The organism is SAR202 cluster bacterium, assembly GCA_016872355.1.
Lineage (GTDB): Bacteria > Chloroflexota > Dehalococcoidia > Lucifugimonadales > VGZY01 > VGZY01.
This window is the reverse complement of sequence record VGZY01000004.1, coordinates 1-55,333: the sequence shown is the minus strand read 5'-3', so window position 1 is coordinate 55,333 and position 55,333 is coordinate 1. Positions and strand designations below refer to the sequence as shown.

Annotated in this window: 62 protein-coding genes and 4 pseudogenes (1 of these 66 cut by a window edge); 45 read left to right on the top strand and 21 right to left on the bottom strand. The window is 62.9% G+C overall.

Features of this window, described 5'->3' with window-relative positions; translation table 11 throughout:
- The 3 genes and pseudogenes from FJ319_01890 to dinD all read left to right on the top strand — a co-directional run.
- A pseudogene (locus tag FJ319_01890) lies at positions 1–379 on the top strand (haloacid dehalogenase type II) (it extends 323 nt beyond the left edge of the window).
- Between the two features lie 449 nt (positions 380–828).
- Positions 829–2,043, top strand: a complete 1,215-nt coding sequence (locus FJ319_01885) for an amidohydrolase family protein (GenBank protein ID MBM3933047.1) — start codon at positions 829–831, stop codon at positions 2,041–2,043.
- A gap of 33 nt (positions 2,044–2,076) precedes the next feature.
- Positions 2,077–2,871, top strand: a pseudogene (gene dinD / locus FJ319_01880) (DNA damage-inducible protein D).
- Positions 2,872–2,901: 30 nt separating this feature from the next.
- On the opposite strand, the gene FJ319_01875 reads toward dinD, so the two are convergent.
- The 7 genes from FJ319_01875 to FJ319_01845 all read right to left on the bottom strand — a co-directional run bounded on the left by FJ319_01875 (position 2,902) and on the right by FJ319_01845 (position 10,387).
- Entirely contained in the window at positions 2,902–3,645 is a 744-nt protein-coding gene (locus tag FJ319_01875) for a GNAT family N-acetyltransferase (protein MBM3933046.1), read from the bottom strand.
- The gene (gene fabG / locus FJ319_01870; GenBank protein MBM3933045.1) at positions 3,642–4,379 is read right to left on the bottom strand and encodes a 3-oxoacyl-[acyl-carrier-protein] reductase; all 738 of its coding nucleotides are present in this window, start codon (positions 4,377–4,379) and stop codon (positions 3,642–3,644) included. Before fabG ends, FJ319_01875 begins: the two co-directional genes overlap by 4 nt.
- A gap of 17 nt (positions 4,380–4,396) precedes the next feature.
- Positions 4,397–5,410 (bottom strand): phosphate acyltransferase PlsX, encoded by a 1,014-nt coding sequence (gene plsX / locus FJ319_01865; GenBank protein ID MBM3933044.1) that lies wholly within the window; start codon positions 5,408–5,410, stop codon positions 4,397–4,399.
- 12 nt (positions 5,411–5,422) lie between these two features.
- Positions 5,423–5,836: an acyl dehydratase gene (locus FJ319_01860; protein MBM3933043.1), complete on the bottom strand. Its 414-nt coding sequence runs from the start codon at positions 5,834–5,836 to the stop codon at positions 5,423–5,425.
- A gap of 94 nt (positions 5,837–5,930) precedes the next feature.
- Positions 5,931–6,335: a hypothetical protein gene (locus FJ319_01855; protein MBM3933042.1), complete on the bottom strand. Its 405-nt coding sequence runs from the start codon at positions 6,333–6,335 to the stop codon at positions 5,931–5,933.
- A 255-nt stretch (positions 6,336–6,590) separates the two neighbouring features.
- Positions 6,591–7,145, bottom strand: a complete 555-nt coding sequence (locus FJ319_01850) for a hypothetical protein (GenBank protein ID MBM3933041.1) — start codon at positions 7,143–7,145, stop codon at positions 6,591–6,593.
- Positions 7,146–7,303: 158 nt separating this feature from the next.
- The gene (locus FJ319_01845; protein ID MBM3933040.1) at positions 7,304–10,387 is read right to left on the bottom strand and encodes an aldehyde dehydrogenase family protein; all 3,084 of its coding nucleotides are present in this window, start codon (positions 10,385–10,387) and stop codon (positions 7,304–7,306) included.
- A 95-nt stretch (positions 10,388–10,482) separates the two neighbouring features.
- Between FJ319_01845 and FJ319_01840 the strand changes: the two genes are divergently transcribed.
- On the top strand, positions 10,483–11,808 hold the full coding sequence (locus FJ319_01840; protein ID MBM3933039.1) for an FAD-dependent oxidoreductase: 1,326 nt from the start codon (positions 10,483–10,485) through the stop codon (positions 11,806–11,808).
- Between the two features lie 57 nt (positions 11,809–11,865).
- Positions 11,866–12,729: an aminoglycoside 3'-phosphotransferase gene (locus FJ319_01835; protein ID MBM3933038.1), complete on the top strand. Its 864-nt coding sequence runs from the start codon at positions 11,866–11,868 to the stop codon at positions 12,727–12,729.
- Positions 12,730–13,032: 303 nt separating this feature from the next.
- Here FJ319_01835 and FJ319_01830 read toward each other — a convergent pair whose 3' ends face one another.
- On the bottom strand, positions 13,033–13,500 hold the full coding sequence (locus FJ319_01830) for a hypothetical protein (GenBank protein MBM3933037.1): 468 nt from the start codon (positions 13,498–13,500) through the stop codon (positions 13,033–13,035).
- Between the two features lie 29 nt (positions 13,501–13,529).
- Here FJ319_01830 and FJ319_01825 point away from each other — a divergent pair, with 29 nt between their 5' ends.
- Complete coding sequence (locus FJ319_01825; GenBank protein MBM3933036.1) at positions 13,530–14,588, top strand: aldo/keto reductase; 1,059 nt, start codon at positions 13,530–13,532, stop codon at positions 14,586–14,588.
- A gap of 51 nt (positions 14,589–14,639) precedes the next feature.
- Here the strand turns inward: FJ319_01825 and FJ319_01820 are convergent, their stop codons facing one another.
- A complete protein-coding gene (locus FJ319_01820) occupies positions 14,640–14,972 on the bottom strand; it encodes a hypothetical protein (protein MBM3933035.1) in 333 nt (110 codons plus the stop codon).
- Positions 14,973–15,165: 193 nt separating this feature from the next.
- On the opposite strand from FJ319_01820, the gene FJ319_01815 reads away from it, so the two are divergent.
- From FJ319_01815 to FJ319_01800, 4 genes are all read left to right on the top strand, one after another.
- Positions 15,166–15,603: an NUDIX hydrolase gene (locus FJ319_01815; GenBank protein ID MBM3933034.1), complete on the top strand. Its 438-nt coding sequence runs from the start codon at positions 15,166–15,168 to the stop codon at positions 15,601–15,603.
- On the top strand, positions 15,557–16,225 hold the full coding sequence (locus FJ319_01810) for a GNAT family N-acetyltransferase (protein MBM3933033.1): 669 nt from the start codon (positions 15,557–15,559) through the stop codon (positions 16,223–16,225). The genes FJ319_01815 and FJ319_01810 overlap by 47 nt, the downstream gene beginning before the upstream one ends.
- Before the next feature lie 82 nt (positions 16,226–16,307).
- Positions 16,308–17,123 carry a hypothetical protein gene (locus FJ319_01805; GenBank protein MBM3933032.1) on the top strand — a complete coding sequence of 272 codons (816 nt, stop codon included), beginning with the start codon at positions 16,308–16,310 and terminating at the stop codon, positions 17,121–17,123.
- A 3-nt stretch (positions 17,124–17,126) separates the two neighbouring features.
- Complete coding sequence (locus FJ319_01800; GenBank protein ID MBM3933031.1) at positions 17,127–17,768, top strand: hypothetical protein; 642 nt, start codon at positions 17,127–17,129, stop codon at positions 17,766–17,768.
- A 2-nt stretch (positions 17,769–17,770) separates the two neighbouring features.
- On the opposite strand, the gene FJ319_01795 is transcribed toward FJ319_01800, so the two are convergent.
- The 3 genes and pseudogenes from FJ319_01795 to FJ319_01785 all read right to left on the bottom strand — a co-directional run bounded on the left by FJ319_01795 (position 17,771) and on the right by FJ319_01785 (position 20,109).
- Positions 17,771–18,502, bottom strand: coding sequence for an ATP-binding cassette domain-containing protein (locus FJ319_01795; GenBank protein MBM3933030.1), 732 nt, complete (start codon positions 18,500–18,502; stop codon positions 17,771–17,773).
- Positions 18,499–19,161, bottom strand: a complete 663-nt coding sequence (locus tag FJ319_01790) for a tungstate transporter permease (protein ID MBM3933029.1) — start codon at positions 19,159–19,161, stop codon at positions 18,499–18,501. Before FJ319_01790 ends, FJ319_01795 begins: the two co-directional genes overlap by 4 nt.
- Positions 19,158–20,109, bottom strand: a pseudogene (locus FJ319_01785) (hypothetical protein). Before FJ319_01785 ends, FJ319_01790 begins: the two are co-directional and overlap by 4 nt.
- A 49-nt stretch (positions 20,110–20,158) precedes the next feature.
- Between FJ319_01785 and FJ319_01780 the strand changes: the two are divergent.
- From FJ319_01780 to FJ319_01760, 5 genes are all read left to right on the top strand, one after another.
- Positions 20,159–21,106 (top strand): complex I NDUFA9 subunit family protein, encoded by a 948-nt coding sequence (locus FJ319_01780; protein ID MBM3933028.1) that lies wholly within the window; start codon positions 20,159–20,161, stop codon positions 21,104–21,106.
- An 81-nt stretch (positions 21,107–21,187) separates the two neighbouring features.
- Positions 21,188–22,588 (top strand): bifunctional folylpolyglutamate synthase/dihydrofolate synthase, encoded by a 1,401-nt coding sequence (locus FJ319_01775; GenBank protein ID MBM3933027.1) that lies wholly within the window; start codon positions 21,188–21,190, stop codon positions 22,586–22,588.
- Positions 22,589–22,702: 114 nt separating this feature from the next.
- On the top strand, positions 22,703–23,953 hold the full coding sequence (gene fabF / locus FJ319_01770) for a beta-ketoacyl-ACP synthase II (protein ID MBM3933026.1): 1,251 nt from the start codon (positions 22,703–22,705) through the stop codon (positions 23,951–23,953).
- A gap of 64 nt (positions 23,954–24,017) precedes the next feature.
- The gene (locus tag FJ319_01765) at positions 24,018–24,251 is read left to right on the top strand and encodes an Arc family DNA-binding protein (protein ID MBM3933025.1); all 234 of its coding nucleotides are present in this window, start codon (positions 24,018–24,020) and stop codon (positions 24,249–24,251) included.
- Positions 24,241–24,642, top strand: coding sequence for a type II toxin-antitoxin system VapC family toxin (locus FJ319_01760; protein MBM3933024.1), 402 nt, complete (start codon positions 24,241–24,243; stop codon positions 24,640–24,642). Before FJ319_01765 ends, FJ319_01760 begins: the two co-directional genes overlap by 11 nt.
- A 17-nt stretch (positions 24,643–24,659) precedes the next feature.
- Here the strand turns inward: FJ319_01760 and FJ319_01755 are convergent, their stop codons facing one another.
- Complete coding sequence (locus tag FJ319_01755) at positions 24,660–25,028, bottom strand: hypothetical protein (protein MBM3933023.1); 369 nt, start codon at positions 25,026–25,028, stop codon at positions 24,660–24,662.
- 219 nt (positions 25,029–25,247) lie between these two features.
- Here FJ319_01755 and FJ319_01750 point away from each other — a divergent pair, with 219 nt between their 5' ends.
- Complete coding sequence (locus FJ319_01750; protein ID MBM3933022.1) at positions 25,248–25,472, top strand: ribbon-helix-helix protein, CopG family; 225 nt, start codon at positions 25,248–25,250, stop codon at positions 25,470–25,472.
- Positions 25,473–25,527: 55 nt separating this feature from the next.
- On the opposite strand, the gene FJ319_01745 is transcribed toward FJ319_01750, so the two are convergent.
- The gene (locus FJ319_01745; protein MBM3933021.1) at positions 25,528–25,710 is read right to left on the bottom strand and encodes a hypothetical protein; all 183 of its coding nucleotides are present in this window, start codon (positions 25,708–25,710) and stop codon (positions 25,528–25,530) included.
- 133 nt (positions 25,711–25,843) lie between these two features.
- Between FJ319_01745 and FJ319_01740 the strand changes: the two genes are divergently transcribed.
- The 23 genes from FJ319_01740 to FJ319_01630 all read left to right on the top strand — a co-directional run bounded on the left by FJ319_01740 (position 25,844) and on the right by FJ319_01630 (position 45,688).
- Positions 25,844–27,118: an exo-alpha-sialidase gene (locus FJ319_01740; protein MBM3933020.1), complete on the top strand. Its 1,275-nt coding sequence runs from the start codon at positions 25,844–25,846 to the stop codon at positions 27,116–27,118.
- Between the two features lie 67 nt (positions 27,119–27,185).
- The gene (locus FJ319_01735; protein ID MBM3933019.1) at positions 27,186–28,322 is read left to right on the top strand and encodes an exo-alpha-sialidase; all 1,137 of its coding nucleotides are present in this window, start codon (positions 27,186–27,188) and stop codon (positions 28,320–28,322) included.
- A gap of 344 nt (positions 28,323–28,666) precedes the next feature.
- Positions 28,667–30,001, top strand: a complete 1,335-nt coding sequence (locus FJ319_01730; GenBank protein ID MBM3933018.1) for an exo-alpha-sialidase — start codon at positions 28,667–28,669, stop codon at positions 29,999–30,001.
- Positions 30,002–30,036: 35 nt separating this feature from the next.
- Positions 30,037–30,312, top strand: a complete 276-nt coding sequence (locus FJ319_01725) for an AbrB/MazE/SpoVT family DNA-binding domain-containing protein (protein MBM3933017.1) — start codon at positions 30,037–30,039, stop codon at positions 30,310–30,312.
- On the top strand, positions 30,312–30,779 hold the full coding sequence (locus FJ319_01720; GenBank protein ID MBM3933016.1) for a type II toxin-antitoxin system VapC family toxin: 468 nt from the start codon (positions 30,312–30,314) through the stop codon (positions 30,777–30,779). Before FJ319_01725 ends, FJ319_01720 begins: the two co-directional genes overlap by 1 nt.
- Positions 30,780–30,846: 67 nt before the next feature.
- On the top strand, positions 30,847–31,128 hold the full coding sequence (locus FJ319_01715; protein MBM3933015.1) for a CopG family transcriptional regulator: 282 nt from the start codon (positions 30,847–30,849) through the stop codon (positions 31,126–31,128).
- Entirely contained in the window at positions 31,112–31,450 is a 339-nt protein-coding gene (locus FJ319_01710) for a type II toxin-antitoxin system PemK/MazF family toxin (GenBank protein ID MBM3933014.1), read from the top strand. Before FJ319_01715 ends, FJ319_01710 begins: the two co-directional genes overlap by 17 nt.
- A gap of 82 nt (positions 31,451–31,532) precedes the next feature.
- A complete protein-coding gene (locus FJ319_01705; protein ID MBM3933013.1) occupies positions 31,533–32,198 on the top strand; it encodes an HAD family phosphatase in 666 nt (221 codons plus the stop codon).
- A 120-nt stretch (positions 32,199–32,318) separates the two neighbouring features.
- Entirely contained in the window at positions 32,319–32,741 is a 423-nt protein-coding gene (locus tag FJ319_01700) for a DUF1761 domain-containing protein (protein ID MBM3933012.1), read from the top strand.
- 339 nt (positions 32,742–33,080) lie between these two features.
- Positions 33,081–33,626 carry a bifunctional pyr operon transcriptional regulator/uracil phosphoribosyltransferase PyrR gene (gene pyrR, locus FJ319_01695; protein ID MBM3933011.1) on the top strand — a complete coding sequence of 182 codons (546 nt, stop codon included), beginning with the start codon at positions 33,081–33,083 and terminating at the stop codon, positions 33,624–33,626.
- 5 nt (positions 33,627–33,631) lie between these two features.
- Complete coding sequence (locus FJ319_01690; GenBank protein ID MBM3933010.1) at positions 33,632–34,672, top strand: aspartate carbamoyltransferase catalytic subunit; 1,041 nt, start codon at positions 33,632–33,634, stop codon at positions 34,670–34,672.
- 4 nt (positions 34,673–34,676) lie between these two features.
- The gene (locus FJ319_01685; protein ID MBM3933009.1) at positions 34,677–35,999 is read left to right on the top strand and encodes a dihydroorotase; all 1,323 of its coding nucleotides are present in this window, start codon (positions 34,677–34,679) and stop codon (positions 35,997–35,999) included.
- A 185-nt stretch (positions 36,000–36,184) separates the two neighbouring features.
- Positions 36,185–36,898 carry an alpha/beta fold hydrolase gene (locus FJ319_01680; GenBank protein MBM3933008.1) on the top strand — a complete coding sequence of 238 codons (714 nt, stop codon included), beginning with the start codon at positions 36,185–36,187 and terminating at the stop codon, positions 36,896–36,898.
- 34 nt (positions 36,899–36,932) lie between these two features.
- Positions 36,933–37,394: a type II toxin-antitoxin system VapC family toxin gene (locus FJ319_01675; GenBank protein ID MBM3933007.1), complete on the top strand. Its 462-nt coding sequence runs from the start codon at positions 36,933–36,935 to the stop codon at positions 37,392–37,394.
- The gene (locus FJ319_01670; protein ID MBM3933006.1) at positions 37,381–37,572 is read left to right on the top strand and encodes a hypothetical protein; all 192 of its coding nucleotides are present in this window, start codon (positions 37,381–37,383) and stop codon (positions 37,570–37,572) included. Before FJ319_01675 ends, FJ319_01670 begins: the two co-directional genes overlap by 14 nt.
- A gap of 32 nt (positions 37,573–37,604) precedes the next feature.
- Entirely contained in the window at positions 37,605–38,717 is a 1,113-nt protein-coding gene (gene carA, locus FJ319_01665; GenBank protein ID MBM3933005.1) for a glutamine-hydrolyzing carbamoyl-phosphate synthase small subunit, read from the top strand.
- A gap of 38 nt (positions 38,718–38,755) precedes the next feature.
- Positions 38,756–38,989 (top strand): ribbon-helix-helix protein, CopG family, encoded by a 234-nt coding sequence (locus FJ319_01660; GenBank protein MBM3933004.1) that lies wholly within the window; start codon positions 38,756–38,758, stop codon positions 38,987–38,989.
- Positions 38,990–39,418 (top strand): PIN domain-containing protein, encoded by a 429-nt coding sequence (locus FJ319_01655; protein MBM3933003.1) that lies wholly within the window; start codon positions 38,990–38,992, stop codon positions 39,416–39,418.
- 58 nt (positions 39,419–39,476) lie between these two features.
- On the top strand, positions 39,477–40,487 hold the full coding sequence (locus FJ319_01650; protein ID MBM3933002.1) for a GDSL family lipase: 1,011 nt from the start codon (positions 39,477–39,479) through the stop codon (positions 40,485–40,487).
- 209 nt (positions 40,488–40,696) lie between these two features.
- Positions 40,697–41,383: a hypothetical protein gene (locus FJ319_01645; GenBank protein ID MBM3933001.1), complete on the top strand. Its 687-nt coding sequence runs from the start codon at positions 40,697–40,699 to the stop codon at positions 41,381–41,383.
- On the top strand, positions 41,373–44,807 hold the full coding sequence (gene carB, locus FJ319_01640) for a carbamoyl-phosphate synthase large subunit (GenBank protein ID MBM3933000.1): 3,435 nt from the start codon (positions 41,373–41,375) through the stop codon (positions 44,805–44,807). Before FJ319_01645 ends, carB begins: the two co-directional genes overlap by 11 nt.
- 144 nt (positions 44,808–44,951) lie before the next feature.
- A complete protein-coding gene (locus FJ319_01635) occupies positions 44,952–45,236 on the top strand; it encodes a hypothetical protein (GenBank protein ID MBM3932999.1) in 285 nt (94 codons plus the stop codon).
- Positions 45,237–45,268: 32 nt separating this feature from the next.
- Positions 45,269–45,688 (top strand): hypothetical protein, encoded by a 420-nt coding sequence (locus FJ319_01630; GenBank protein MBM3932998.1) that lies wholly within the window; start codon positions 45,269–45,271, stop codon positions 45,686–45,688.
- A gap of 2 nt (positions 45,689–45,690) precedes the next feature.
- Here the strand turns inward: FJ319_01630 and FJ319_01625 are convergent, their stop codons facing one another.
- Both FJ319_01625 and FJ319_01620 read right to left on the bottom strand, forming a co-directional pair.
- A complete protein-coding gene (locus tag FJ319_01625) occupies positions 45,691–46,038 on the bottom strand; it encodes a DUF86 domain-containing protein (GenBank protein MBM3932997.1) in 348 nt (115 codons plus the stop codon).
- Positions 46,028–46,339: a nucleotidyltransferase family protein gene (locus FJ319_01620; GenBank protein ID MBM3932996.1), complete on the bottom strand. Its 312-nt coding sequence runs from the start codon at positions 46,337–46,339 to the stop codon at positions 46,028–46,030. The genes FJ319_01625 and FJ319_01620 overlap by 11 nt, the downstream gene beginning before the upstream one ends.
- 111 nt (positions 46,340–46,450) lie before the next feature.
- On the opposite strand from FJ319_01620, the gene FJ319_01615 reads away from it, so the two are divergent.
- On the top strand, positions 46,451–46,564 hold the full coding sequence (locus tag FJ319_01615; GenBank protein MBM3932995.1) for a hypothetical protein: 114 nt from the start codon (positions 46,451–46,453) through the stop codon (positions 46,562–46,564).
- A 92-nt stretch (positions 46,565–46,656) separates the two neighbouring features.
- Here FJ319_01615 and FJ319_01610 read toward each other — a convergent pair.
- The 4 genes and pseudogenes from FJ319_01610 to FJ319_01595 form a co-directional block, all read right to left on the bottom strand.
- A pseudogene (locus tag FJ319_01610) lies at positions 46,657–46,941 on the bottom strand (type II toxin-antitoxin system RelE/ParE family toxin).
- Between the two features lie 4 nt (positions 46,942–46,945).
- The gene (locus FJ319_01605; protein ID MBM3932994.1) at positions 46,946–47,140 is read right to left on the bottom strand and encodes a type II toxin-antitoxin system prevent-host-death family antitoxin; all 195 of its coding nucleotides are present in this window, start codon (positions 47,138–47,140) and stop codon (positions 46,946–46,948) included.
- Positions 47,141–47,277: 137 nt separating this feature from the next.
- The gene (locus tag FJ319_01600) at positions 47,278–47,781 is read right to left on the bottom strand and encodes a GNAT family N-acetyltransferase (protein ID MBM3932993.1); all 504 of its coding nucleotides are present in this window, start codon (positions 47,779–47,781) and stop codon (positions 47,278–47,280) included.
- A 24-nt stretch (positions 47,782–47,805) separates the two neighbouring features.
- Entirely contained in the window at positions 47,806–48,234 is a 429-nt protein-coding gene (locus FJ319_01595) for a hypothetical protein (GenBank protein MBM3932992.1), read from the bottom strand.
- A gap of 484 nt (positions 48,235–48,718) precedes the next feature.
- Between FJ319_01595 and dnaA the strand changes: the two genes are divergently transcribed.
- From dnaA to FJ319_01570, 5 genes are all read left to right on the top strand, one after another.
- Positions 48,719–50,125, top strand: coding sequence for a chromosomal replication initiator protein DnaA (gene dnaA, locus FJ319_01590; protein MBM3932991.1), 1,407 nt, complete (start codon positions 48,719–48,721; stop codon positions 50,123–50,125).
- Positions 50,126–50,388: 263 nt separating this feature from the next.
- Positions 50,389–51,678, top strand: coding sequence for a GTPase ObgE (gene obgE, locus FJ319_01585; GenBank protein MBM3932990.1), 1,290 nt, complete (start codon positions 50,389–50,391; stop codon positions 51,676–51,678).
- On the top strand, positions 51,663–52,304 hold the full coding sequence (locus tag FJ319_01580; protein ID MBM3932989.1) for a nicotinate-nucleotide adenylyltransferase: 642 nt from the start codon (positions 51,663–51,665) through the stop codon (positions 52,302–52,304). Before obgE ends, FJ319_01580 begins: the two co-directional genes overlap by 16 nt.
- The gene (pyrE, locus tag FJ319_01575) at positions 52,256–52,885 is read left to right on the top strand and encodes an orotate phosphoribosyltransferase (protein MBM3932988.1); all 630 of its coding nucleotides are present in this window, start codon (positions 52,256–52,258) and stop codon (positions 52,883–52,885) included. The genes FJ319_01580 and pyrE overlap by 49 nt, the downstream gene beginning before the upstream one ends.
- Complete coding sequence (locus tag FJ319_01570; protein MBM3932987.1) at positions 52,777–53,577, top strand: histidine phosphatase family protein; 801 nt, start codon at positions 52,777–52,779, stop codon at positions 53,575–53,577. The genes pyrE and FJ319_01570 overlap by 109 nt, the downstream gene beginning before the upstream one ends.
- Before the next feature lie 159 nt (positions 53,578–53,736).
- On the opposite strand, the gene nirK is transcribed toward FJ319_01570, so the two are convergent.
- Positions 53,737–54,900 carry a nitrite reductase, copper-containing gene (nirK, locus tag FJ319_01565; protein MBM3932986.1) on the bottom strand — a complete coding sequence of 388 codons (1,164 nt, stop codon included), beginning with the start codon at positions 54,898–54,900 and terminating at the stop codon, positions 53,737–53,739.
- Positions 54,901–55,333: the final 433 nt, after the last annotated feature.

Below are 55,333 nucleotides of genomic sequence, written 5' to 3'. Positions count from 1 at the left end.
TTATAAGGACGTTTCCGAGGGGATGCGGCGGCTCAAGAAGCGCTACAAGCTCGTCGCGCTGTCCAATGGGGAGCAAGCGTACCTGGAGCACCTCGCGGCGAACAGGATTCCGTGTGAGCTGGACGCGCTCATCTCTGTGCAGAAAGCGGGAGTGTTCAAGCCGCACCCGGCCGTCTACCGCACCGGCGCGATGGTGATTGGCAAGGAGCCGCATGAGATCATGATGGTCGCCGCGCACGCTTTCGATATCATAGGCGCGCGGGCTTGCGGCTATCGATGGGCGTACGTCAACCGGTACAGACTGCCGTACGAGGAGTCGCCGTACCAGCCGGACATAGAGACCACGGACTTCATCACATTGGCGGATGCGCTGGATTGAATACTAAGGAGGGAGATTGTCATGTCTGCCTTTCAGCTTAACAACATAGGCGCAAAAGAAAGTGTCATCGAGTGGATTGCGGATGGCAGAGACTTCAGTCCCGCAGGAAGATCCAACTATCAAGTTGGGACTTACAGAGTGCATGTTCGATTTTGTTCACCATACAAAAATAGTTGTCGGCTTAAATCCAATATCAACAGTAACAGCCTATCCGCGGACTTCGAGTTGTGGATTTGCGGCGACCCCGAAGACTACTTTCTAATACCGATAGCAACTCTACGGCAAGTCTATGAACACCCCAACGGATATCCCGATAGGCACAACTCCGGGCTGCGTATAGTATCGGTGGACGCTTGCGAATTGTGGCTTACCTACGCGAGGGGCGTAAATTCAATGTCACTTCTGCCGTTTTACCGCAAGAAGGTGACATAATAATAGTCGCATGATTTATGCTAAAATGCTGCCTACTAGAACTACCATTTGGAGAGCTTTACATGAAGTGGGACCTGCTCATCAAGGGCGGTAGAGTCATAGACTCCACCCAGAATATCAACGGCATCACGGACGTGGCGATCGTGGGCGATAAGATCGCGGCGGTCGGGCCCAACCTGCCTGTACTTGAGGCAAAGACCGTCATAGGCGCCGCGACGAAGATCGTTACGGCCGGCTTTATCGACCTTCACACCCACAACTACACCACCGGTCCGAAGGACACCGAGAACCAGGCAATCAAGCTGAGCGTGCCCGCCGACGCCACCAGCATGGCCTACGGCTGCACGACGGTGCTGGACGCCGGCACCGCCACGCCGAAGGAGTTCCCGCAGTACTGGGAGACGGATATGGCGTCCGCCAAGACGCGCATTTTCGCCCTGACGCGTATGCCGGACCCGCACGGCCCGAACCCGTCCACGGTAGCCGAGGCCTCCGCGATGATCAAGAGGTACAGCGACGTGCTCATCGGCATGAAGTACCACCACTCGCAGCACCTTTTGACCCTTCCCCTCGCCCGCGAGTCGGCGGACTTCGGCGGCGGCATCCTGATGGCGGAGGCGTACGGCGCGCCGATCCCGCACCTGCTGGACTACATGAATCCCGGCGACATCCTGACCCACACCTTCCACGCGTCGTTCCGGTATCCGCTGTGGAACCACAAGGGCGAGATATGGCCCGCCGTCTGGGACGCAGTTGAGCGGGGAGTGTACCTGGACGTCGGCCACGGCGCGCGCGGCTTCGCATTCAGGGCTATGGAGAAGTGCCTTGAGGCCGGCCTCAAGCCCTCCACGATCAGCACGGACATCCACGCCCGCAACCTGGACGGCCCCACCTTCGACATGCCGACCACCATGTCCAAGTTCCTGGCCCTCGGCCTCTCGCTGGAAGAGGTGATCGAGATGTCCACCTCCACACCCGCGAGGGCAATCCGCAAGGAGGGCGTCTTCGGCACCCTCAATCCCGGCACCATAGCGGACGTGACTATCAGCGAAGTGGCAAAGGGCAAGTTCACGTACCTGGACGTGCTGCACGAGAAGAGGGTAGGCAAGGAGCGCATCCTGCCGCAGGTGATCATCTACGCCGGCAAGGTGTACGAGGGCCCCAAGTACCAGCCCAAGCCGACGATGACCCACCAGGTAGACGCGCCTCCGGGCTTCATCGACGAGACGTAGGAGATAAGCCTCTGCCGCACGAGGAGCATGCTAATGGATGCGCCACACACAATAGCGAGGATCGAAGAGACCAGGCAAGTTTCTGAGGGCGGTGCGGAGTTCTGGAGAGCTCGCGATCTTCAGCTTCTGCTCGGCTATGGCGAGTGGCGTAACTTTGAAGACGTTCTCGCGAAGGCGCGCATGGCGTGCGAAAGCTCGGGCGTGGATGCCAAACACCATTTTGTTGACACTACCAAAATGGTCGAGATAGGCAGCGGAGCGAAAAGGCCTCTTCGTGACGTCTTCCTTTCGCGCTATGCATGTTACTTGATTGCAATGAATGGAGACCCCAGTAAGCCTCAGATTTCCATAGCCCAGACCTATTTTGCTGTGCAAACCCGGAGACAGGAAATTGCTGACCAGCAGTCCGACGAGGACCGCCGCATGGCTTTGAGAGACCGTGTCAAAGACGCGAACAAGTATCTAAACAGCGCAGCGAAGAAAGCCGGAGTGCAGAATTATGCCATGTTCCATGACGCCGGATATCGCGGGTTGTACGGAATGGGGCTCGGCGACATTAAGGCTAAGAAGGGAATTGCGCCCAAGGAGGACTTGCTAGACCGCGCGGGACGAGCGGAGTTAGCAGCAAACGAGTTCCGGATAACCCAGGCCGAAGCACAGATCGCAAGGAAGAATGTGCAGGGTGAGATTGAGGCCCGCGAAACCCATCGCAGAGTTGGAGAAGAGGTCCGGAAAACTATTGGCAAGCTCGGCGGAACCATGCCGGAGAACCTACCCGCCGAAGAGTCTGTCAAGAAGATAGCGGCTAAGAAAAGACGCTCGAACACAGAGAGTTGCCGCCTGTTGATAGGGGTAACCTTACCGCCCCTTGAGCCTCACCGAGACGGTCCGGCCGTACCTGCGGAACCCGAGGGACCGGGCGATGCCCTTCGACGGCTGGTTGGAGCCCATCGTCTGGTACTGCATCACAAGGCCGGCCTTGAGGCCGTGCTCCGCGGCCGCGCTGACGGTCGTCTTCCCAAAGCCCTTCCCACGGAGCTGCGGATGGGTGACTACGCCGATGTGGCCAATCTTGCCGGCCCACACCTCGTAGCCCGCCACGGCGACGAGGCTGTCGCCCAGGTAGTAGCCGAACGTCGGCTGCTTCACAAGATCGATGTTGCCGCTCTCCCAGTCCACTTTCGAGCACGCGTTTTTGAGGGCCCCAAGCGCGTAGCCGTCCGACGGGCGGAGCTGCGCCACTGACGACGTGTCTGCCGGGTAAAAGTCGCTGGTGTCCGCATAGGCAAGCCACGTGGGACCTACCGCCTGGTCGATCCTGCTACCAAGCACCCCTTCCCAGAAGGAGACCTCCAGCAGGGTTGCCTGCGCAAGGCCAGGGGCAGTCACCGCGCTGCGCACGTCATCAAACACATCCTCGCGCGCAGTTACCACGTACGCCTGGCCCGCCCCCAGGACAAAGACGTCGCGACGGTCCCTGATTTTCGTGCGGGGCACAACATCCACGCCGCTGCGGCGCAGGACCTCAATCGAGCAGCCAAAGGTCTCGGCCCAGAAGGAATCGATAATCTGGAGGCTCTTGTCGGTCGTCACGACAGCTATACCGCCATGCCGCCGTCGACGCTGATGATCTGCCCGGTCATATACTTGGCCTTCTCATCGGCCAGGTAGCACACCAGGTAGGCTATATCGTCGATCTCGCCGAAGTGGCACTGAGGGATGACGCTAAGCCAGTGGCTTCGCTGGGCCTCCGTAAGCACAGAGGTGGTCTCGGTCTCAAGGTAACCGGGGGTAACGCAGTTGACCGTGATGTTGCGGGTGGCGACCTCTTTGGCGAGCGCCTTCGTGAAGCCGATGATACCTGCCTTGGAGGCGGTGTAGTTAGTCTGGCCCGGGTTGCCGCGGAGGCCCACCACAGAGGCGATGTTGATTATGCGGCCCCAGCGCTTGCTGAGCATCTTGCGGATGACTGCGCGGGAGCAGTAGAAGGTGCCGTCCAGGTTGGTGCCAATGACGCGCCGCCACTGCTCGTCCGTCATGCGGATGAGGAGGCCGTCGTCGATGATGCCCGCGTTGTTTACGAGGATATCGACAGCGCCCCAGTCCTTCTGCACGCGGTCCACCATTGCGTTGACCTGCTCGACCTTCGAAACGTCGGCCTGGACGGCGAATGCCTCGCCGCCGATGCCCTTGATCGTCTCCACTGCCTCTTCGGCCGCTTTCGGCGAGGAGTTGTAGTTCACGGCGACCTTCACGCCCATCTCCGCCAGCCGGATGGCGCAGCCGCGGCCGATGCCCTTGGACGCCCCGGTGACAAGGGCTACCTTTCCTTCGATAGCAGACTTGACCAAGATTACACCCCTACGTTCGCCCGCACCTGGGCGAGCTCCGTGTTGAGCTTGGCGACGAAGCCGACATCCACAGCCTTCTTCGCCATGCCGATGGCGCGTGCGACCGCGTCTGCGCGGCCCCGGCCGTGGCCGACGACGCTGACGCCGTTGACGCCCAGCAGGGGGCCGCCGCCATTGACCTCGACAACGTTGTGGAGGTCGAAGACCTCCTTGGCAATCGCCTCAGCGTCCGCCTCCGCCATCTTGCCCTTCAGCCGCTCCTTGAGCAGGTGTGAGGTAGCCTCGCCGAGGCCCTCGGTCAACTTCATGACGATGTTGCCGACGAAGCCGTCGCAGACCACAACGTCGGCCCTGCCGAACGGGAGGTCGTTGCCCTCCACGTTGCCGGTGAAGTTCAGGCCGCTCTTCTGGAAGAGCTCTGCCGTCTCCTTGACCTGCTTGTTGCCCTTGCCGGACTCCGAGCCGACCGTAAGGAGGGCGATGCGAGGCTTCTCCACGCCCCAGAAGGTGCGGGCGAAGACATTGCCGATGACTGCGAAGCTGAGGAGCTGCTGGGGCTTGCAGTCAACGTTGGTGCCGAGGTCTATGATCACCTGTTTGTTCGCGAAGCCGATGACCGGGCCGCCGAGGGCGGGCCGCTCTATGCCTTCGAACATGCCGAGCACGACCGCCGCGGCGGCCATGGCGCCTCCCGTGGAGCCCATCGTGACGCAGGCGTCGGCCATGCCCTTCTTGACGGCGCCGGTGGCGACAAGGATGGACGCCTTCGGCTTCTGCCGCAGCGCAAGGGCAGGGTGCTCGCCCTCGACGATCATCCCCTCCGAAGGCACCGGCATAATAGGCAGCTTGCCGTACTTGGGCAGCTCGGGCTGCACCTTATCGGGGTCGCCGACTAGCAGGACCGCCACGCCGCCCTGTTTGGCGGCCAGTGCGGCACCTTTGATGATCTCCGCGGGGCCGTGGTCGCCGCCCATCGCGTCTACAGCTATGCGCACCATGCCTGGAGGCGTCGTCATGAAATACTCCTGTTACCGGCCCTGCGGCAGCGTCACAACCGCGTCGCCGGTTATTACTTCCTCGCCGTCCTGCTTGCGAATCCCGACCGCACAGGTGAGCTCCCGCGCGCCCTCCGTAACCTTAACCTTAACGCCCTTTACCGTCCCGAAGGTAGCGATGCTATCGCCGGGCCTCACGGGGGCCTTGAAGCGGAGCTTGAGCCTGCCATTCTCCAGCCAGCTCTTCGCAAAGGCGACAGACATCATCTCGGAGACGCCGGCAGCGATCATCATCCCGTGCGCGATAGTCCCGCCGAACTGCGTCGTCTTCGCGAACTCCATGTCAATGTGCACGGGATTGAAGTCGCCGGAAGCCTCGGCGTACTTCTGAATTTGCGCCTGGGTAATCAGCTTTTCGATTGTAGGGAGGGAATCGCCTTCGTTCATGGACTCGATTGTTTGCCTGGCCGACTGCTCACTGTCGAAGACCCCGCATGAACTTAGTGAATCGGGACCCGCTGCTCACTGCGGCCGTTGACCGTCACACCGGCAGCATTATCGTGCTCTTGCCGGTCATCACCGGCTCGCCACTGCCGTCCTCCACGCTGAGGCGAACGACGAGGAAGCGCCAGCCGACGCGCGTGGAGTTCTGGAAGATCTTGGCCTTGCACTCCAGTGTCTCGCCGACGCGCGCGACTATGTGGAACTCCAGCTCCTGCGCCACGTGCACGGTGCCGCCCGGGATGCCCAGGTCGTTCACGACGCCCCGCATGCTGAGCGCCGCGATAGCCATGGCAGGCACAACGGCGCCCTGCGCGCCCGGGTCGAATATGCCCGAGCGGTCCATGACCGCATCCACGTACTTCGCCACGGACGCGGCATCCATTCTGTACGTGCGGTCGGATATCCTGTCGCCCACTTTGAGGGCAGCGTAGTCGACGGCCATGGCTTCCACGCGGCTTGAAGTTCTATCGGACGATTATAGCAGGATGGCAGATGGCAGTCAGCAGATGGCAGTCGGCAGTGAGCAGAGAGCCGTCGGCAAGACAGCGGCCCGGTTGTATCGGGGCGATTTGACTTCACGTAGCCGCCCCGATGCATCGGGGCCCGCGTTGCATGCAGGCATCACCGGCGAGCAAGACAGGCCCCGATGCATCGGGGCGGGCTACCGGGAAGGCGTTCCAAAAAAGCCGGTAGCCGACTACAGTAAATCCAGGTCAGCGCCGTGGCGGAGGGTGCTGACGGCGACGGTCTTCGCATGGCACAGCCGCCACAGGAAGCAGGGCTCGCCGGGGCGGGTGCCGTCGGACATCGAGACCAGCGCCTTGAGCCAGCGCTGGCCGCCGTCTTCAGATGTAACGCTCAGGGCGCGGTGAAGGGATGCCGTGCCCTCCGCGCCCAGGTCGGCGACCGCGAAGTGCACGGGCAGGGCGGCGAGGGAATCCGGCGTGGCGTCGGCCTCCGCAAGGAAAAGGGCGTACTGCGACACGCCTGCCTCATGGAGGGCGTCAACCAGGAGCCCGGCGAGCGCGCGTAGATGCGATGGGACGCAAACGACGGCCCCATTGCCGGCGACGATTGTGCCGAACAGCATACCGGCAAGGGCCTCGGGGGAAGCCCCCTCGTCGACCATCACTATCCCGCCCCCGCGCGGCGTCCAGACAATGAAGTTGTCCTGGCCGGGTACGTTAACGGTGGGCCGGGCCTCGCCGACCTCTTTCCACTGGCCGGTAACGCTAGCGGCGAGGGCTTCCATGGCCTCCCTGGTCCGGCGCCTGTCGATCAGTCTCCCGGGATGCCATGCACTTATGGCGCCATTGAGGTCTTCTTCACGGCGCTTGAGCAGTTCCAGGGCCTCTCGAAGGACGCGGACCCGCTCCTGCGGCCCTATGGGAGACCAGGGTGCGGAGAGACCTAACCCCCTGGCCCCCTTCCCTGAGAGGGAAGGGGGGAGAGAGAGGCGGAATCGCCGTTCCGGCGGTTTTCGGAGCTTCCCACCTGGCCTGAGTGGGAGCTGTCGATAGACGTTGAAGCTCCGGTCCTGAGGGATTCGGAGCGCGTCATGAAGGCGAGCAGGTAGTCCTCGCCGCCGGCTTTGGGGCCGGTGCCGGAGAAGTTGAAGCCGCCGAATGGCTCTATGCCAACCCTGGCGCCGGTTATCTTCCGGTTGACGTAGATGTTGCCCGCGTTAAGCTCCTGCGTCACCCGTCTCACCGTGGCCGGGCTGCGGGAGAAGATGCCTGCCGTGAGGGAATACGGGACGCTGTTGGCAAGGTCTGTGGCGTCGCGCTCTGTGCTGAACTGCGTTACGGCCAGCACCGGCCCGAAGATCTCCTCCTGCATGATGCGCGACGTGCTCGCCTTCTCCGGGGCGATGTGGACGATCATCGGGCCGACGCACAGCGACCCCGAGGGGCCCGCAGCCTGCATGTCCAGAAGGACATTGCCTTCCTGCCGCGCGATATCGCCGTAGCGCAGGACGCGGGCCTTCGCCTCCTCGTCTATCATTGGGTTAATGAACGTGTCCGGGTCGTCCGCCGGGCCGACCACGAGGCTGCGCGCGGCCTGGATGAGGCGCAGGACCAGCCTGCCGTAGGCGGTGTGGTGGACGATTACGCGCGAGCAGGCTGAGCACTTCTGGCCGGCGTGGCCGAAGGCGGATGTCAAAATGCTCGCCACCGCCTCGTCCATGTCCGCATCCGGGAAAACGATGATCGGGTTCTTGCCGCCCATCTCAGTGATCGTGCGCTTGATGCCGCCCCTGGCGAGGCTTACCTCCGACTCGGACTTGTAGATGGACACCCCCACCGCTTTCGAGCCGGTGAAAGCGATCATGTCCACGTCCGGGCTGTCCACGAGTCGCCTGCCCACCGTCTCCCCTCGGCCCGGCAGGTGGATGAGGGCGTCACGGGGCGCCCCCGCCTGGTGGAGCGCCTCCACGAGCTTCTGCGTGACAATGGGCGTCTGCTCGGATGGCTTGAGGATGACGGCGTTGCCGGCCATCAGCGCCGCGCTTACCATCCTGGCCGGGAGGGCGATCGGGAAGTTCCAGGGCGATATTACGCCCACGACCCCGCGCGGGCGGTAGTCGTCACGAACGGTCTTTTCCTGGCGTAACAGCTCCCGCGCATTCCATTCGATATGGTCGATCGCCTCGCCCACATCCGCCAGCGCCTCCGATCGCGTCCTGCCGCCCTCGTGCACGACCCAGGCGGCGATCTCGTGCCTGCGCTCACGCAGGATGGCGGCGGCGCGCAGGCCGATGCTCGCGCGCTCGGATGGGGCGGTCTCCGCCCACTTACGCGCGCCCTTGTTTGCCATCGCTATCGCCGCGTCGGCCTGCTGCGCGCCGGCGAAGTGGACCCGTCCAACCACTTCCGCCGGGTGCGACGGGCTATGCGAGGCAACCGACTCATGCCCGGATACGGACTCGCCGCCGAAGACCAGGGGATACTCGGCCCCCCACCGTTCACGTGTACTCTCCAGCGCCTCGTCCATCTGCGCCCGCTCGTCGTGGTCGAAGAGGCGGGGCTCGGGGTCGTTAAGGAAACCGGTCGCGTACTGCGGGCGGCGGTAGGTCTCGTCTTCCCCGGCAGGCGCCGGCGGGCTGAGGAGCTTCGCCGGGTCTTCGCTGCGCCGCTGCTGAGTCAGGAAGCCGGCCTGCGACGTGTTCTCCAGGATGCGGCGCACCAGGTACGCCATACCGGGGATACGCTCGCCGGAAGGGATGTAGTCGCGCGCGCTCCAGCCCATCAGGGGCAGGGCGCGGCTCAGGTGCTCGAGCGTGCGGTAGAGCGTCTGGTGCTCCACGGTGTGTTCCGGCAGGCCGAGGGCTTCACGGACGGCCTCCGCGTACGCGTGACTGCGGACGTTGTGGCTGCCCGCGGCGAGCGAAACGGCGGTGTGGGCCTCGAGAACGCGACGGACAATCCGCTCGAAGCTCCTGTCCGTCTCCGCTTTGTCCAGGTAGACCGGCACGGGCCATGAGTGCTGCTCGGCGACTATGTACTCGTAGTCCCAGTACGCGCCCTTCACGAGCCGCACTCGCAGCGGCGTCCCGCGCCGGCGGCCGAACTCGATGATGTCCTGCGCGTGGGCCTCGGAGTGGCGGAGGTACGCCTGCACAACCATCCCCAGGTCCGGCCATTCAGCGAAGGGCCCGCCGGGACCGGCCGCGTCCCGGATGATCTCCCAGATGAGCTCACGGTACATGAATTGCTCGGCGTCCACGGTTACGCCGATGCCCCGCGAGCGGGCAGCGTCACAGATCTGGGCGAACGGGCCGCGAACGCGGTCTATTGTGGCTTCCGGCGCCTCCGGGTTGAACTGTGCGGTCAGCGCGGTGAGCTTGATGGATACCTCGAGCGCGGGCCTGCCGCCGGGCGTGCGCTGCCGCGCCATGCGGTGGCGGCCAAGCCGGTCCAGCAGCTCCAGGGATCCCTTGCGGTAAGCGTCCGCCTCCGGCGCGCTCAGGACCGCCTCGCCAAGGAGGTCGAAGCTGGGGTAGCGGTTGAAGTGCTCCAGTCTGCGGAGGACGTTATCGATGCTGCGCTCGCTCGGGTCAACGATGAAGCGGTATGCGATCATCAGCATCGAGCGGCGCACAAGGGTCGCGCGGACCTCTTCGGGCAGGAAGTCCGACCTTACCGCGGCGATGGGGAGCTTCAAGAGCTCCGGTAGCCGGTCCGCCTCGTCCGCGAAGTACTCCCGCAGCAGGGCGGCCACCTGGCGCGCCGTGCCCCCTCCGGCAGGCCGGCCATCACGTCCACGAAACGGAGCATACGCGTTCGCAGCTCGGGCTGCTCCATAAGACGCACCATGAGCCAGTCCTGCACGCGGTCGCTCGGCGCGGACCTTTGCTCCCGGAGGAGCCCGTACAGCCGCCGCCCGATCTCCTGCGTGCGCTCTTCTATGCGGCCGATGTTCACGGAGACCATGGTGGCCACTCCTGGGGCAGGTCTGGGCGCCATCGTAGCAGAAGGCGGGCATGAGACGCATAGAGCGCGAGAAGTCGCCTCCTGGGGACCCCGATGCTCGTCGCCTCGCCGCGCGCCTGATATCATTCGCCACAAACTCATGCTGGTGCCATACCCATGCAAATCTCCTACTCCCGCTCACTCAACGTCATTGCCGATGTGGACGTGCTTGTCTGCGGGGTGGGGTGCGCAGGGACCGGTGCGGCGGTGGGTGCGGCGCGCCTGGGCGCGAGCGTGCTGGCGGTCGAGCAATGCGGATTCGCCGGCGGGTTCATGACGGCGATCACCTCCAACGCGACCGACGGCCTGTGCGACATGACGACGGGCGAGGTGGTTGTTGGCGGCGTTGTGCTTGAGATACTGGAGCGCCTGGGGAAAATCACACTGCCGCTGAAGTCGCGCAAAATCTTTGAGCCGCTGACCGACCAGGAGAAGCTGGACAAGCACCCCGGCAAGCTGCCGATACGCACCGGGAACGTGGACCGGTTCAAGCTGGTCGCAGACAGGCTCATCAGGGAGTCCGGCGCGCGCGTGCTCTACCACACAAAGGTCGTGGATGTGGTCTCGCGAGGCGGCCGCATTCACCACGTCGTCCTTGGGAACAAAGACGGGCTGACGGCCGTGCGCCCGAAGGTGGTTGTAGACTGCACCGGCGACGCAGACGTGGCAGCCTGGGCGGGCGCACCGTACGAGATGGCGGCGGTCCGCCAGCCGGGGAGCCTGCACTTCCGGGTGGGAAACGTCGACAACGCGAACACGTCCGACAAACTGTACGCGCTGACGAAGAGATGCGCCGAGGTCATCGAAGAGGCGCACCGTGCCGGGGAGATGGGTGTGTACGCCGGGCCGGGGATCGCGCCGATGGGGCCGGGCGAGGTAATGTTCAACGCGGTGCGCGTCGCGTTCGACAGCACCTCAGCGCAGCAGACGAGCGACGCGGAGATCAAGGGGCGCGAGGACGCCTGGACGATGTACTCGATCTGGAAGGAGCGGCTTCCGGAGTTCGCGAACGCTTACTTCGTCACGAGCGGCCCGGTGATCGGCGCGCGGGAGTCGCGGCGCATCGTCGGCGAGCGCACGCTGACGGCGGACGATGTGTTCCACACCCGTCGCTACGAGGACGCCGTGGCCAAGGGCTCGTGGTACATGGATAGGCACCCGTCGGACACCTCCGGCTTCCACAAGCACACGATCGTGCCTGCGTACGACATCTCGTATGGCACTCTGCTGCCCCGCAAGGTGGAGAACCTGCTAGTGGCCGGACGGTGCCACTCGGCGGACCAGGAGGCGCTCGCCTCCAGCCGCGTGAACATGACCGCGATGGCGCTCGGCGAGGGCGCTGGCGTGGGCGCGGCCATGGCGGCCGCGGGGGCGGTCGCGCCTGCGGACATCGACCGCAGTGACCTGCGGCGGCGGCTCGCGGCGCAGGGGGCGCTGCTGTAAAGGAATGTTCGAGAGGTTCGACTGTGCAACAACCTCCCCAGTTGACCCGGGAGCGGCTTGTCCGCCATAATGGCATATTCCCCGGAAAAGGTTGCCGCTTTGGCCAGAAGAAGAGCATCGCCCTTTGACCTAACATCCCTGCCTGAGGCTATCAAGTCGCGACTGTCCGGATATGACAGGCGCTCGGACTTCACCGGCGGGTGGTCAACGGCGGACGTCTTCCGTTTCGAGGGCAAGCACAGGCCGAGCCTGTTTTTGAAGCTTGTGAAGGGCGATGACCCGGAAGAGCTTTGCGCCGAGAAGGAGCGGATAATGTGGCTGGAGGGCAGGCTGGCGGCCCCGCGCGTGGAAGCATACGTGGAGACGCCGGAGGGCGCGTATCTCCTCACTTCGGCCATCCCGGGAGTCGCAGCATCGTCGGTACACGTGTCGTCAGAAGGGGATGCTGTGCGACTGGCGCGGCTGCTCGCGGCCGGGCTGCGGCAGGTGCATTCGGTGCCGATAGCCGCATGCCCCTTCGATATGACGCTGGCCGTCAGGATGGAGGCGGCCCGGGCCAACGTGATGGCGGGCAGGGTGGATGAGAGCAATTTCGAGGCTGAGTATCTTGGGAGGAGCGCATCTGCGCTATTCGATGAGCTCATGGCGAAGCGCCCGCCGACCGAGGACCTTGTATTCACGCATGGCGACTATTGCCTCCCTAACGTGATTCTGGAAGGTGAGTCCGTGTCCGGCTTCATAGACCTGGGCCGCGCCGGCGTGGCGGACCGCTACCAGGACATCGCGCTGGCGATACGGAGCCTGCGGGATAATCTCGGCCATCGTGAAGCGACGGAGCTGGCGTTTTGCGAGGAGTACGGCATCGGCAAGCCGGAGACGGAGAAAGTGGAGTTTTACATTTTGATGGACGAGTTTTTCTAGACCATCGGAGGCGGGCAGAGCCCGCCACTACGAGGGCACAGGGCGAGGATCCCGGCGCCGCGCCACCCCGGCCACCCTCTCTGTCGCCCGGAGCTGCGACATCTCCCGAGTCGAGGGGGAGAAAACAAGAGGGTGCAAACCGGGCACAATGGTTACGGGATGGCGCCGCATACCTCCTCTCCATTGAGGGAGAGGCCTTTGCCGCTCTGGGCAAAGGGTGAGGGTGGGCCTCGCCCACGCGTGACAATACCACCGCAACTGCCTTCTCAAACTACGAGCCGGCGCATGCGCCCGTATACCACTTTACGGCGCTACCGTGCTCTTGCTGCTGCGCGCGCTGGAGGGCGTGGTGTCGAATACGAAGAGGCCCTTATTCCAGTCGCTCACCACCGCCTTGTCGGGGCCGTCCAGGACGTAGACGCCCCAGCCGCCCATGAGCTTATAGTCAGTTACCGACAGGTCTGTGACGTGAGAGCCTGCGAGCACCGGTCTGGACGGGTCGGATATCTCGAACACCTGCAGGCCGTTCGTCCAGATGCTGTACAGGTAGTTGCCGACGATCATCGGGTCATGCACGGCGAACCTGTCGTTGAAGCCGAGCGAGCCTGGGGTCACCCTGGCCCCTGGGGAAATTACTTCCACCCCCTCTACCGTCCGCGCTAATCTGGCTGCGATGTTTACGTAGAGCGTATCGTGCCGGTCCGACGTGCCACGTTGCACAAAGCGACCATTTTGGACGTAGTGGTCGAGGATGCCCGGAACTACACACATGCGACTTCACAATCGGTGCCGACTGTGCCATGATTGCAGCCGGTCGGGAGGGGATGCGATTCGGAAGTCGTTACGGAGGCCGCATGGAGTACCGAATACTGGGCAAGACCGGCATCAAGGTCTCGGCGATAGGGCTAGGGAGCTGGCCCATCGGGGAGCTAATCGGCGGGGTGATCGGCGAGAGTGTGAAGCGCATCCCCAAGGGGTGGGCGGGGGCGGTGGACGAGGAGTCGATCAGGACGATACGCCGCGCCGAGGAGCTGGGAGTCAACCTGCTGCATAGCTCGAAAATCTACGGCGGCGGCCATGCGGAGTCGATAGTCGGCCTGGCGACGCGGGGCCGACGCGATAAATGGGTGATCTCAACGAAGGTGCGCGGGTTCTATACGGATGAGGCCGACATCCCCCACACCCGCAAGCGCATCATTGAGGCGTGCGAAGGCTCACTGCGGCGGCTGCAGTCCGACTACATCGACCTTTACATGCTCCACTCGCGGCCGCACCCGGAGACGCTGCAGGCGGCGATGGAGACCCTCACCCAGCTCAAGCGCGAGGGGAAGATACGCTGGTCAGGGGTCTCCACCACAGCCATCGACGGCATTGAAGGCCTCAAGAAGGCGATGAACTTCGGCGAGGTGGCCGGCATGGTGGTTGGCTACAACATGGTGCACCGGGGCTCGGAGGCGATGCTGCAGTTCGCCAGGGATAACAACATCGGCACGATGATAGCGTCGCCGCTCGCCTCCGGCGTGCTCTCCGGCCACTGGTTCGACAAGCTGCCGGAGCTGGACCCCCTGGACACGCGCTACCGCGCCTTCTACGGCGACCGCGCCAGGACCGAGACGGCGTTCAGGAAGTTCAGCGAGCTGCACTTCCTGGCTACCGGCGGCAAGCGTACCGTGGCGCAGGCCGCGCTGCGGTTCATCATCGATACGCCGGGCGTGACGGCGGTTATCCCCGGCGCGCTCCGAGTGGCCGAGCTTGAGGAGAACGCGGGCGCGGCGAGTGTTCCACCGCTGACGGCGGAGGAGCGCGCAAAGGGCGCGGCGATTGCGGAGGAGGGGGACAGGATCTGGCGAGGGAAGTAGATGCCGGCCGGGCCGGATGAATGACATGGCATCCGGCCCGGCCAAACGCAGCTACTTGCCCTTCGCTCCCGCGGCCTGCTTCGGCAGGCTGGCGGCGATGTACTCGCCGTCCTGCCACTCCGGGTCGGTTTCCAGGTGCTCGCGGAGCTTGCGGTACCAGCGGTCCTGCTCCGGATCCGCGGCGAGCGCGCGGTAGGCTGCCTGGTCCGAGAATATGACTACGACAATATACTCGTTGGCCGGGCCGCTATCGGGCTTCATAACGTACTCGCCAATGACGCCCTTCGCCTTCGGGGTCCTCTGCTCGTCCCATTGCTTCGTAATATCCATGACCTGCTGCTCGTGGCCCTTCTTGACCTTCATCTTGAAGATTGTGCCGTACACGGTCTCCTCCTGGGGGTCGTTCTCTGACTTCTGTCACTGCCAATCATAACGATCGCCGCGGGCGCGTCAATTCTCGATTTGTGCAATTTCGCCGGCGGGGGGGCCCGGAACAGCCGGCAACAGCGCATGCTCTCCGGTTGACGCTCTTCGTTGCTGGAAATAGAATGGGGCTAATACCCTAACGAACTGAAAAATGAGCCAAGACCAACCCGTTGAACACCTTTTGTCTGCCGGTGGAGTTGTATACAGAGATGGAGGCAATGAAAGGGAAATAGTACTTTGCGGGCGAAAATCGCCGGTGCTGTGGGCGCTGCCGAAGGGCACGCCGGATGCGGGTGAGACCCGCGAGCAGACGGCGGTGCGCGAGGTCCGGGAGGAGACCGGGCTGGACGTCCACCTGGAATGCTTTATCGATAAGGTGGAGTACTGGTTCGTCCGCCCCTTCGACAAGGCCCGTTGCCACAAGACCGTGCTCTTTTACCTGATGTCGCCGACCGGGGGCGACGTGTCCCTGCACGACCACGAGTTCGATGATGTCCGCTGGTTCCCCGTCGACGAGGCGCTCAAGCTGTTGACTTACGGAAATGAGGCCCGGATTGCTGAAAAAGGCCTTTCCATGGTTGCGAAATAGGTCCGATGAGCCCGGAGAGGCCAATGGCGCTTTGGCTATAAGGGGCGAGCGGGTGCTTCTCAGGGAGAAGGCGCTCAGGGACGCCGTGGAGGACTACGCCTGGCGCACCGACGAGGAGATCTCCCGGCTGGACGCCACGCAGCCGATAAGTATGTCGTACGCCGCCTTCCTTCGTTACACGAAGGAAGAGATGATGTATGCCAGCCAGTCCTCGCGCCGGTTTGCGATCGACACGGTGGAAGGCAAGCACATCGGCAACTGCATGTACTACGACATCAGCCTCAAGCGTGGCGAAGTTGAGCTCGGGATCATGATCGGGGACCGCGATTACCAGGGCCGGGGCTACGGAACGGAGGCGGTCGACCTGCTCCTGGACTACATCTTCACCACCACGCCGCTGAACCGCGTCTACCTTCACACGCTGGAGTGGAACCACAGGGCGCGGCGCTCCTTCGCCAAGTCCGGCTTCAAGGAGATACAGGCGGTACACCGGAGCGGGTTCGACTTCATCAAGATGGAGATTTTCCGCTGGGAGTGGGAGAAGCTGCGGGACGGGCAGGCCGGGCAGGGAAGCTCCTCGGCGCAGAACGGCGCGCCGGCGGGACCGAAGGTGGGCACCTAGCGGCCGGGACGCTCCATCCACCACTCGCCCCTGTGCAACCCCGGTAGTATCATAGGCGCATCCGGACCCCAGGAGGCGCGCCGTGCCGTCCGCCACGTCCAACAACTACGACCGCTTCGACCTCCCTATCCCCACGCTTTTTGTCGATGACGGAGATATCTCCTCCAGTCTCGGGATCATCCGCGCGATACACCCGGCGACGAAGCACGAGGGGAACCCTGTGCTGAGCGCTGAGATGCCGTGGGAGGACCAGCGCGTGCTGCTGGGCGGCTCCGTTCTCAAGGGGCCGGAGGGGCTGCGGATGTGGTACCAGGGGCAGATCAAGGCGCCCGAAGGCGCGCGCGACACCGGCGGAATTGTGAACCTGTACGCGGAGAGCAAGGACGGCGTTCACTGGACGCGCCCTGAGCTGGGGCAGTGGGAGTTCAATGGCAGCGCGGCGAACAACCTGTACGCCAACATGTTCGCCCGGCGGTCCGGCTTTCGGGGGCCGATGGGCGGGCGCTGGGACCACAACCAGAGCGTGATGTACACGCCGCTCCTGGGCGAAGACCGCCGGTTCACGATGATGTCCCGCACCTACGGCCGCGGCGTGAACACTTGCGAGGGATCGAGCGTCGCATTCTCCCGCGACGGCACCGACTGGGTGGACGGCCCTGATGAGCCGGTCATCCCCGGATGGGGAGACGTCACGTGGTTCATGTACGACGACGTTGCCAACAAGTTCCGCGGCACGGTCAAGACCTTCCTCCACGTGAGAGGCAGGTCGCGCCGGACGCCGATGTACACCGTCGGCGCCGACCTCTACAACTGGACCCTGCCCAGGCCGCCGTTCCTTCACGATGCTGAAGACGCCGCGTGGACGGAGGGCCACCCGGACCGGTTCACGCAGTTCTAAGGCATGCCGATGGTTAGGTACGAGTCCGTTGTGCTCGGCCTGCTGGAGATATTCCGGTGCTACGACGGTGCAAAGTCCACGGACGGCTTCCTGGACGTGCAGCTTGCGGTGATGCGAGAAGGCGGCAAATGGCAGCGCGTGGGGGACCGCACGGCGGCTATCCAGCTTGGCAAAGAGGGCGATTGGGACGGCGGCATTATCCAGACCGGCAACTCGCTGGTGGTGGACGGCGACGTGGTCCGCATCTACTTCACCGACTCGCGATACCGGCACGGCGACAAGGGGAAGCGCAATAACGAAACGTGGCAGGCGATCGGCATGGCGACGTGGCCGCGCGACCGCATGGTGGGGCTACGCGCCGGCAACCCGGGCGGGGAGGTCGTCGTCCGGCAGCCCATCCAGGGGAAGACCTTTCACATCAATGCGGACGCAACGGGGGGCGAGGTTGTGGTGGAGCTCGCGGGCGAGCGCGGCGCTCCGATAGGCGGCTTCGAGGCCGGGCACTGCGTGCCGCTGAGGCAGAGCTCGCTGGACCACACGGTGGTGTGGGAGGGCGGGTGGCCGCTGGCGGGGCTGGCGGGCACGCCGGTGGAGGTACGCATCAAGATGACGAACGCCGAGATCTTCTCAATGTGGTGGGAGTGAGGCTAGAACTCCGCCTCGCCGGCGAGGAACGCCCGTACCCTGCCGTCGCGAGGGGCGTTCAGCACCTCCTGGGCCGGCCCGGACTCGGCCAGCGCGCCGTATAGCATCACGCCGGCGTGAGTCGCCAGCCGCCGCGCCTGGAAGACGTTCTGCGTGACCAGCACCACCGTCGTGCCGTCCTCCCGGTTCAGCCGCGCCACAATGCGCTCGACCATGGCGGTGTTTTGCGGGTCCAGGTTTGCCGTGGGCTCGTCCAGCAGAAGCACGGCAGGCAGTATGGCCAGCGCCCTGGCGAGAGCCACCCGCTGCTGCTCACCGGCGGACATTGTTGCGGCGCGGGCGGAAGCCATGCCCGCCAGTCCAGCCGCCTCCAGCGCGCGCATTGCCTCGGCTGAAGCAGCGTTCTGCCCGCGCAGCTTCAGCCCGTACTCCACGTTGGAAAGCGCAGTCCCGGAGAAGAAGATCGGGCTCTGGAAGACCATCGTGACTGCGCGGCGGTGATGGATGTCCACGCTTCGTCGATAGTCCACCGGGCTGCCGCAGAAGCTCAGCGCCCCTTCGTCAGGCCTTTCCAGGAAGCCCAGCATCCGCAGCAAGGTGCTCTTGCCGGCGCCGTTGTGTCCCATGATTACAGTGAGAGAGCCGGAGGGCACGACCAGCTCCGGCACCCGGCAGACCTCCCTGCCATGGAACTGTTTTGAAATACCCTGGAGGACGTACGCCGGCTCACTCATTCGCCCGCCAGTCTCCTGCCCTGGAGGAAGAGCCAGGCGACGTTAATGAGAAAGGCCATCCCGAGAAGGACTCCGCCCAGCAGGAGCGCCTCGGCGAACAGGCCCATGCGGGTGAACTGGACGATGGCCGTCGTGAGCACCTGCGTGGAGCCCTTCAGGTTGCCGCCGACGATCATGACCGCCCCGACCTCCGAGATGATGCTGCCGAAGCCGCCGACGACCGCCACAACCACCCCCAGCCTGGCCTCCCGGAGGACAGCCAGCGCGGCTTGCATCTCGGTTGCGCCCAGCGTGAGCGCCTGCCTGCGTACCCCGGCGCTGACCCCAGAGACGGCGACCATCGTAAAGCTGGCAACGACGGGGAGGGAGATGATCACCTGGGCCGCGACCATCGCTTTAGGAGCGTAGAGCCAGCCTAGGCCGCCGAGCGGCCCTTGGCGCGAGAGGAGGAGGTAGACGAGGAGGCCGATGACCACCGGCGGGAAGCCCATACCGGCGTACAGGCTGGCGACTATGAGCCGCTTGCCCCAGAAGCGCCGCATGGCGAGCCATACGCCCAGGGGGATGCCGATCAGGCTGCTGATGGCGAGCGCGAAGCCGGACACCGTGAGCGAGAGGGCGACAATGCGCGCCAGCTCGGCGCCGTCGATATCGCTCATCTCGATGCGCCCGACGGCGCCGGATTGCGGACCCTCCATGCCTCGCTGTCCGGGAAGAACAGCGGCTCCCCGAACCTGTCCACGCCGAACCCGCCGATGACATGCTGGGTGTCGTAGCGGGTGAGGTATTCAACGAACGGTTTCGCGAGGTCGGCATTCACGTGCGGGTGGCGCTCCTTGCTGACAGTGATGACGCCGTACGGGTTGAGCAGCGAAGGGTCGCCCTGGGAGAGGACCTTCAGGGGCAAGCGCTCGGACATTGAGAGAAAGGTGCCGCGGTCCGCGAGGGTGTAGGCCTGCATCTCTCCCGCCATGATCAGCGTTTCGCCCATGCCCTGGCCGCTTGTCTGGTACAGGCTGCCGGGCAGGTCCTCAGGCTTGACGCCCGCGGCCGCCCAGATGCGCAGCGTCCTTGCTGTGGGTGCCGGAGCGGTCTCCCCTGGAAACGAACCTGATACTCGGCCGGGCAGAGCGGGTAAGCTGCGCAAACGCCTCCGGCGCGCTCGCCAGGGAAGCCACGCCGGCGGGGTCGTCCAGCGGGCCCACCAGCACAAAGTCGTTGTACATCACATCGCGCCGCTCCGAGCCGAAGCCATCCGCCATGAACTTGTCCTCGCGGGCGCGGTCGTGGACCAGAAGGACATCGGCGTCGCCGCGCTCGCCAATGGATATGGCCTCCCCTGTGCCGACGGCCAGCACCTGGACAGTGACGCACTCCGCCTTCTCAAACGCCGGAATGATGGCGTCCAGCAGTCCCGAATCGGCGGTGCTCGTGGTCGTGGCGAGGACCAGCGTCTTGTCTTTGGGCTCGCACCCGGTGAGCAAGACCAGAATCACAAGTAGCGCCAGCACGTTGCGCATTTTGACCTCGCCTCCGATAACTCGCGGTTGAGCGATAAGGTAGCACCAGGTTTCCCGTGGCGCAACCGCGGGCTGAATTGACACCATATTCGCGTGTTGTTACGCTCAATCGCAGGCGGGTCAACGGAGGGTGCAAATGATTCTCGTCACAGGCCCAACCGGCTTTGTGGGGCGGCGCGTTGTGGGCCAGCTGCACGCCCTGGGGATTCCTACGCGCGCGCTGGTGCGGTCCACATCCAGGACGGCGGCGCTGCCCCGGGAGGGCATCGAGCTTGCGCAGGGCGACGTGCTAGACGCGGAGTCGCTTGCCAAAGCGTGCGTGGGCGCGGACGCGGTGATCCACCTGGCGGCGGTGATCAGGCAGAAGGGGAAGCTGAGCTTCCAGTCTGTCAACTACGGCGGTGCCCGCAACCTGCTGGCGGCCGCGAAGGCGGCGGGCGTGAAGCGGTTCATCTATGCAAGCACAATCGGGGCGACGTCCGACGCCTCCATCCCGTACCTGTATTCCCGCTGGATGGCGGAGCAGGAGATAGCGCGCTCCGGCGTCCCTTACACAATTGTCAGATTTTCCGTCGGCTTCGGGGAGGGCGATGAGTTCTTCAACGTGCTCGCGGCGCTGGTGAAGCTGATGCCGGTGGTGCCGATCGTGGGAGACGGACAGTCGAAATTCCAGCCTATCGCGGTGGATGACGCGGCGAGGTGCCTCGTGGAGGCATACCGGCAGGAGGGCCACGAAGGGAAGACCTACGATATCGGCGGGCCTGAGCGGTACACGTACGCCGAGCTTGTCGACGTCATAGCCCGCACGCTGGGCGCAAAGTACGCGAAGGTCAGGGTGCCCGTCGCCGCGATGAAGCCGGCGGCCGCGGTGATGGAGGCGCTGACGCCCAGCCCGCCGGTCACGCCGGAGCAGCTCAAAATGCTGCATCTGGACAGCATCGCGGAGCCCGATTCCGTGCAAAAGGCCTTCGGATTCACGCCCCGGCCCATACAGGGGAACATCGACTACCTCCGCAAGATAGGCATAATAGACGCCCTCTCGATCAACCTTGGGTTCATGCCGGCGCACATTCGAGACCACTAGCGCGGCTTGTGCGATAATGTTTTGTCTTTTCAAGGTACGGTTGCGTGAGGCCTGCCTATCACACAGGACGGTGACGATTTGATGCCGGCCGACACCCCGGGAGCGGGGCCGCTGCTGGACTACGAAGGCGCCCTCAGGCTGATAATGGGCCTGCCGGACTTTGAGCGGGCGAAGCACAGCCCGGGCCATTCGACGTTCCACCTGGAGAGGATGGGTCTGCTCCTGGAGAGGCTCGGCAACCCTCACCAGGGAATTCCAACCGTTCACGTCGCGGGGACGAAAGGGAAGGGCAGCACGTCGGCGATGGTGACGGCCATCCTGACCGCGGCCGGGTACAAAACGGGGCTGTACACGTCACCCCACCTGCACAGCGTCACCGAGCGCATCCGCATCGGCAACGATAGTATCGCGAAGCAGGACTTCGCCGACCTGGTCGCTGCGATATGGCCGGACATCGAATGGGCGGGCCGGCAAGGCTATGGCGGGGTATCCTTTTTTGAGATCCTTACGCTGATGTCGTTCCTCCACTTCAAGCAGGCCGGCTGCGGCTTCCAGGTCATAGAGGTCGGGCTCGGCGGACGGCTGGACGCGACTAACGTGGTGTCGCCGGAGGTGAGCGCGATAACGCGGATAAGCCTGGACCACGTGCAGGTGCTTGGCGACACGTTTGCGAAGATCGCTCGGGAGAAGGCCGGGATCATCAAGCCGGGCTCGCCGGCGGTCGTAGCGCCTCAGGTTGATGAGGCGATGGCCGTGTTCGAAGAGGTGGCGGCCGGGCGCGGCGCGCCGCTGGTGAGCGTATCGCGCGGGATGTCGTGGACGCCGCGAGGATCGGACGCGGGCGGCCAGCACTTCGAAGTGAGGAGCGCTCGCGAGACTTATCAGGTGCGCACGCCGCTCCTGGGCGAGCACCAGATGGAGAACGCCGCGACGGCGATTGCGGTGGCCGAGACGCTGGCGGACAAGGGCTATGCCATCAGCAAGGATGCAATCCTGGAGGGATTGCGGACAGTAAACTGGCCGGGCCGACTTCAGATTCTATCCAAAGGACCCGTCCAGATAGTCGTGGACGGCGCGCACAACCCGGACTCGATCGCCCGTCTCGTCAGGGCGGTGAAGGGCCTGTTCAAGTACAGGCAGGTGCACGTCGTCTTCGGCGCTATCTCCGGGCACAGCCTTGATGGCATGCTGGCTGAGCTGGCGGCGCTTGAGCCCGCGCAGGTGTACGCTGTGCGCTCGCGGCACCCGAAGGCGGGCGCGGCGGACAGCATCGCCGCGGCGGCGGCCGGTGCAGGGCTGCCGGTGGCGCGGGAGACGGGCGATGTTGGCGCGGGAGTGCGGCTGGCGATGGCGGCCGCATCGAAGGGCGACCTGGTGCTGGCCACGGGGTCACTATCGGTCGTTGCAGAGGTGATCGAGGAGATACAGGGGATACCGCCGGAGCTGTACCCGACGCTGAAGGGGCCGGCGGGCCCCCCGTAGAGACGACCCTCCGGGTCGTCTCGGTGGTTTGGGCAAACGTGTTGCGGCAACGCATGAGACGCCCCAGCGGGGCGTCTCTACATTGGGAATATCGGTCGAATTCGTGAGGTCTATATGAGAGAAAACAGGAAGCGCGTCGTAATCACCGGCATGGGGGCGATGACGCCGCTGGGCCAGACCGTCGATGAGTTCTGGGGCAACCTGGTGAAGGGCGTCTCCGGCATCGCGCCGATCACGCTGTGCGACGCATCGCCGTTCCCGTGCAAGATTGCGGGAGAGGTGAAGAACTTCGACCCCGCGAGCTACTTCGACGGGAAGGAGGCGAAGCGGCAGGCGCGCTTCTCGCAGCTCTCGGTGGCGGCGGCGGCGATGGCCGTGAAGGACGCGGGCCTGGACTTCAGCAAGCTGGACAGCGAGCGCCTGGGAGTCGTAATGGGCAACGGCAACGGCGGCTTCCCGACGACCGAGGAGAACGCCCGCGTGCTGGTGGACAAGGGCGGCATGCGGATGAGCCCTTTCTTCATCACGATGATCCTCCCGAACATGGCCGCGTCCAACGTGAGCCGCCTGTTCGGCCTGAAGGGCTACACCTCGACGATCATCACCGCCTGCGCTGCCGGCACGCAGGGCGTTGGCGAGGCAACGGAGGCGATAAGGCGCGGCGCGGCGGACCTGATCCTGGCGGGCGGCTGCGAGGCGGGCATCAGCCAGCTCGGCCTGGGCGGCTTCAACGTGATCAAGGCGCTGTCCCGCCGGGAGGGCGACCCCACGAAGGCGAGCCGGCCGTTCGAGGCGGGGCGCGACGGCTTTGTGCCGTCGGAGGGGGCGGCCATACTCGTTCTCGAGCGCCTGGAGCACGCAGTGAAGCGCGGCGCGAATATCCTGGCGGAGGTCATTGGGCAGGGCGTCTCGTCGGACGCGTTCCACCAGGTGCAGCCGGACGACGAGGGCCTGGGCGCGGCGCGCGCTATCCGGTGGGCGCTGGAGGACGCCGGCATCGGCCCGCGGGACGTGGACTACATCAACGCTCACGGCACGTCCACACCGAAGAACGACCACGCGGAGACGCTGGCGGTGAAGAAGGCGTTCGGCGAGCAGGCGTACAAGGTGCCAATGAGCTCCACGAAATCGATGATCGGCCACGCCCTCGGCGGCGCGGGCGCGATCGAGGCGGTCGTTTCCGTTAAGACGATACAGACGGGCACCATACACCCGACGATCAACTACGAGACGCCGGACCCGGAGTGCGACCTGGACTACGTCCCGAACGTCGCGCGGCAGAAGAAGGTGGACACGGTCCTCTCCAACAGCTTCGGCTTCGGCGGCCAGAACGCCTGCCTCGTGATACGGCGGTTCGTGGAGTAAAGAGGTTGCAATGGTGCTGTTTTGAAGGTAGAATGGTTCCTATATACAACCAAGGAGCACCGCTATGTCAGTCAGCTGGACCTTAAAGAATGTACCTGACGATATTGCCGAGCTGCTTCGCGAACGAGCTAAACAGAACCATCGATCAGTCAATGGTGAACTCTTGGCGATCCTTGAAGCCGCGGTCAAGCCTCAATACGTGACAGTCCGTGAGTTAAGCGAACGAGCTAAAGCGCTGGGCGTACAAACGCCCAACGAATCAACGCGATGGATAAGAGAGGACCGGGATGCCAGGTAAGGTGGTGGACGCCTCTATCTTCGCCGCCATTGCCTTCGAGGAGCCTTCCGCGGTCCAAGCCAAGACCCTACTTGAGGGGGTTGATGAGTTTTTCGAGCCTCATTTGCTTGCCTATGAGTTGTGTAACGTAGCGAAAAAGAAGATTCTGGCCGATATATACCGATACCAATCAATTGCATCGCAACTGAGCTTCGCTTTGGCAATGAAGATCCATTGGGTGCCGGTAGACCATTCTGAAGTTCTGGATATAGCCCTTCAGACGAAGCTCTCAATTTACGATGCGTCTTATCTATACCTTTCGAAAAAGCTAGGCGCGCCCCTGGTAACCTTCGACGACAAACTTCGCACGGCCGCAGACAAGTACCTGGGTCCAGGCGGCACGCCGAACTAATCTGCTATTGCCTGGGGCTACGACGCCGACACATCCTCACCGCCGCGCTGAAGCTCTGCCTCCTCCAGCCACCGCTCCAGAAGCTCGAACGACTCCTCGACGTTGAAGTCCAGCGACGCTATAGATACCGCTCGGAAGAGGACCCCTGTGGAGACGCGCGCCTTCACGGCCTTTCCCAGCGGTGGAAGTTTTACCCCCAGCGCCTTCGCCATGAACCCGCCCGCAGCCATCCCATCCCGCGTGATGTAGCACTCCACGAGCATCTTCCCGTCGTGGCTGAGCTTCAGCCCCTGCTCGTCCTGCGACAGATCAAGCGCCAGGTGCGCGCGCGGCGTGGATATCAGCTCGTCGGCATAGTCGTGAATTTTGACGTTGGTGTCAGGCATGGTGTTAGGTGTCAGGGATTGGGTGTTAGGTGTTAGGTGTTAGGTGTTAGGAAAACCGGGAAGGCAGCATTTCCAAACTGAGTGTAACATTGCGAAAAGCTGGAGGAAACCCGCGGGAAGAGAGCAAGAAAGTGCGCGAGGCGCTCGGGTGGCGGAAGCCGCCGGAGGGAAATGTATAGCTGAATTGTACGTAAGGGCCTGCGATGGTATGATCATGACATGGAACGCACAACGATATCTATACCTGAGGAATTGCTGGAACGACTTCGGACAATTGCCTCCGAGCGAGGCACATCCGTAGCTGCTATTGTGCGTGAAGCACTCGAAGAAAAAACGAAAAGCCATAGACCTCGGCCCAAGAGCATCGGGATGTTTGCCTCCGGCCATTCGGACACCGCCAGGAGCGCAGGTGATATTAAGACGGTGCCCAGGTCATGGCGCTAGTGCAGAAACTGAGTACCTTCTCACTAGCCGTGGCCAGACTCAGGCTTTTCTTGTTTTACTTGAGGACGTCCTCTCCGGCGCGTACTTGGTTGAAGACCTTACGCCAGCTGACTATCTCCGTGTCCATGAGCTCTGCGTACGGTACGCGGACTCCGACATCGGCTTCGTAGATGCTTCCGTCCTTGCTATAGTCGAACGCCTTCGCGAGCCAAAGCTTGCCACTCTTGACCAGCGGCATTTTCGCATTCTCCGCCCCCGGCACGTTGACGCCCTGAGGCTATTGCCAGAATAGGCCTGTGACTCTACTATGCTCCCCACGGACGGCTCCGCTACACCGGAGCCGCCACCGGCTAAACTCGCGGGAGCATGCCATGCCTGAATACGTAAACACCATCGTGAAGATGGGCAAGGTAGACCAGAGCCCGTCTTATGGGGCGGTGATCCCGCTCAACGACGGGCGGCTGATGTGGATATACACCTCCGGCAGGGCCAACCCCGCACTCCCCGTTCGGGCGAACTTTTCCAGCGATGGAGGCGCGACGTGGTCCGCGCCCGTGCACCTCAAACTCACGACCGGCGAGCCCTTCGTTGCCGTCCTCGATACGAACCTCTTCAGACTGAAGTCCGGCGGCATCGGCCTTGTGCTGCGGGGGTCCGCGAAGGCCGGAGCATACGAGGCCGACTACCAGGCGAGCATCATCTTCTCAGCCTCGCAAGACGAGGGCGCGACGTGGTCGCCGCCAGTGACTATCAACCCGCCCGGAACGAACGCCGTCATTACGAACGAGAAGTCGATCGTCCACAGCAGCGGCCGCATCATCGTGCCGTACTACATCGGCATCGGCGCGAAGCCGTATGGCGAAGTGCGGGCGGTGCAGAGGTACGGCGCGAGCTTCAGCAATCCCGAGCGCGCGACGCTCTACTACTGCAGCGCGTTCCTTTCCGACGACGAGGGCGCGACGTGGAGGCGGAGCAACAATGAGGCCTTCGTGAACCTTGAACACGGCGCGGGAGGCAGCTACTCCATGGGCGAGCCGGCCGTGGTGGAGCTGAAGGGCGGCAAGGTGCTGATGCTGGCGCGCACAAACGTTGGCCGCTTCTTCCAGAGCGTATCCGACGACGCGGGCGAGACGTGGATGCAGCCGGAGCCGACGCAGCTCGCATGCTACCCCTCTCCGGCGACGATCAAGCGCATCACGACCACCGGCGATCTGGTCGTCATCTGGAACCAGATATCACAGTGGGAAACTATGAACGGCCTCTACCGCCACCGCCTTAGCACTGCTGTGAGCAAGGACGAGGGGAAGACGTGGCAGCACCACCGCAACCTGGAATCGATGGACGACGTGTCCTACATCGAGCCGGGGCCGATCCAGATCGACCTCGTAGGCAAGTTCAAACAGCCGGCGGACCTCAAGCGCTACCACCGATCTCCCGGCCCGCTGCGCTTCAACCAGCCCTCGTGTGTCTTCGTTGGCGACAAGGCGGTCATTACCTACGGAATGTGCGTCTTCGGCGACAAGGCGGAGATCCCGGAGCGGTTCGGCTTATCGTACGAGGCGCTCATGGAGAAGCTGGGCCTCGCCCCGTACGACCGGGGGAACAAAGTCCGGGTAGTGTCGTCGAGCTGGTTCTACGGTGAGTAGGGTAGGCCCCGATGGAATCGGGGTTCGGAGCAACAGTGAGCTGTCGGTAACAGCCGGAGGGAGGCCTATGGCGTCGGATCTCGTTAATGCGACGATCAAGCTGGACACGGTAGACCTCAGCCCATCCTACGGCGCTGTGCTGCCGCTGCGCGACGGCCGGCTCATGTGGGTGTACGGCTCCGGCAGCGCGGACCCCGTGAAGCCCGTGCGGGCGAACTTCTCCGAGGACGGTGGCGCGACGTGGTCCGCGCCGGTGCACCTCAAGCTGACGACCGGCGGGCCGCTGCCGGCCATCATGGAAACGAACATCTTCAGGCTCAAGTCCGGCGGCATCGGCCTCGTGATGCGGGCCTATGCCCACACGGGCGCGTACGAGGCGGACTACCACGCCGGGCTGATATTCACCTCCTCGAAGGACGAGGGCGCGACGTGGTCGCCGCCGGTGCGCATCAACCCTCCGGGGGCGGACGCCGTATGCGCCAATGAGAGCTCGATAGTCCTGAGGGATGGACGGATAGTTGTCCCCTTCTACGACATGATGGGGCCGATGCCGACGGGCGACGTAAGGGCCATCAAGCGACTGGGAGAGTCGTTCGACGGCGCCTCTCGCTGCGCGCTTGCGTACTCCAGCGCGTACTACTCCGACGACGAGGGCGCCACCTGGAAGCGCAGCAACAACGAGGCATTCGTCGTCCTGGACACCGGCGCGCTGGGCTGCTATTCGATGGGGGAGCCGGCTGTGGTGGAGCTCGTTGACGGGCGGGTGATGATGCTCGGCCGAACGAACCTGGGCCGCCACTTCCAGTGCTATTCCGACGACCTCGGCGAGACATGGTCGATGCCCGAGCCTACCGGCCTAGCCTGCTACCCCTCACCCGCGACGGTCACTCGCATCCCGCGCCCTCACCTCCCTCACCTGTCGCCGGAGCGCGACATCCTCTCCCGCGGGGCCGGGAGAAGAGAAAACGGTAGCGACCTCGCCGATGCCGACCTCCTCGTTATCTGGAACCAGGCGTCGCAGTGGGAGACGATGAACGGCCTCTTCCGGCACCGGCTGACCTGCGCCGTCAGCAAAGACGAGGGCAAGACGTGGCAACGCCACCGCAACCTGGAGTCGCTGGACGACGTTGCGTATATCGAACCTGGGCCGGTAGAGGCGGACCTGATCGGCAAGACGGCCCAGCCGGTGGACCGCAAGCGCTAACACCGCGCTCCGGGGCCGCTCAGGTGCAACCAGCCATCGATCACCTTCGTTGGCGACACCGCCATTATCACCTACGGCGTGCGCGCCTTCGGCGACAAGGCGGAGAACCCGCAGCGCTTCGGAGTGTCCTACCAGGCGCTTATGGAGAAGCTGGGGCTCGCCCCCTTCGACAGCGGCAACCGGGTCCGCGTGCTGAAGACGGCCTGGTTTTATGGGGAGTAGGGGGAATGGCAGTGGGCAGTGAGCAGTCGGCAGTCGGCAGTCGGCAGTGAGCTAACAGCCTCCTTCTCCCGTTCCGCCGCGCGAACCGGGAGAGGGACAATACAAAGAGCCGGGAGAATCCAGTGTCCACTGAAATTACCAACGTTACGATCAAGATGGATACCGTCGGGCTCAGCCCGTCGTATTCGAGCATCATTGGGCTGAAGGACGGGCGGCTGATGTGGGTATGGGGCGAGGGCGCGAAGGACGACAGGCCGATCAAGGTCAACTACTCGTCGGACATGGGAAAGATGTGGACCGCGCCCGTGTCTATGAAGCTGGCGGGCGGCGGCGCCCTCACGGGCTCCTTCGAGACGCAGCTCGTGCGTTTGACCAGCGGCGCTATCGGGCTCTCCGTGACCCGTTACCGACCGGCGGACGGCTCCAGCGTCAACACATTCCACAGGTCGACGGACGAGGGGGCGACGTGGTCGGACGGCGTGGACGTGAGCCCGCCGGGGACGGACATCCACACGAACCACGACAACCTCATCGTTCTGCGGACGGGTCGCGTTGTGATGCCCTCCTTTGCGACCCTCAGGACAAAGTACCTGGGCGGCGACCCGAAGAAGCTCCGGCGCTTCGGAGAGGACTTCGCAGGCGGCGCGGGCGGCGTGCTCGCGTTCGGCTTCGCGTACTACTCCGACGACGAAGGCCGGACGTGGCAACGGAGCAAGAATGAGTCGTGGGTCATCCTGGGCAACGGCGTGGGCGGCTCGTTCTCGATCGAGGAGCCCGCCGTCGTGGAGATGAAGGACGGCCGCGTGATGATGGTCGGCCGCACGCAGCTCGGCCAGTACTTCAAGGCGTACTCGGACGACGGCTGCGAGACGTGGTCGGAGGCTGTGCCGACCGGCCTCGCGTCCGGGGCTGCGCCGTGCAACATCAAGAGGATACCGCGCCCTCACCTGTCCGCGGAGCCGGACGTCCTCTCCCGCGGAGCCGGGAGAGGAGAACACGGTAGGGATCACGCCGACACGGACCTGCTCGTCATCTGGAACCAGACATCGCCGTGGGAGCTTATGCAAGGCTACTACCGCCACCGCCTCACCTGCGCCATCAGCAAGGACGATGGCGAGACGTGGCAGCACCACCGCAACCTGGAGTCCCTGGACGACGTCGCGTACATCGAGACGCCGCCGATCGAGCGCCTCCTCATCGGCAAGTTCCGCCAGCCCACCGACCGCAAGCGCTACCACCGCGCGCCCGGCCCGCTCCGCCAGAACGAGCCCGCGCTGACGTTCGTGGACGGCAAGGCGGTGATCACCTATGGCATTTGCGTCTTCGGCGACAAGGCGGCGATCAGGGAGCAGTTTGGGATCGAGTACACCGCCCTCATGGAGAAGCTGGGCCTTGCGCCGCACGACCGCGGAAACAGGGTCCGGGTGCTGGACCCGCGGTGGTTCTACGGGGAGTAGGGGATCGCACGAATTGACGGAATGGATTTCCTTACATATTTGCCTTACAATGTGTCACGGAGCATATTCCTTCCGGAGAAGCAGACGTGACAAGCGCAAAACTTACCACGAAGGGGCAGATTACCGTTCCCAAGGAAGTCCGTGAGGCTTTGGGCCTGCGTGAGGGCGATGAGCTCGAGTTCATTTCTGAGCGCGGCAATATGATGGTCCGGAAGAAAGTGCCACCCGGGCACCTCAAGAAGTACCGTGGTTACCTGAAGCACCTGGCCGGGCAGGACCCGGATGAGCTTGTCAGGGAGATGCGCGGGTAATGATCACCGCGATCGACACCAATATCGTGCTGGATGTACTGATTTCCGGCGCACCTCACGGAGACTCCTCCGAGCAACTTCTCGAAGATGCCGCGCGCTCTGGCGCGACGATTATTTCCGAACCGGTCTATTCAGAGCTCGCCGCGAACTTTTCTCAGGTGAACGACCTGGAGGAGTTCCTTTCAGAGGCCAGCATACGGGTACATCGATCGGGCGCGGAAGCACTCTTCCTGGCCGGCAAGGCGTGGCAGTCCTACAGGCAGCGCCGGCCTTCCAGGATGATTTGTGCCTCCTGCGGAGCAATGGCCGCCGTCAGTTGCGTCAGCTGCAATTCGCCGCTGGCCCAGCGGCAACACGTGCTGGCCGATTTCCAGATAGGCGCCCACGCTATTGTCCACGCCGACCGTTTACTCACCAGGGATCGCGGGTACTACCGCACGTACTTTCCTGAACTCATTCTTGTCTGAGTATTCCTGCTTGGCCATACTTGCGTTCATACTATTGGTATGACAAGATTTACGGTGGAGGTGTGAAATGGCGCAAAGCACAACGGCAAAGGTTACTATCAGTCTTCGGAAAGAGCTGTTGGAGGTAGCTGATAGGCTTGCCAGGGAGCGAGACACTACACGCAGCGGGGTTATCGCAGACCTGTTGGAGAAGGAGGAGAAGGCCCGTATCTATGCGCTGATGGAGGAAGGCTATAAAGAAATGGCGGAGGAAAATCAGCGTTTGGCTGCGGAATCGTTCCCTTACGCCCAGGACATGATCTTCAACAATACTGTGTGGGAAGAAGGGCCAGTTGATAAGACGCGGTGACATTAACTGGCTCGAACGCCGGACGAGCGGCACTGTGCAAGGCGGTAGACGGCCGGTGCTCATTATTCAAAACGATGCTGGCAACAGGACAAGTAGAACTACTATCGTCGCCGCCATAACGTCTCAGTCGAAATCTCGGCCATACCCATTTCATGTGCCGTTTACCGCACTTGAAAGCGGGTTGCGATTGGACGGCCTCGTCTTGTGCGAACAAATACAAACAGTAAACCAGACAGAATTAGGCGCACAGATCGGCAATCTTCCTTTTGAGAAGATGCTGGAGGTTGACGAGGCTCTGCGCAGAAGTCTCGGACTGGTGTGACATCGGTGGGCTGAGACATTTGCGCGTCGAAAGAAGCGTCCACCGCTTCCTGTCATCGAGATCCCTGCAATTGCGAGAACCAATGGCCAACTATCTTCGCGCGGCGTGCTTCGACTTCGACGGGCTAACGGTTGACTCCGAGCCGCTGCACTTCGAGTCGACGCGGCTTGCAATGGCTGGCCACGGCATCGCGTACACGCAGGCGGACGGCGAGCGGTATATCGGGGGGACGGTGGAGGCGACGATGCTGGCCATCGCACGGGACTACGGCATACCCGACGGGCGTGCGCTGCTCTCCGCCCGGGACCGGTATTTCGACGAGCTTGTCCGGACGCAGCTCCAGCCACGCCCAGGCGTCCGCCGCCTTTTGGACAGGCTGGCGGAGCGGCGCGTGCCTTGCGCGCTGGTCACATCCGGCACGCGGTCGTACGTTGAGACAGCCTCGGCGCAGCTTGGCCTGCGGGGGTACTTTGCGGCGGTGGTTGCCGCGGAGGACGTTGCGCGCCACAAGCCGGACCCCGAGCCGTACCTGAAGGCGGCAGCCGCCCTTGGCGTGGCGCCGTCGCTGTGCCTGGCGCTGGAGGACTCGCCCACGGGGGCGCGGTCCGCGAAGCGGGCGGGGATGTACTGCATCGCCGTGCCGAGCCAGTCGACGGCGTACATGGACCTCTCCCGCGCCGACCTCCGGATCGAGTCGATGGAGATCGTCGACAGTTCTTTACTGAATACACTGTTCGGCCCCCTATAGATTCCCCGATACGCCGCAGGCCCCCTAGATTTTGCAGCGATTCGACTGTAGAATCCACTTCCGTTATCGGTGTCGACGCTCGGCGTGGATGTCAAAGGAAGTGAAGCAAAGGAGCTCTGTATGCCGTTTGAGATCTCGGACCTGAACTTTCTGGCAATAGCGGCGGGAATTGTTTTGTTCATGGTGGGCGGCATGGCCTGGTACGGCGTGTGGGCAAAGCCCTGGATGGCGGAGACGGGGATTACGAAGGAGCAGATCGGCACGTACAAAGGGACGACGAAGTCGTGGATGCCCTACGTGGTCGCGGTGGTGTGCGCGACCGTTATCACGCTGTCGCTGGCCTCGCTGGTGGAGGCCCTGGACGCCTCCAAACTAATGGGCGGCATCAAGATCGGCGCGGTGACCGGCATCGGCCTGGTGGCGACGAGCATCGCGACGAACTACGCGTTCGAGTACAAGACTCCGCCCCACTGGGTGATAACGGCCGGCTACTCCGTCGTGATGATAATCATCGTGACGGTGCTGCTGACGCTCTGGCAATAAGAGGGCAGTTGGTAGTTAGAAGTTGGTAGTTGGCAAGAACAGACAGGGCGGACCGGTTGGTCCGCTATGTCTGTTCTCGGGCGAATCGGCCGCCCGCCCGCCTTGAAGGGTGGGGGTGGGACCGCGTATACTTGAGTGAGTGACTCTGACAACGGTCCTTTAAGTCAGTCCCGAGAGGCTGGCAAGGCTAATACGAAGCGGGCGCGCGGGTACTTACCGGCGTTGCCATGCGCGGCGCGGGCCGCAGTAGCCTCTTGCCACAACCTCAACGGCGAGAGGTTTTTTTGTGCCCTCTTATCCCCTCTCCCCTCTCAGGGGAGAGGGTTAGGGAGAGAGGTTATGACCGAGCAGGCGGTTGAAACACGGCAGATTATGGACGCCGACCAGGTGCGGCGGGCGATGACGCGCATCGCGCACGAGGTGCTGGAGCGCACCGGCGGGGCGAAGGATATCGTCCTGGTGGGGCTGCACTCGCGCGGCGTGCCCATCGCGCGCAGGCTGGCGACTCTGATCAGCGAGTTCGAGGACGCGGACCCGCCGGTGGGGTCGCTGGATATCGGCCTTTACCGCGACGACCTTTCCACCGGCGGCAGGCCCATCATGCGGCCCACGCACATACCGGTGGCCATCGAGGGAAGGCTGGTGGTGCTGGTGGACGACGTGCTGTTCACCGGCCGCTCCATCCGCGCCGCGATGGACGCGCTGAACGACTTCGGCAGGCCACGCCGTATCCAGCTAGCGGTGCTGATAGACCGCGGCCACCGGGAGCTGCCCATAAGGGCGGACTACGTGGGCAAGAACGTGCCGACCTCGATGGAAGAGGAAGTGAAGGTCCGCGTGCAGGAGCTCGACGGCGTGGACGAGGTCCTGATCCAAAGGAGATGAGAGGCATGACCCTTCAAGGGACATCATCGCAAGCCGCAGCAAGCCGGGTGGCCGGCGTGCAGACGATCAACCCGAACGCGCGGCCCCAGGCGGGCAGGCGCCACGTGCTGGACCTGGACGACTTTACGCCGCAGGAGGTCGACGACGTTCTTCAGAACGCCGTCGCAATGCGCGAGGTTCAGCAGCGGGCCATCCGCAAGGTGCCCACGCTGCGCGGCAAGAGCATCTTCACGCTCTTCTACGAGGCCAGCACACGCACCCGCGCATCGTTCGAGCAAGCGGGGAAGATTCTCAGCGCGGACGTCATCAACGTCTCCTCCAGCGGGAGCAGCGTGGAGAAGGGCGAGACGCTCTACGATACGGCGCTGACGCTGCAGGCGATGAACGCGGACATGATCGTCATCCGCCACCCGCACTCGGGCGCGCCGCACTTCCTGGCCAGGCACCTGGACGCCAGCGTCATCAACGCCGGCGACGGCGCGCACGCGCACCCCACGCAGGCGCTGCTGGACATGTTCACCATCCAGCAGCACCTGGGCAAGATCAAGGGCGTGAAGGTGGTCATCGTCGGCGATATCCTGTACAGCAGGGTGGCGCGGTCCAACCTGTGGGGGCTGACGAAGATGGGCGCGGACGTGACGCTGTGCGCGCCGCCGACGCTCCTGCCGCCGGACTTCCTGAACGGCGCCAAAAGGCAGAAGGGGCACCCCTTCGCCGGCGTGAAGATCGAGAACAACGTCGAAAAGGCGCTGGAGGGCGCGGACGTGGTCATGGCGCTGCGCCTGCAGCTTGAGCGCATGAAGGCCGGCCACCTGCCCACGCTGCGCGAGTACTCGCGGATCTGGGGCATCAACCCGCGCCGGATGAAGCTGGCAAAGCCGAATGCGCTTGTCATGCACCCGGGCCCCATAAACGAGGGCGTGGAGATCGACCCGGAGGTAGCGCACGGCGCGGCCTCGGTGATCGAGGAGCAGGTCACGAACGGCGTCGCCGTGCGCATGGCGATACTCTACACGCTGGTCACCCCGGCCCACGGAGGAAAGTAGCCACATGACCCCCATTCTCATCTCCGGCGGGCGCATCGTCGACCCGTCGCAGAACATCGACAAGATCGCGGACCTGCTCATCGAGAACGGCGTCATCACCGGCATCGACGCGCGGATCAACCCGCCTGCGGGCGCAAAGGTAATCGACGCGCAGAGGCTGATCGTGTGCCCGGGCTTCATTGACCTCCACTGCCATCTCCGCGAGCCGGGGCTGGAGTACAAGGAGACGATCGCGAGCGGCACGCTGGCGGCGGCACGCGGCGGCTTCACCACCCTTTGCGCGATGCCGAACACCAACCCGGTCATGGACAACAGCTCGATAGTGGACTTCGTCAACCGCCGCGCGAAGGAAGAGGGCGTCGTGCGCGTCCTGCCCATCGGCGCGGTGACGAAGGGTAGCAAGGGCGCCGAGCTGGCCGAGATGGGCGAGATGGCGAAGTCCGGCGTCATCGGCTTCAGCGACGACGGCCACCCTGTGGGCGACGCCAACGTGATGCGCCAGGCGCTCAGCTACGCCTCCGGCCTGGGGCTGCCGATCATCAACCACTGCGAAGTGAAGGAGCTGTCAGGCGCGGGCGTCATGAACGAAGGGTGGGTGGCCACGCGCCTCGGCCTGCGCGGAATACCCCGCTCGTCAGAGGAGGCGATGGCGGCGCGCGACGTCTCGCTGGCGGAAATCACCGGCGGCAGGCTGCACGTCGCCCACGCAAGCACGTCGGGCACCGTGGAGATAGTGAAGCGCGCGAAGGAGCGCGGCCTGAGCGTGACGTGCGAGGTAACGCCGCACCACCTCACGCTGCCGGACGAGACGGTGCTGGGCTACGCGAACATAGGCAAGCGGTTCGACCCGCTCACGACGGCGTCGTACGACACCAGCGCGCGCGTCTCGCCGCCGCTGCGGGGACGCGAGGATGTTGCCGCGATGGTAAAGGCGCTCAAGGACGGCGTTGTGGACTTCATCGCGACCGACCACGCGCCGCACAGCCGCACGGACAAGCAGTGCACGTTCGACGAGGCCGCTAACGGCATCAGCAACCTGGAGACGACGCTCGGACTGCTCATGACGCTGGTGCACTCCGGCGGCATGCCGCTGCCGCTGCTTATCGAGAAGCTGACTGTCGCGCCGGCGAAGTTCCTGGGCAGGAACCTCGGCACGCTGAAGGCAGGGGCGCCCGCGGACGTGACCATCTTCGACCCGGACGCCGAGTGGAAGGTGGACGCAAAGCAGTTCGCATCCAAGGGCAAGAACACGCCACTTGACGGCGCGACGCTCAAGGGCAAGGTGGCCGCAACGGTTTACAGCGGGCAGGTGGTCTTTGGGGGCTAGGGACTGGGGACTGGGGAACAGGCGCAGCAGCCGTCACCCTCACCCTTCGGCCAGGGCGCCGAAGACCTCTCCCGTCAAGGGAGAGGTAAGAAGGGGGCAGACAGCCTGAGCCCTCACCCTTTGCTCAGAGCAGCAAAGGCCTCTCCCTCGGGGAGAGAAGGAAGACTAGAAGGCGGAGCGTTTGAATGGCTACTTACGTGCTGGTGCACGGCGCGTTTCACGGCGCGTGGTGCTGGGACAAGTTCATACCCTACCTGGAGAAGGCGGGCCACAAGGCCATCGCCGTGGACCTGCCGGCGCACGGGAAGGACAGGACGCCGCCGGCCGGGTTGCTGATCAAGCATAACGTCGACAAGGTAGTGCAGGCCCTGGACTCGCTGCCCGAGAAGGTAGTGCTTGTGGGCCACAGCCTGGCGGGAATCACGATCTCCGGCGTCGCGGAGGCCAGGCCGGACAGGATCAAGACGCTGGTCTACCTGACCGCGCACCTGCTCAGGGACGGCGAGTCGGTCCCAGAGGTCACGGCGAAGAATGAGCCCTCGAGGCTGCGGCCGATCGTCTCCCCCAACCCGGACGGCGTGACGATTAACATCGACGTCTCGAAGGTGAAGGGCGTCTTCTACCAGGACTGCGCGGACGAGGACGTCGCGAGGGCGCAGAAGCTGCTCCAGCCGGAGCCGACCGGCCCGCGCGGCGACAGGGTGCGCGTCACCGACCAGAACTTCGGCCGCGTTCCGCGCGTGTACATAGAATGCCTCCAGGACTTCGCGATCATGCCGTCCTTCCAGAAAAACATGTACACCGCCACTCCGTGCAAGAAGGTCTATACAATGAACACCGGCCACTCGCCGTTCCTGTCAGCGCCGGCCGAGCTGGCGAAGATACTGGGCGAGGTGTGATGTTAACCGGGCTAAAAGAAAGTGCAGGTGGTCTTTGGAGAAGAAAAGGGTGTACGCAGACACATCCGTCTTCGGTGGAGCGTACGATAGGGGCTTTGATGAGGCAAGCAGCCGTTTCTTCTCCCAAATAGCGGACGGCCGGTTTCAGCTAGTCATTTCAACTCTGGTTCTCAAAGAACTTGAGCCGGCCCCTCCGAATGTTCAGGGGGTACTCGATGAAGTGCGTGAGCTGCTCGAGCTCGCCGAGATTACTCCGAGCGTTAATGCGTTAGCTGAAGCATATATTCGGGCCGGGGTCGTATCTACGAAATGGGCGGAAGATGCAATTCATGTTGCAGCAGCGACGGTTTCAAGATGTGGAATGATAGTAAGCTGGAACTTCAAACATATCGTTCAGTACGACAAAATACCGCTGTATAACGCAGTCAACACATTGCAAGGCTATGGCAATATCGGGATTTTCTCCCCGTTGGAGGTGGTATATGGCAAGGACTAAGCGTATAGAGGCCGTAGAACTCCAGCACAAAGGCGGCGAAAGCATCCGCAAGGATCTGGAAGGTCTGTCGGAGGACGAAGTACTGAAGTACTGGAAAGACCTTAACGAGAAGTTCAGGCGTGAGCACGAGGAAGCAATCGCCAAACGTCAAAAGAGAAAAACGCCCGCGCACAGATGAACCAAAAAGGCTATTTACCTGTGAGAGAATCAATGCAGACTCCCGCATACCTTGTGCTTGAAGACGGATCCGTGTTCACCGGGTACGCCTTCGGCGACCAGAAGTCCACCTACGGCGAGGTGGTGTTCAGCACCTCCATGACCGGCTACCAGGAGATGCTGACCGACCCCTCCTTCGCCGGCCAGATCGTCGTGCCCACGTACCCGCTCATGGGCAACTACGGCATCAACGAGCGAGACTCGGAGTCGAAGAAGGTCCAGGTCTCCGGCTTCGTCGTTCGCGAGCACTGCCTGGAGCCGAGCCACGCCATGAGCACCGGCACGCTGGACGGCTACCTGAAGGCGCAGGGCATCCCCGGCATCAGCGGCGTGGACACCCGCGCCATCACCCGCCGCCTCCGCAGCCGCGGCGTCATGATGGGCATCATTGCCATCGGCGAGTCGCCTGAGGCCGCTCTCGCCCGCCTGAAGGAGATGCCCGGCTACGGCGATACCGACTTCGTCTCGCTCGTCACTACCAGCAAGCCGGACACCTGGGGCGACCAGCCCGTATGGCGGCGCGAGGCACCGGAGACGAAGTACCGTGTCCTGATAGAGGACTGCGGCCTGAAGTACAACATCATGCGAATGCTCCGCACCCGCGGCTGCGAGGTCATCGCGATGCCCGCCAAGGCGACCGCGAAGGAGTTCCTGGACCGCAAGCCGGACGGCATCATGCTATCCCCGGGGCCGGGCGACCCGAAGCTGCTGGACTACGCGGCGGAGACGGCAAATGGGCTGATCGGCCGCGTGCCCATATTCGGAATCTGCCTGGGCAACCAGGTCCTCGGGCGCGCGTTCGGCGGAAAGACGTTCAAGCTCAAGTTCGGCCACCGGGGCGGCAACCACCCGGTGCGCGATAACGTGACCGGCAGGGTGCACATCACCTCGCAGAACCACGGCTACGCGGTGGACGCCGACACCCTGCCGTCGGACGTGGAAGTCAGCCACATCAACCTGAACGACAACACGGTGGAGGGCATGCGCCACAAGTCTCTGCCCGTGATGAGCATCCAGTACCACTCCGAGGCCTCGCCGGGGCCGCTGGACAACGAGTACATGTTCGACAGGTTCATCGAGATGATCAAGGCTGGTGCGAAGAAGTGATGTATAATAATGATGCACACTTGTGATGAGGTGACTTGATGCGCACCACGCTGAATATTGATGAGAAGCTGCTGGATGAAGCCATAGCTGATACCGGGGAGAAGTCCAGGAGCAAAGCCGTAGAAGCCATACTGCGCGAGTATCTGAGGCGCAAAAAGATCGATACGCTCCGGAGGCTGGCCAAGGAGCACTCGCTCAAGGACGATCTGCGAGAGCATCGAGATGTGGACATCGAAAGGCAGAAGCGGCTCGACAAACTGAGGGGTAGTTAAGTGATCGTCGCCGATTCCTCCGTATGGATAAACTTCCAAAGGCTGCCGGAGTCGCCGGATGCGATGGCCTTTGACACCCTGCTGGCCGCAGACGAGGTTGTTCTGGTGGCGCCCGTTCTGACAGAACTTCTTCGCGGCGCCCGGGATGAGAAGTCGTACAGGTTCTACCGGGACTTCCTGAGCGCTCTCAAGTACGTTGAGGCCGATAGAGAGACCTGGATACTGGCCGGCGAGATCTCGCACGCCCTTGACCGGAGGGGACTGCGCGTCGCTCTGGGAGACCTGTTAATCGCAACCCTCGCCATCCAGAACGATTTGCCTTTGTACGCTCTGGATGGAGATTTCGACAAGATACACATGGTCCGCAGCATCAAACGTTACCGGCCGAGTGAGGAGATGGGGCGTGAGGGTGCGGTAACTGTGAGATGAGCTTGTGGCGCTGACGCATACAGGTCCCGGATAAGAAAGCAATAGAAAGCAGCCCGATATGATCATACCCGCAGACTCGCCCAGGCTGACCTGGCAGGGCGCGATATCGCTGGAGCACGGCGACGGCTGGGTAAAGCCGTGGCGCATCCCGTACAAAGAGGCCGCGCTCTTCCCGCCGGCAGACCGGGTGCCGAAGCACGCTCAACTGCCCGCCGGAGTCCGCATCTCGTTCCGGACGGACACGCGCTCGGTGGCGGTCAACGCGGAGGTGGTCTCTGACGTCTCACCCATGCCGCAACAGTACGGCCTGATAGACGTATGCTCCGACGGCGCGTTCCACTGCACCGCGAGGCCGCAGGATGGACGCTACGTAGTCCGGGGGCTGCCGCAGGGCAGGAAGGTCGTCGAGATATGGCTGCCGCAGGCCGTGGAGATCAGGGTCAAGAGCATCGAGGTCGATGACGGCGCGTCGGTCGGGCCGAATATCGACAAGCGCCCCAAGTGGGTGGTGTACGGCAGCTCTATCACCCAGTGCGCGAAGGCGGACAGCCCCAGCAACACCTGGCCGGGCGTCGCCTCCCGCTCGATGGGGCTGGACCTGACCTGCCTGGGCTACGGCGGCAGCTGCTACATGGAGCCGATGGTGGCGCGCATGGTGCGCGACCTCCCGGCCGACTACCTGACGATGAAGGTGGGGGTGAACATCTACTCGGTGAACGCTCTCAGCCTTCGAACCTTCCGGGCGGCGGCGATAGGCTTCGTGAAGATCGTGCGAGAAAAGCACCCGGGCACGCCGTATATTGTGACCTCGCCCATATGGTCTGCCCCCAAGGAGACTACACCGAACGCCGCGGGGCTGACGCTGCAGGCGATGCGCTCCGAACTGGCGGAGGCGGTCGCCGCGCTTCGGGCGCTGGGCGACAGGAACGTCCACTACCTGGACGGCCTCAAGCTGCTCGGCCCGGAGTCTCCGGACCTGATGGGCGACCCCACGCACCCGAACGCGGATGGGTACAGGCACATGGGCGAGGCGTTCGTGAGGGAGACGAGGGCGGTGTTTGGGAGGTAATGACTGGCGGGCAAAGGTTGATGTAAATGGCTAACCCGTCATTCATTCGGTATTTTGTCGTTGGGCCATCGATAAGTTGGTGGCTTAATTGTGCGGACCCTGCCTTGACTTTGAAGGGGTGGACACTATTACGCCCAGAAGATTTTCGCTATGAGCTTTCGTACGGCTATGATCCGGAAGTTTACAATCCTCCTAGCCTGACACGATATTTGACCAACAGTCTTGAGGAAGCGCACATCGTCGTGGAGTACAAGGGCGAATGTCCGCGGTCGCTGCTTTTCCCTAATGAGGATGACTACACGCTTTTGGACGACTTATTAATGTTCATGACACCTTGCTCTGGCACAATCTGCCAATACGTCTGGAAAGAGCAAAACCCCATTTCGACCGACGCGACCATAAAGACCGGCAGGAGCATTCGAAGAGGCGATTATGGGGGAGATGAATGGGCTCTTGGGCGCAACAAGTCCTTCGCTCTTTTCGAGGGCATATCAACCCGGATTCCCTCCATACCCTCCGAACAACCCTCTCGCGCGCTGAGCTGGTTCGTGAGCGCTCAAAGGGAATTTGAACTGGGACGACCACTCGTGGAAACGGCTTTGAATTGGGTATGTCTGGAATGTCAGGGCAACCTGCTCTATCCAAAGCTTAAGGGTATGAAGCAAGTACAGGAGCTCTTAAGTAGGCAGGGGTTTCCTCTCGTTCCGAAACTGGGCCATTTCTATGGCCTGCGGAACAACGCGTTCCATCAAGGCAAACTCGTAAAGCTTTCCGAAGACGATGCCCAAGCGACTCGTACAGCCGGCCGATCACTCGCCCGCGCCCAGATTTTGAACCTCTTGGGTGTTGACCACACAGAATTTAGAAAAGAGTTCGTTCAGAAATATGCCAACTAAGCCATCGAAGGTCCTCGTAATCGGTTCGGGCCCAATCGTCATCGGGCAGGCGGCGGAGTTTGACTACGCCGGCACGCAGGCGTGCAAGTCGCTGCGGGAGGAGGGGATCACCACAGTGCTGGTGAACTCCAACCCGGCGACGATCATGACCGACGAGGATATCGCGGACATCGTCTACATCGAGCCGCTTACCGTGCCGGTGATCGAGCGGATCATCGCGAAGGAGCGGCCGGAGGGCCTGCTGCCCAACCTGGGCGGTCAGACCGCCCTCAACCTCGCCGTGGAGCTCGCGGAGGCGGGCATCCTCGAAAAGTACAACGTGAAGCTGATGGGCTCCAACCTCCGCGCGATCAAGTACGCGGAGGACCGCGACCTCTTCCGCAACCTGCTAATCGAGATCGGCGAGCCGGTCCCGCCGTCCGAGACGGTCAATAACATGGAGCAGGCCAGGAAGGCGCTCACGGACATCGGCCTGCCGCTCGTCATCCGCCCCGCGTTCACGCTCGGCGGCACCGGCGGCGGCATCGCGAACAACGTCGAGGAGTACCTCGCAATCGTGCAGGGCGGCATGGACGCCAGCCCCATCCACCAGGTGCTCGTCGAGCGGTCGCTTGTGGGGTGGAAGGAGCTGGAGTACGAGGTGATGCGCGACGGCGCGGACAACTGCATCACCATCTGCAACATGGAGAACATCGACCCCATGGGCGTGCACACCGGCGACAGCATCGTCGTCGCGCCCAGCCAGACGCTGACGGACAAGGAGTACCAGATGCTCCGCACGTCCGCGCTCAAGATCATCCGCGAGCTCGGCATCGAGGGCGGCTGCAACGTGCAGTTCGCGCTCGCGCCCGGCGACGTGGTGGGCAAGACGCTCCCGGACGACGGCCAGAAGGGCAGCCCGTACTTCGTCATCGAGGTCAACCCGCGCGTGAGCCGCAGCTCCGCGCTCGCGTCCAAGGCGACCGGCTACCCCATCGCGCGCGTGGCGGCGAAGATCGCCATCGGCAAGCGGCTGGACGAGATCCCCAACGCGGTCACGAAGAAGACCGTAGCGGCGTTCGAGCCGGCCCTCGACTACTGCGTCGTGAAGATTCCGCGCTGGCCTTTTGATAAATTCCCCACGGGCAACCGCAAGCTGGGCACGCAGATGAAGGCGACGGGCGAGGTCATGGCGATCGACCGCACCTTCGAGGCGGCGTTCCAGAAGGCCGTGCGCTCGCTGGAGATCGGCAGCCGGTCGCTGCTGTGGGAGGACTCCTCCTGGAAGATCGACAAGGATGCCGTTGAGGCGAAGGACACGCCCACTTCCACGCTCAAGTACTCCGATCCCGAGCTGAAGGACCTCCCGCTGCACCCGACCGACGAGCGGCTGTGGGCGCTCATGTACGCCCTCCGCCGCGGCGTGCACCCCGAGACGCTGTCCCGCATCACCGGCATCGACCCCTGGTTCACCCGCGCCTTCCTCCGCATTACGAAGATGGAGGAGCGCCTGATGCATGAGACCGTCACGCGCGACCTCCTCTGGCAGGCGAAGCGGATGGGCTTCTCCGACCGCAAGATCGGCGTGCTGTCCGACCGCACCACCGACGAGGTCCGCACGATGCGCGGCAAGTGGGGCATCCGCCCGGTCTACAAGATGGTGGACACCTGCGCGGCCGAGTTCGAGGCGCACACGCCCTACTTCTACTCCAGCTACGAGCAGGAGAACGAGGCCGAGCCGATGCCCGGCGCGAAGGCGATCGTCGTCGGCAGCGGCCCGATACGCATAGGGCAGGGGATAGAGTTCGACTACTGCTCGGTCCACGCCGCCTGGGCGCTGCAGAAAGAGGGCGTCAAGAGCGTCCTGGTCAACTCCAACCCGGAGACGGTCTCGACGGACTTCGACACCACGGACCGGCTCTACTTCGAGCCGCTGGACGAGGAGAGCGTTCGCGATATCATCGAGAATGAGACCGGGGACGCAGGCGACTCTCATTCTCTTACCTCTCCCTCGACGGGAGAGGTCGACCCCGATGCCTCATCGGGGTCGGGTGAGGGTGAAATACCCGCGACGATGGTGCAGTTTGGCGGGCAGACGGCGATCAACCTTTCGCAGGGCCTCGATAAGGCCGGGCTGCCGATCCTTGGCTCGTCAGCGGCGTCGATAGATACGGCTTCGGACAGGCACCTTTTTGAAGAGTTCCTGGCGCGCATCGGCATCCCAAACCCGCCGGGCGCTGCCGTCGTGAACCTGGAGCAGGCGCTCGTGGTGGCGCAGGAGATCGGCTACCCGGTCCTCGTGCGCCCCAGCTACGTGCTGGGTGGTCGCGCGATGGAGGTCGTGCAGAACGCGACCGAGCTGGTGAAGTACATGGCCGAGGCGCAGAAGGCCGGCGAGGGCCGGCGCGTCCTCATCGACAAGTACTTCGCCGGCCGCGAGGTCGAGGTAGACGCGGTGTGCGACGGCGAGACAGTCCTCATCCCCGGCATCATGGAGCAGATCGAGCGCGCGGGCGTTCACAGCGGCGACTCTATGGCCATCTACCCCGGCCTCACGCTGACCGAGGAAGAGGTCAACACCGTCGTGGACTACACGACGCGCATCGGCCTGGCGCTGGGCGTGCGCGGCCTGATGAACATCCAGTACGTCGTCGTCGGCGGCTCCGCCTACCGCAGCCCGGACAGGGGGCGCGGCAATGGCGAGAAGACCGAGGTCTACGTTATCGAGGTCAACCCGCGCTCCAGCCGGACGATCCCGTTCATATCGAAGGTCACGGGTGTCCCGATGGTGCGCCTGGCCGTGAACGCCATGCTCGGCAAGACGCTCAAGGAGCAGGGCTACAAGGGCAGCCTGTGGAAGCGCCAGAAGCTCGTCGCGATCAAGGCGCCGGTCTTCTCGATGCAGAAGCTCGTCGGCGTGGACACCTATCTTGGCCCGGAGATGAAGTCGACCGGCGAGGTGATGGGCATAGACTACGAGTTCCGCCCGGCGCTGGCGAAGACGCTAATGGCCGCCGGCCTGATGCTCAAGCCCAACGGCGCGATCCTGCTCAGCCTGTCCGATCGCTCGAAGGCCGAGGCGGTGCCGATGATCAAGGACCTCCACGCGGCGGGCTACAAGATGTACGCCACCGAGGGCACCGCGGCAATGATTGCGGGCCTGGGTATGCCGGTCGAGGTGATCACCAAGCGCCTCGACCAGGGCCACCCGAACGTGCTGGACGTGATAATCGAGGGCAAGGTCAACGCTGTCGTAAACACCGTCACCGGCGACCGCGCGACGCTCCAGGACGGCTTCAAAATACGCCGCACCGCGGCCGAGCGCCGCATCCCGTGCTTCACCTCGCTCGACACCGCCCGCGCGGCCGCCGAGAGCCTCGCCAACGGCGCGGCGAGCGATTACAACATAAAGCCGCTTCCGGAGTACAGGAAGGGGAAGAGGTAGGGGCTGAGTAGCAGACGAACCCAGGCCACTCTTGTTTCTCCCCCTGAGGGGGAGATGTCGCCGCTCCGGGCGACAGAGAGGGTGTCGGAGGGGTGCTGCCCCGATTCAGCCGATGCGGCACCGGCTTCATGCGGGGTCTTCGAGGTGCTGGGTGCTGGTGCTGGTGCTGGTGCTGGTGCTGGTGCTGGTGCTGGTGCTGGTGCTGGTGCTGGTGCTGGTGCTGGTGCTGGTGCTGGTGCTGGTGCTGGGAACGAGGATGAGCCATGCACGGTTCCACAGCAAGGCGAGGCCGGATTTCGTAGGGGCGCACTGCGTGCGCCCGCCACGTTTCTACGTTTGGGGTCGGATAATCACATATTGTCACCCAACACAGAAGGGCCTGATGCTCATCGACATGCAGTCGTCCTGGCTCCTTCAGCGAGTGCCTGATGTAAGATAGGGGCGTCAGGAGGCTCACCAAAATGTCAGCAGAGTTCTCTCTCCCCAGGCTCCTCGGCATCAAGCCCGGCAATAGCATCCTTATCCTCAACGCGCCCGAGGGGTACGTCGAGAAGCTCCGCGCCGCAGGCCTTCCCAAGACTATGCCTATCGCGACGAGCGTAGCGGGCGCTACCAGGTACCACGTGGTCCAGGGGTTTGTGTACAGGAAGGCCGATGTTGAGCAGGTCGCCCGGACCGCCATAGGCGCGGTGACGGCGGGCGGTACGGTATGGCTGACTTACCCCAAGAAGTCAATGAAGCTCGATACCGATCTGACCCGGGATGATGGCTGGGCCGCGGTCTCCGAATTGGGGTGGGGAGCCGTATCTAACTTTGCGGTTGACAAGACGTGGACGGCCAAGCTGTTCACGCCAGGCGGCATAAAGGGCGGCAGGCGGTAGGGCTAGGGATCTCGGCCCAAGACATGAAGTAGACTTTCGAGCCGAGGTAATAGTAACGGAAGGTCCACAGTCGCAGTCTTCCAAACGATGTCAAGGTCGACGTCATCATACCTGTGAATCAGGGCATTACGCATGCCGACTATCTTGTGCCAGGGCATCTCCTGATCGAGGGCCAGTGTGTCGTCGCTTAATCGATTAGTAGCCTCGCCAATAATCTCAAGCCGCCGAATCACAGCGTCCTGTAGCATATAGTCTTCAAGGAAAGCGTCTTTGGTGACGCCGTTCATATAGGTGAAGATCAAATTAGACGCATCGACGATGTCTAACAGACATTCCCTATCACGCCGCATGAACCACTACCGCCGAATCCAGTATTGCCTTCTTGCGAATAGGGTTGCGGCTTCGTTCCACGCCTCTACGACTTACTAAATCTACAGGTCTTCCGAACAGTTTTTCTAACTCGATCTGCATATCAGCCAAATCGAACAGGCTCGTATTCGAGTCCGGCTCGAAAGTCACCAGCACGTCGATATCGCTGTCCGGGCGGAAGTCCTCGCGAAGGACCGACCCAAAGAACGCGAACTCCTTGACGCGCCACTTCCGGCAGAACTCTCCTATCTTTTCCGAAGGAATATCTATTGCCAGTTTCACTTTCGCGCCTCCGGCATTGTTGATGACGGATTACTTCCTGTTAGGATAACACTAGCAAATGGTCTCGTCATTCCGCAGACCACGGCCCCGCCTTCGTCCAATGGAGTCTCCATGACATCATCGCTCTACCACATCGCCGATGAGCTGCGCGCCATTGCCAACATGGGTCTGCGCCATGCGGCCAACGACTACGACATTGGCCGCTATGAGCGCATCCTGCCCTGAGCGCCGGGCCAGGCGAAGACGGTGCCGCTGGTGTTCAGGCAGATGAAGGGAGAGGTAGAGGTGCCGAACTTCGATAGGTCGGGGTAGACTTTCTACTTGTAGGCCTCACTGCGGTGCTTCACACGCATCACAAAGACGGCCTTGTTCGAGTCATCTATTTCATGAATGACTCGAAGTGTGCCTATCCAAACTCGCCAGTCACTCCTTGAGCCAGATAGCTTTCTCACGCCGACTGGCCTGGGATTCTCAGCAAGAGACCTGATGACCTTAATCACTCTTTCAAATTCCGAAGCGGTAAGCTAGTTGAGGTCCTTCTCTGCAGTGCGTTCCAGTTGAACGCTATACATCTGTTGTAGCGCGCTCCCGTAGAAACTCATCAAGCTACCGGAACTTAAGAGGCTTCTTCCGCATTTCTCTGAGGTCGTTCAGCTCGTCCATATCCTCGAGCCGCTCCAACATATCGCGGTATTGCTCGATGCTGATGATAACGGCGGATGGCTCCCCGTTCTCCATTACAACCTGGACCGGCTTTCGCTTTGCTCTCGCGCCCATGGCGACCTCTCGAATGCTATCCATAATTTCAGGTAAGCATAGCACCACAAGAACTCTAGTGTAAGGCAGCAATGGCCCGACGGAGGAGGCTTGGCAACCAGCACGTTTGTGCTATCTTTGAGCTGTAAGACGCAGCACATTAACAACCAAAAGGGTCGGGCTTAGTCCAGCCGCTTCACCATCACCCATATTACCTCGCGAACGGGCTCGAGGGCGCCGTTTTCGCCGGCGCGCTCCCAGCGCTCCACGATCGGCGCGCCGGAGCTGCGGTAGCCGAGGCGCTTGTACAGCCGCGAGGCGTCCGTGTTGGCCTGGGCAACTTCGAGGTTGACCGTCGAAAGGCCCTGGCGCCGGGCCTCTTCCTCCACCGCGCGGACAAGCGCGGCGCCGATGCCCCTGCGTCGATAGTCCTTGCCTACGTCCAGCGCGAAGAGCCGGAGCGACCCCGGCAGCTTGTGGCGTGGGCCGCCGTGGCTCACGGTGGCAACCGGCTGGCCGTCGAGGTCCGGGACCCACAAAACGCGGTGGCCTTCGAAGTGCTCCTGCAAGCGCATGGCTATCTGCCGGCGGCTCACTTCGGGCTCAAGGGCATCTGAAAGGGGAACTACATCCTCTATCCTGGCCTCGCGGACCGTCACCCTTGCGGCGCCTCTTGCAGTCGTCAAATCCCCACCCCCTTGACGGCCCGGCTACGCCGTCGCTCCACCGCTGATATCGCCGGGGACCGATGCCAGGACCTCCCGGACCTCGTTGATAAGCATCCGGGCGTCCAGGCACATGCGCTCGACCCTCGACTCCATGCTCCTGGGGAACTGGAGGCTCTCGTAGTCCTCTTTGAAGCCGTAGGCGTCCATAAGGACTCCCCGGAACCTGAGGTCAACCACGCCGGTGTTAATCACTTCAGACTCGAAGGTCTTGATGACTTCGAAGTCGGACTCGGGCAACTCCCCTTTACGGTGGAGCACAACCGCCTGAGCGCTTCTGAGCATGGCGTCGTACGCCCTCTCGCTGGCGGCCTCCGTCTCCATTCCTCCCAGGAGGCCTCGCGCCTCGGCGAGGGAAGCCTCTGCCTGCTCAAGCAAAACACCGGCTGTCCCGCGCGCCACACCTTGATCCATACGCATCCTCCCACCCCGCCCGGGTCTGTCCATGGCTCCAGCATAGCACCACACCAGAGCAGTCTGCTTGTTCCCGAGATGGTTCCACTGGTCGAAGCTTTCGGGCGACAAGAGTTCTGGAAATTGATTAATCAATTTGTTTGATTGGCGTAGCGTTTTAGTATTATCCGCGTATGAAACTTGTTAGTTGGCGGCGACCGTTGTGCTAAAGAGACGCCGATGCATACAGCGCGGGCGGCTACACAAGGCCGAATAAGCGTGTTCGAATGACAAAGAAAACACTTTACTCCATTTATGGTGCAGTCTACGCCGCTCCCGCACGGGAGCGGCTTGTTACAGCCCTGCACGGCAAATATACATCTTACGGAAAATCGGCGTGAAAGTCAGTCTTTTCGGACTTGCGGACCAATGAAAAACTCGTGCTAGAATCTGCGCACCCCCGACACATATACCGTCCCGGCCCCGTTTTGACAATGCGTGACACATGCTCCGGCGCGGGGATCGTCTCAGGAATTCGAAAATGGTCCTAATCTCTGTTCAAAAAGCTGAAAAGGTCTGGGAGGCCGTCCAGGGAGAGCTACAGCTCTTGCTTCCCAGGCCCAGCTACGAGACCTGGGTCAAGGACACACAGGGCCTGGAGCTCACCGACTCCGAGCTGGTTGTCGGCACGCCCAGCGCATTTGTCTCCAGCATGCTGGAGGAGCGGATGTACTCGTTGATCAGCCAGACCATCGAGAAGGTCGTGCAGCGTCCCATGGAAGTCCGCTTCGATGTTGTCGCTTCGGACGGCTCTCTGAAAGCCTCGCCGAGCGACAGGCCAGCGACGGCTGCGGCGCCGCAAGCGGCAGCGCTTGCGCCTTCGCTCCTCGCCTACAACCGGCTCAACCCGAAGTACACTTTCGATACCTTCATCGTCGGCAAGTCCAACGATCTGGCGCACGCCGCGTCCATGGCGGTCGCGGACCGGCCCGGCGCGGCGTACAACCCGCTCTTCCTGTACTCCGGCGTGGGCCTGGGCAAGACGCACCTGCTGCACGCCGTCGGCCACCGGCTGATGGCGCGCGGCCTGGCCCTCATCTACTGCACCACGGAAGAGTTTACCAACGAGTACATCAAGTCGATCCGCGAAGGGAGAGCCGAGGACTTCCGCAACCGGTACCGCAGCGCGGACGTGCTCCTGCTGGACGACATCCAGTTCCTGATAGGCAAGGAACAGACCCAGGAAGGCTTCTTCCACACCTTCAATGCGCTGCACATGGCCGGCAAGCAGGTGGTAATCACCAGCGACCGGCCGGTCTCCGGGCTCACGCTCCTTGAGGACCGTGTCAGCTCGCGACTTGCCGGCGGTCTCGTGGTGGACATCCAGACCCCGGACCTCGAGACGCGCATTGAGATACTGCGGGCCAAGGCCGAGGGGACCGCGCACCACTTCCCGGCCGACGTGCTCGAGCTCCTGAGCAGGCGCGTCCACAAGAACATCCGGGAGCTGGAAGGCTGCCTCAACCGCGTCGCCGCTCTTGCCCAGCTATCGAGAAGCGTCATCAACCTGGACTTCGTGAAGAAGGCGATGTCCGACGCGCTGTCGCCGGCGCCCGCCAGGCGCGTCTCGGAAGAGGTAGTCATCAATGCCGTCTCGGCCTACTTCTCGATAGACAAGCAGACTATAGTTGGCAAGCGGCGTGACAAGGCTGCGGCGCTCGCCCGCCACGTCGCAATGTACCTCCTGCGCGAGGAGGCGAACCTGCCCCTCACCACGATCGGCCGCCTGCTCGGAGGCAAGGACCACACGACGGTCCTGCACGCCTGCCAGCGGATCACCGCCCAGATAGACGCCGACGCCCACCTCCGGCGCGACGTCATCAACATACGCGAAGCCCTCGCCGCCGCCTGACCCCCGAAAACGACGCTTCAGCATCTATAATAGTCCCAGGCCCACAGGATATGTGGATAACCGCCCGTACCCTGTGGAAAACCTCCCTTGGATGTGGGCAAGTCAACGCGCGTGGGGATTCGTTTTTTTTATTCCACATTTTTTCAACCCCTGTCCAACAGCCCACCTACATTCTTTCCAGCGCACGCGCGCCTGTAGAACGGGTCCCTTGACCGAATGGCGCTGTTTCAACACGCCTATTGCTGTTAATACAGAGAAAAGAAATACACATGATAGACAGAGCATTCATTACCATAAGAAGCGGTAAGGGCGGCAACGGCGCAATCAGCGGACGCCGGGAGAAGTTCATAGAGTACGGCGGCCCAGATGGAGGGGACGGCGGCAACGGTGGGAACTTCTACTTCAGGGCGGATGAGAACGTTAACACCCTTGTTGCATTCAGGTACAAGAAGGACTTTGCGGCTGAGGACGGTGAGAACGGCGCTCGTTCCAAGAGATACGGCAAGTGGGGGCAGGACCTCGAGATCGTTCTTCCGGTAGGCACAGAGATTTGGAACGACGAGGATGGTTCCATGATTGCAGACCTTACAAAGCACGGGGAGAAGGTCCTTGTAGCGAAGGGAGGCAAGGGAGGTCGCGGAAACGCAAAGTTTGCAAACTCAGTCAACCAGTACCCCGTTCTGGCGGAAGAGGGTGAGCCGGCGGAAGACCTCCGCCTCAGACTTGAGCTGAAGTTGATTGCGGACGTTGGACTTGTCGGCGCGCCTAACGCAGGAAAGTCCAGCCTGATATCAGCCGTAAGCGCCGCAAGGCCGAAGATAGCCCCATACCCATTCACAACCCTTGAGCCCCTTCTGGGAGTCGTCCAGCACAGGGACAAGTCGTTCGTGATGGTCGACATCCCTGGCCTGATCGAGGGCGCTCACGAGGGCGTTGGACTCGGGCACGACTTCCTTCGCCACATCGAGCGCACGAGGGTGATAGTCCATGTCGTCGACGGCACTCTGGAAGACCCTGTCGCTGAGTACGAGAAGATAAGGGCTGAGCTGGAGGCCTTTGACGATACGCTTATCGAGAAACACGAGGTGGTTGCAGTCAACAAGTCGGACGTGCCTGAGGCCGAAGTTGGTTACCGGGCTATGAAAGCGCACCTTGAAGGGAAGAAGGTCTTCGCTATATCCGCCGCAGGGCGCACCGGTATGGTTGAGCTTCTGGATGAAGTGCTCATCGTTCTGGAGAAGGCCCGTACCGAGGAATCAGCATCGCGGGAGCGTGAGCGCACGGAGCAAGAAGAGCTTGAAAAGGTCCCGGTCCTCCGTCCGAGGCCTGTCGATGTCAGGCCGGAGATAATCAAGAAGTCGGATACACGGTATGTAGTCAAGTTCAAGCCTGCAGAGAGAATGGCCGCTATGGTAGACTCTGGAGACTGGAACGCCAGGGCGCAGTTCTACGAGATGTTGCGGAAGATGCGGGTCGTGGACGCGCTGGAGAAGGCAGGCATCGGCCCCGGCGACACCGTCGTAATCGGCAAGATGGAATGGGAATGGGACTAATTATGAAGCTTGGCGTCTTCGGCGGCACTTTCGACCCAATCCACCTTGGACACCTTTACATAGCGGAAGAGGCACGGGAGCACCTTGGGCTGGACGAGGTGCTGTTCATTCCGGCAGGTCAGCCATGGTTCAAGACCGGCCAGCACATCACCGAGGCCCACCACCGCCTGACGATGACAGAGCTGGCGGTTGCTGAAAATCCGTACTTCAAGGTCACCGACATGGAGGTCCGGCGCGCGGGGCCTACCTACACTGTTGACACCCTTGAGCAGCTCCGGGCCAGCCGCGGGAGCGAGTGGGAGTTCTACCTTATCGTGGGCCTGGATGCGATCAAAGACTTTCAGAAGTGGCAGAAGGCCGACCGCATACTGGATCTCGCCACTGTGGTCGGCATGACCCGTCCCGGCGTGGACAACTTCGACCCTGAGCCGTTCGAGACGGTCAAGAAGGGGTCATCCGAGAAAGTGCTCGTCGTCCACGGCCCTTCCGTTGACCTTAGCGGCACCGACATCCGCATGCGTGTGACAAACGGCATGACCATCAAGTACCGCGTCCCCACGGCCGTTGAGGCCTACATATACAAGCACCGCCTGTACCACTGGGAAGGCACGTCAAAAATAGTCTGAACGAGAAAGGACGAAGCGTGTCCACGGCAACCGGCAACGACAAGATACTGGAGCTCGCAAAGAAGCTCGGCGCCCTGAAGTTCGGCGAGTTCAAGCTCACATCCGGGCAGATGAGCAGCTACTACTTCGATGGCCGCCTGCTGACCTTGGACCCGGAGGGCGCATACGAGTCGGCCAAAGCCCTGGTGCCGCTGCTGACGGCCGCCGGCGCAGAGGCCGTCGCAGGCCCCGCCGTGGCCGCGGTGCCGATGGTGGCGGCGATAGCAGTCGTGAGCCACCTGGAGGGCAGGCCCATCCCGGCGCTCATCGTGCGAACCGAGGCCAAGCAGCACGGCACGAAGAAGATGATCGAGGGCACGCTCAGGCCGGGGATTAAGGTCGCGGTGGTGGACGACACCTGCAGCACCGGCGGCAGCCTGAACCATGCGATTGAGGCTGTGGAGGCGGCCGGGTGCAAGGTGGTCAAGGTAGCATGCATCCTGGACCGCAACATGGGCGGCGGCGAGGGCATTCGCAGCCGCGGCTACGATTTCACATCCCTTCTGGTCGCGAACGAAAAGGGCGAGATAAGCGCCATATGAAACTCATCATCGTGCGGCACGCGGAGAGCGGCGGCAACGCCGAGGGCCGCATGCAGGGCCACGCCGACTTCCCGCTCAACGACAAGGGGCGAGCCCAGGCGCAGAAGCTCCGCGAGGCCTTCGAGCGCGAGCAGCTCCGGCCGACCCACATCTACTCCAGCCCCCTCAAGAGGTGCGCGGAGACCACGCAGATCGCCCTCGGCTACCTGTCCCCCCTTAGCGTGGAGTACTGGGACGACCTGAAAGAGCACGATATGGGCGCTCTCTCGGGCCTGACCGTTGCCGAGGCCGCAGTGAAGTACCCGCACATCGACTTCGAGGCCGAGAGGCTGAACGCGTGGAACGGCGTGCCCGGCGTGGAGACGAGCGACCTTCGGCAAGCGCGCGCCCGGCGGGTTGTGCGGACGGTCCTGGACTGCCACGAGAACGACGCCCGGGTAGCGCTAGTAAGCCACGGAGGGATCACCCAGTACATCCTGGGCGCGCTCATGGGCACGGAGCGCGCCTGGGGGCTTGCGGTGGCGAACACCGGCGTCTTCGAATTCGCAATCGATAAGCCGCGCTGGCACTCCAACGGCCACGACAGGCGCAATCCCAACAACGCCCGCATCCTCCGCTTCAACGACGCCCGGCACCTGGACGGAATGTCCACCGCCGCAAACGCGGACGTTGGACAGACGAAAAAGGGGTAGGGGGCCGTCCTCGTCTCCCCCACGGGGGAGACCACAGAGGGGGTCTTCAGACCGAGACTGTCGGACTGGACTTCAATGCCGATCTAGCCTGAACAGAGGAAGGGGCCGGCGATTGCCGGCCCCTTCTCGTTTCGGACCTCCGCGTGTAGCCGCCCCCTTCTAGTGGCCGGACATCACGCCCTCGCTCGACTTTATCGGGTGGTAGACCTCAGGGTTGTCTTCCCCTTCCACCGCAATCACCGCAATCGCGCCCTTGTGGATCCTGAAGATCGAGTGGTCCACGAGTATGTAGTTTCCGGGCACCTCCAGCGTGAACTCCACGCCCGTCGCGCCGCCCGCCGGCACGAGCGTTGTCTGAATATTCTTGTTGACCAGGTCGAATGACCCCTCGACGTATACCTTGTCGAACACCTCGCCGATGACGTGGAAGCTGGACACCAGGTTCGGCCCGATGTTGCCCACGAAGAGCCTTACCGTTTCGCCCGTCTTGACCTTGACGCCCTCGTACGTTCCCATTGCCCTGTCGCCCATCGCTGCCTCGGGCCGGCCGTTGAACATCACGAACGTGGGCTCTTCCAGGTTGCCGTACTTGTTGGAGTACTGCAGGTAGCCCTTATCGGCCAGCGCCTGGTAGCCTTCCTCGCCGCCCTTCTCGGTGTAGTACTCGTGCTGCATCACATAGAACTCGTGGTCAACCGCAGGCAGGCCTTCCTCCGGCTCCACCACGATCAGGCCGTACATGCCCTGCGAGATGTGCATCGGGATGTCCGGCGTCGCGCAGTGGTAGATATAGATACCCGGGTTGAGCAGCTTCACCTGCAGGTGGCTCACCTCGCCCGGCTTTGTCCCTAGCGCCACCGCGCCACCGCCCGGTCCTGTCACTGCGTGGAAGTCCACGTTGTGCGGGATCTTGTTGGTATCCGGGTTGTGCAGGTAGAAGTCCAGCGTGTCGCCCACCCGTCCGCGGAGCATGGGACCCGGTATGCCGCCGTCGAACGTCCAGACCGTGATGCCCGTGCCGTTTACGATCTGCGCCACGCCTTCCTTGACGGTCAGGTGCGCCTCGATCGTGAGCGGCCCCGTGCGCTCAACCTCTCTGGAGAACTTGCCGTTCTCATAGAGCGTGTAGTTAGACGAGCGAGGCATATCGTTCGGGTGGCGGGACACCTCCGCCATCGTCGTAACGAGCGGCCTGGCTGTGGCCGTCGGCACTGCCGCCTGCGAGGGCGGCTGCGCTGGGGGCGCCGACGGGATGGACGGCGCAATGGGAGTCGCGTCCCTCTCCGCCAACCACTCCGCGCAGGTTGCGCCGGTAAGCACCATAGCCCCAAGCACGCCGCCCAGCACCCACAACCCCATAGTCTTTCGAAGTCCGTTCCTGATATCCATTTCGTCCTCCCTGGTCCGGCGGTCTTGCCCCCGCCGGCGCCTTTTCAATCTCATCAGCTTCATGATAGGCCCCGGCCCCTGGCGGTCGCCCCGCTACCCGGTGTAGTCGCGGGGTAGTCCGGGAAACAAAAAGCGGGTAGCAGATGGCTACCCGCTCGGGTAGGGGAGTGGCAACGACCACCCATATGGTGTGTTGCACGCCCTTTCAGGGCTCCCCGCATCGTTCTCCCCATGGACGTCCAAGGGTAGACGTGATGGGCATCCATTCTGAATCATTTCTATTCCTCCCCGATGCGGCTCATCTCTTGGGATTAGGCGGCCGTCATCGCTATCACAAGGACTATTCTGCACCCACTCTATTATTTTG

Excerpts from the sequence above, each read along its gene's own strand:
- FJ319_01825 (MBM3933036.1), top strand. The coding sequence starts at position 13,530 with ATGATTGCAGCCGGTCGGGAGGGGATGCGATTCGGAAGTCGTTACGGA.
- FJ319_01660 (MBM3933004.1), top strand. The coding sequence starts at position 38,756 with ATGCGCACCACGCTGAATATTGATGAGAAGCTGCTGGATGAAGCCATA.
- FJ319_01765 (MBM3933025.1), top strand. The coding sequence starts at position 24,018 with ATGTCAGTCAGCTGGACCTTAAAGAATGTACCTGACGATATTGCCGAG.
- FJ319_01740 (MBM3933020.1), top strand. The coding sequence starts at position 25,844 with ATGCCTGAATACGTAAACACCATCGTGAAGATGGGCAAGGTAGACCAG.
- dnaA (MBM3932991.1), top strand. The coding sequence starts at position 48,719 with ATGCTCCGGCGCGGGGATCGTCTCAGGAATTCGAAAATGGTCCTAATC.
- FJ319_01810 (MBM3933033.1), top strand. The coding sequence starts at position 15,557 with ATGAGGCCCGGATTGCTGAAAAAGGCCTTTCCATGGTTGCGAAATAGG.
- FJ319_01885 (MBM3933047.1), top strand. The coding sequence starts at position 829 with ATGCTAAAATGCTGCCTACTAGAACTACCATTTGGAGAGCTTTACATG.
- fabF (MBM3933026.1), top strand. The coding sequence starts at position 22,703 with ATGAGAGAAAACAGGAAGCGCGTCGTAATCACCGGCATGGGGGCGATG.
- FJ319_01705 (MBM3933013.1), top strand. The coding sequence starts at position 31,533 with ATGGCCAACTATCTTCGCGCGGCGTGCTTCGACTTCGACGGGCTAACG.
- FJ319_01850 (MBM3933041.1), bottom strand. The coding sequence starts at position 7,145 with ATGGAAGCCCTCGCCGCTAGCGTTACCGGCCAGTGGAAAGAGGTCGGC.
- FJ319_01735 (MBM3933019.1), top strand. The coding sequence starts at position 27,186 with ATGGCGTCGGATCTCGTTAATGCGACGATCAAGCTGGACACGGTAGAC.
- FJ319_01630 (MBM3932998.1), top strand. The coding sequence starts at position 45,269 with ATGTCAGCAGAGTTCTCTCTCCCCAGGCTCCTCGGCATCAAGCCCGGC.
- FJ319_01595 (MBM3932992.1), bottom strand. The coding sequence starts at position 48,234 with ATGGATCAAGGTGTGGCGCGCGGGACAGCCGGTGTTTTGCTTGAGCAG.
- FJ319_01800 (MBM3933031.1), top strand. The coding sequence starts at position 17,127 with ATGCCGATGGTTAGGTACGAGTCCGTTGTGCTCGGCCTGCTGGAGATA.
- FJ319_01780 (MBM3933028.1), top strand. The coding sequence starts at position 20,159 with ATGATTCTCGTCACAGGCCCAACCGGCTTTGTGGGGCGGCGCGTTGTG.
- FJ319_01690 (MBM3933010.1), top strand. The coding sequence starts at position 33,632 with ATGACCCTTCAAGGGACATCATCGCAAGCCGCAGCAAGCCGGGTGGCC.
- FJ319_01840 (MBM3933039.1), top strand. The coding sequence starts at position 10,483 with ATGCAAATCTCCTACTCCCGCTCACTCAACGTCATTGCCGATGTGGAC.
- FJ319_01700 (MBM3933012.1), top strand. The coding sequence starts at position 32,319 with ATGCCGTTTGAGATCTCGGACCTGAACTTTCTGGCAATAGCGGCGGGA.
- FJ319_01685 (MBM3933009.1), top strand. The coding sequence starts at position 34,677 with ATGACCCCCATTCTCATCTCCGGCGGGCGCATCGTCGACCCGTCGCAG.
- FJ319_01625 (MBM3932997.1), bottom strand. The coding sequence starts at position 46,038 with ATGCGGCGTGATAGGGAATGTCTGTTAGACATCGTCGATGCGTCTAAT.
- FJ319_01615 (MBM3932995.1), top strand. The coding sequence starts at position 46,451 with ATGACATCATCGCTCTACCACATCGCCGATGAGCTGCGCGCCATTGCC.
- FJ319_01795 (MBM3933030.1), bottom strand. The coding sequence starts at position 18,502 with ATGAGTGAGCCGGCGTACGTCCTCCAGGGTATTTCAAAACAGTTCCAT.
- plsX (MBM3933044.1), bottom strand. The coding sequence starts at position 5,410 with ATGACGACGCCTCCAGGCATGGTGCGCATAGCTGTAGACGCGATGGGC.
- FJ319_01580 (MBM3932989.1), top strand. The coding sequence starts at position 51,663 with ATGGGAATGGGACTAATTATGAAGCTTGGCGTCTTCGGCGGCACTTTC.
- FJ319_01845 (MBM3933040.1), bottom strand. The coding sequence starts at position 10,387 with ATGCGTCTCATGCCCGCCTTCTGCTACGATGGCGCCCAGACCTGCCCC.
- FJ319_01680 (MBM3933008.1), top strand. The coding sequence starts at position 36,185 with ATGGCTACTTACGTGCTGGTGCACGGCGCGTTTCACGGCGCGTGGTGC.
- FJ319_01775 (MBM3933027.1), top strand. The coding sequence starts at position 21,188 with ATGCCGGCCGACACCCCGGGAGCGGGGCCGCTGCTGGACTACGAAGGC.
- FJ319_01605 (MBM3932994.1), bottom strand. The coding sequence starts at position 47,140 with ATGGATAGCATTCGAGAGGTCGCCATGGGCGCGAGAGCAAAGCGAAAG.
- FJ319_01650 (MBM3933002.1), top strand. The coding sequence starts at position 39,477 with ATGATCATACCCGCAGACTCGCCCAGGCTGACCTGGCAGGGCGCGATA.
- FJ319_01715 (MBM3933015.1), top strand. The coding sequence starts at position 30,847 with ATGGCGCAAAGCACAACGGCAAAGGTTACTATCAGTCTTCGGAAAGAG.
- FJ319_01830 (MBM3933037.1), bottom strand. The coding sequence starts at position 13,500 with ATGTGTGTAGTTCCGGGCATCCTCGACCACTACGTCCAAAATGGTCGC.
- FJ319_01760 (MBM3933024.1), top strand. The coding sequence starts at position 24,241 with ATGCCAGGTAAGGTGGTGGACGCCTCTATCTTCGCCGCCATTGCCTTC.
- FJ319_01570 (MBM3932987.1), top strand. The coding sequence starts at position 52,777 with ATGCATCCTGGACCGCAACATGGGCGGCGGCGAGGGCATTCGCAGCCG.
- FJ319_01855 (MBM3933042.1), bottom strand. The coding sequence starts at position 6,335 with ATGGCCGTCGACTACGCTGCCCTCAAAGTGGGCGACAGGATATCCGAC.
- FJ319_01790 (MBM3933029.1), bottom strand. The coding sequence starts at position 19,161 with ATGAGCGATATCGACGGCGCCGAGCTGGCGCGCATTGTCGCCCTCTCG.
- FJ319_01755 (MBM3933023.1), bottom strand. The coding sequence starts at position 25,028 with ATGCCTGACACCAACGTCAAAATTCACGACTATGCCGACGAGCTGATA.
- FJ319_01745 (MBM3933021.1), bottom strand. The coding sequence starts at position 25,710 with ATGCCGCTGGTCAAGAGTGGCAAGCTTTGGCTCGCGAAGGCGTTCGAC.
- carB (MBM3933000.1), top strand. The coding sequence starts at position 41,373 with ATGCCAACTAAGCCATCGAAGGTCCTCGTAATCGGTTCGGGCCCAATC.
- FJ319_01815 (MBM3933034.1), top strand. The coding sequence starts at position 15,166 with ATGAGCCAAGACCAACCCGTTGAACACCTTTTGTCTGCCGGTGGAGTT.
- FJ319_01860 (MBM3933043.1), bottom strand. The coding sequence starts at position 5,836 with ATGAACGAAGGCGATTCCCTCCCTACAATCGAAAAGCTGATTACCCAG.
- FJ319_01720 (MBM3933016.1), top strand. The coding sequence starts at position 30,312 with ATGATCACCGCGATCGACACCAATATCGTGCTGGATGTACTGATTTCC.
- carA (MBM3933005.1), top strand. The coding sequence starts at position 37,605 with ATGCAGACTCCCGCATACCTTGTGCTTGAAGACGGATCCGTGTTCACC.
- nirK (MBM3932986.1), bottom strand. The coding sequence starts at position 54,900 with ATGGTGCTTACCGGCGCAACCTGCGCGGAGTGGTTGGCGGAGAGGGAC.
- FJ319_01750 (MBM3933022.1), top strand. The coding sequence starts at position 25,248 with ATGGAACGCACAACGATATCTATACCTGAGGAATTGCTGGAACGACTT.
- FJ319_01670 (MBM3933006.1), top strand. The coding sequence starts at position 37,381 with ATGGCAAGGACTAAGCGTATAGAGGCCGTAGAACTCCAGCACAAAGGC.
- pyrR (MBM3933011.1), top strand. The coding sequence starts at position 33,081 with ATGACCGAGCAGGCGGTTGAAACACGGCAGATTATGGACGCCGACCAG.